Source organism: Microbacterium sp. CIAB417, assembly GCF_022788845.1.
This window is the reverse complement of record NZ_JAHZUT010000004.1, coordinates 170,909-225,517: the sequence shown is the minus strand read 5'-3', so window position 1 is coordinate 225,517 and position 54,609 is coordinate 170,909. Positions and strand designations below refer to the sequence as shown.

Sequence of the window (54,609 nt, the reverse complement as noted above, 5' to 3'; positions counted from 1 at the left end):
TGCCGAGTATCCGTTCGCGGATGAGCTCGTCCCGCTGCGGATGCTGGCCGCGGCGACCGACCCGCATCCCGTGTTCACGCTGTACGCGATCCGGGATGAGGACGGCGTCGCCGTCGGCGGCCTGGGCTTCTTCGGCCCACCGGAGGACGGCACCGTCGAGATCGGGTACGGACTGGTCCCCTCGGCGCGCGGTCGCGGCCTGGCGTCGGATGCTGTGACGCATGCCGTCCGGATCGCCGCCGCCCATGGCGCCGATCGCGTGATCGCGGACACCGACCTCGCCAATCTCCCGTCGCAGCGCGTCCTCCTCAGAGCCGGTTTCACCGAGTCCCGCCGAAACGGTGAGAAGGCGTTCTTCGAACGCACCCTCCCCCACCCCTCGGCCTGAGCGGCGCGAACCTCCACACAGGCGGCTGCGCGGAGAGCGCGTTTCGACGCGGTCGGCTCCGCCTCCCTCGCTCAACGAGCGAGAGGAATGGAGGGCGGACATGGCGCAGCCGTCGGCGAAGCCGACGCTGCCTCCCCATCCCATCCCCTCCCTTTCCCAGAACGGGAGTCGGCCTCCCTCCAAGAGAGGGCGCAGGGATTCTCCGTGAGCGAGCATCGGGAGGGGCCCAGCGAAGCTGGGAGGGACCCTCCGCGAGCGAACGGAGAATCCCGGAGCCCGGCACTTCTCTCCGCGATGCCGCAGGCGAGCCCCACCCATGCTCCTCCGCGCAGACCGCGTTTCGACTCGGTCGGCTGCGCCTCCCTCGCTCAACGAGCGGAGAGCGTGTCAGCCACCGCCGGTAGGCTGACTCCCGTGATTGTGGAGCACCTGAACCTGGTCGACTTCCGCAATTACGCGACCGCCGACCTCACTCTCCACCGCGGCCCGAACGTGCTCGTCGGCCGTAACGGCCAGGGCAAGACCAACCTCGCCGAGGCCATCGTGTTCCTCGCGACGCTCGGTTCGCATCGGGTGTCCTCCGACGCGCCGATGGTCCGCGACGGGGAGGAGTTCGCGATCATCCGCGCGCGCCTCTCGGTCGGTGAGCGCCGAGTCCTGGTCGAGGTGCAGCTCAACCGTCAGGGATCCAACAAGGCGCGGATCAACGGTTCGCCCGTGAAGACGAGCGAGCTCCCGCGCTACGCCCACGTCGTGCTGTTCGCGCCGGAGGACCTCCAGATCGTCCGGGGCGATCCGTCCTCGCGGAGACGGTTCGCCGATCAGCTGCTCATCCAGCGGACACCGCGCATGGCGGGGGTGCTCGGCGACTACGATCGCGTGCTCAAGCAGCGGACGGCGCTGCTCAAGTCCGCGCGGGCTCGTGGCATCCGGGGCGAGGCGCTCGCCACGCTCGAGGTCTGGGACGACAAGCTGATCGCGCTGGGCAGCGAGATCATCGTCGCGCGTCAGCGCCTGGCGGCCGACCTGCAGTCACCGCTGGCCGACTCGTATGCGGCGATCGCCGGCGCGGATCACCGGCCGGAGCTGGAATGGGCGCTGTCCGTGCGCGGCGGAGATCCCGAAGAGGGCGAGGCGGCGGAGTCCGCTGCGGTGGAGCGAGCCGACATCGCCGAGACGTTCCGTGCCGCGCTGCTGGCCAAGCGCACCCAGGAGCTCGACCGCGGTCTGACGCTCGTCGGCCCGCATCGCGATGACCTCATTCTGCGGGTGCGGTCCTTGCCGGTGAAGGGGTACGCGTCGCACGGCGAGTCCTGGTCGGTCGCCCTGGCGCTGCGACTGGCGTCGGCGGAGCTGCTGCGGGCCGAATCTCCGGCGGGGGATCCGGTGCTCATCCTCGACGACGTGTTCGCGGAGCTCGATGCGGATCGCCGGCGCCGATTGGCCGCGTTGACCAGCGGGTACGAGCAGGTGGTGGTGACCGCTGCCGTCGAGGAGGATATTCCTGAAGTGCTGCATCGTCACGTCGTGCGAATCGCGGCCGGGACGATCAGCGACGACCGGGACGACGCCGGAGACGAGGAGGACGACGCATGACCGAGCACATCACGCACACGGCATCCGAGATCCCCGAGACCGTCGCGACCTATCTGCGCCTGCGCGGCCTCAAGCCCAGCTCGAAGAACTGGAAGCGCAAGCGCCGCATCGCGGACGACGACGAGAACGCCCCGTTCACCCCCGGCCGCGACCCTGGGTCCCTCGGTGCCGTCCTGGACGTCCTCACCAAGGAGGCCGGCTGGGAGTCGACGATGGCCCGAGAGGACCTGGTCCGCCAGTGGGCGGACCTCGCCGGCGCCGACACCGCGAAGCACTCCGATCCGGTCTCGCTCGAGAACGGGATGCTCACGATCAAGTGCGATTCCACCGCGTGGGCGAAGAACCTCCAGTACATGCGGGGAACGATCCTCACCGAGATCGGCAAGCGTTATCCTGCGGCGGGTGTGGAGAACCTCCGTTTCATCGGCCCGGACGTCCCCTCCTGGAAATGGGGACCGAGAGCCGTCCCAGGGCGGGGCCCGCGCGATACCTACGGGTAGGACACCATGGGAGGCATCCCGATCGATTTGAGGGGCACACACGGCCTTTCAGCGCCATGAAGCGGTCTCGGTACAGGTAGACTGGAGACCACAAGATCGATGTGGAGAATGCCCTCTGATGACGCCTGAATCCCCCGCTGACGAGACGGAATCGACCACCGGGGGCACCCCCGACGCGCAGGCGAGCTCCTCCGCCAAGGTCGAAGCCGAGTACGGCGCCGACTCCATCCAGATCCTCGAAGGACTCGAGGCGGTGCGCAAGCGACCCGGTATGTATATCGGATCCACCGGTCCTCGAGGCCTGCACCACCTGGTCCAGGAGATCGTCGACAACTCGGTCGACGAGGCCATGGCGGGTCATGCGGACACCATCGTGGTCACGCTGCTCGCCGACGGCGGCGTCCGTGTCGTCGACAACGGCCGCGGCATCCCGGTCGATCCGCACTCCTCCGACCCGACCAAGTCCACGGTCGAGGTCGTGCTGACGATCCTGCACGCCGGAGGGAAGTTCGGCGGCGGCGCCTATGCCGTCTCCGGTGGTCTGCACGGCGTCGGCTCCTCCGTCGTCAACGCGCTCTCCACGCGCTTCGAGGTCGAGGTCAAGCAGAAGGGCTTCGTCTGGCGGCACAGCTTCGCCGACGGCGGTGTGCCCCAGCAGCAGCTCGAGAAAGGCGAGGCGACCACCGAGACCGGAACGAGCATCACGTTCTGGCCGGACGCCGAGATCTTCACCGAGGGCATCGAGTTCGAGTACGAGACGCTGCGCACCCGTTTCCAGCAGATGGCGTTCCTGAACAAGGGACTGCGCATCGAGCTGAGCGACGAGCGCGAGGGCGCGACCTACGAGACCGAGGTGGACGGTCAGACCGTCACCAAGCAGCGCGCGGACGTGTTCCACTACGAGCGCGGGCTCGTCGACTACGTCGAGTACCTGAACAAGGTGCGTCATGCTGAGGTCGTCAACGACGAGATCATCGATTTCGCCGCGGAGGACACCGTGCGCAAGATCTCGGTCGAGATCGCGATGCAGTGGACGACGTCCTACACCGAGAGCGTGTTCACGTACGCGAACGTCATCAACACGCACGAGGGCGGCACGCACGAAGAGGGCTTCCGCGCGGCGCTGACTACGCTGGTGAACAAGTACGCGCGTGCGAACAACATCCTCAAGGAGAAGGACGACAACCTCTCCGGCGACGACGTCCGCGAAGGGCTGACGGCCGTGATCTCGGTGAAGCTCTCCGAGCCGCAGTTCGAGGGTCAGACCAAGACGAAGCTCGGCAACACCGAGGCCAAGGCCTTCGTGCAGAAGGTCGTCGGCGATCAGCTCGGCGATTGGTTCGACCGCAATCCTGCGCAGGCGAAGAACATCGTCCGCAAGGCGATCGATGCCGCGACCGCTCGTCTCGCCGCCCGCAAGGCCCGCGAGACCGCCCGCCGCAAGAGCGTCTTCGAGTCGGCCGCGATGCCCGACAAGCTCAAGGACTGCACGAGCAAGGACCCTTCGATCAGCGAGATCTTCCTCGTGGAGGGGGACTCCGCAGGCGGTTCGGCGGTGCAGGGTCGCGACCCGCATACCCAGGCGATCCTGGCGCTGCGCGGCAAGATCCTCAACGTCGAGCGCGCGCGACTCGACAAGGCACTGGGCAACAAGGAAGTCCAGGCGATGATCCAGGCCTTCGGCACGGGCATCGGCGAGGAGTTCGACATCGAGAAGGCCCGCTATCACAAGATCGTGCTGATGGCGGATGCCGACGTCGACGGCCAGCACATCACAACCCTCCTGCTGACGCTGCTGTTCCGCTACATGCGCGGACTCATCGAGGCCGGTTTCGTCTACCTCGCGATGCCGCCGCTGTACCGCCTGAAGTGGTCGAACTCGGCGCACGAGTACGTGTACTCGGATGCCGAGCGCGACGCCCTGCTGAAGGACGGCCTGGCGAACGGCAAGCGGATGCCGAAGGACGCCGGGGTGCAGCGTTACAAGGGTCTCGGCGAGATGAACGCCAAGGAACTGTGGGAGACCACCATGGATCACACCACCCGGACGCTCCGCCAGGTGACGATCGACGACGCCGCCGCGGCGGACGAGATCTTCAGCGTGCTGATGGGCGAGGACGTCGAGTCCCGCCGCAGCTTCATCCAGCGCAACGCCAAGGACGTCCGCTTCCTCGACATCTGACCTTTCACCAGGACATCCCGAAGCCCGACGCCGGCTTCCGCATTCACCTCCGGATCAGCATCCGAACAGAGAAGAACCCATGACTGACGAAGAACGCCCCGACATCAACGCCGGACACGACCACGGCAAGATCGACCAGGTCGACCTGCAGTCGGAGATGCAGCGCAGCTATCTCGACTACGCCATGGCCGTCATCGTCGGCCGCGCGCTGCCGGATGTGCGCGACGGCCTCAAGCCCGTGCACCGCCGCGTGATCTACGGCATGTACGACGGCGGCTTCCGGCCGGACAAGTCGTTCTCGAAGTGCGCCCGTGTCGTCGGCGAGGTCATGGGTCAGTACCACCCGCACGGCGACTCGGCGATCTACGACGCGCTCGTCCGGCTCGTGCAGCCATGGTCGCTGCGCTACCCACTCGCTCTCGGACAGGGCAACTTCGGGTCCCCCGGCAACATGGGGGCCGCGGCCCCGCGGTACACCGAAACGAAGATGGCTCCGCTCGCGCTCGAGATGGTGCGCGACATCGAAGAGGAGACCGTCGACTTCTCGGACAACTACGACGGGCAGACGCAGGAGCCCGACGTGCTGCCGGCGCGGTTCCCGAACCTGCTCGTCAACGGCTCGGTCGGCATCGCGGTCGGCATGGCCACGAACATCCCACCGCACAACCTCCGCGAGGTGGCCGACGCCGCGCTGTGGGCGCTGGAGAATCCCGGCCTCCCCCGCGAGGAGCTGCTGGAGGGCCTGATCAAGCGCGTCCCCGGTCCGGACTTCCCCACCGGTGCGCAGATCCTCGGCACCAAGGGCATCCACGAGGCCTACCGCACCGGCCGCGGCTCGATCACGATGCGCGCCGTGGTGAACGTCGAGGAGATCCAGGGCCGCACGTGCCTGGTGATCACCGAGCTGCCCTACCAGGTCAACCCCGACAACCTGGCGGTGAAGATCGGCGACCTCGCCCGCGACGGCAAGATCACCGGCATCGCCGACATCCGCGACGAGTCCTCGGACCGCACGGGTCAGCGTCTGGTCGTCGTCCTCAAGCGCGATGCCGTGGCGAAGGTCGTGCTGAACAACCTGTACAAGCACACCCAGCTGCAGGAGAACTTCGGCGCGAACATGCTCGCGATCGTCGACGGCGTGCCGCGGACGCTGGCGCTCGACGGCTTCGTGATGCACTGGATCGACCACCAGATCGACGTCATCGTCCGTCGTACCGCGTTCCGCCTGCGCAAGGCCGAGGAACGGATGCACATCCTGCGCGGCTACCTCAAGGCGCTGGACGCCCTCGACGAGGTCATCGCCCTGATCCGGCGCTCGCCCACGGCGCAGGATGCCAATGAGGGACTGCAGAAGCTCCTCGAGATCGACGAGGTGCAGGCGGACGCGATCCTGCAGATGCAGCTGCGCCGGCTCGCCGCGATGGAGCGCCAGAAGATCATCGACGAGGCCACCGAGCTCGAGGCGAAGATCGCGGACTACAACGAGATCCTCGTCGACCCGGCACGCCAGCGCGCCATCATCCGCGAGGAGCTCACCGGCATCGTCGAGCGCTTCGGCGACGAGCGCCGCACGCACATCCTGCATGGATTCGACGGCGACGTGTCCATGGAGGACCTCATCGCCGAAGAGGAGATGGTCGTCACCGTCACGCGTGACGGCTACATCAAGCGCACCCGCAGCGACAACTACCGCTCGCAGCACCGCGGCGGCAAGGGAGTCAAGGGGGCGCAGCTGCGCGCCGACGACATCGTCGAGCACTTCTTCGTCACGACGACGCACCACTGGCTGCTGTTCTTCACCGACAAGGGCCGCGTCTACCGCACGAAGACGTACGAGGTGCCCGAGGCCGGACGCGACGCCAAGGGCACGCACGTTGCGAACCTGCTGGCGCTGCAGCCGGACGAGGGGATCGCGCAGATCCTCGACATCCGCGACTACGGCGTCGCCGACTACCTCGTGCTCGCGACGCACGACGGCCTCGTCAAGAAGACGCGGCTGGGCGACTACGACACCAACCGCCAGGGCGGCGTCATCGCGATCCGCCTGAACGACGACGACGAGCTCGTCGGCGCGCTGCTGGTGAACGCCGAGGACGACATCCTCCTCATCAGCCGCCGGGGCATGTCGGTCCGCTTCCAGGCGACCGACGAGGCGCTGCGTCCGATGGGACGCGCGACGGCGGGTGTGAAGGGCATGAAATTCCGTGAAGGCGACAGTCTGCTCTCGGCATCCGTCGCAGCACCGGGACAGTTCGTGTTCGTGGTGACCGACGGCGGGTACGCCAAGCGCACCGCGGTCGAGGAGTACCGCGTGCAGGGACGCGGCGGATACGGCATCAAGGTCGCCAAGCTCAACGACGATCGGGGCACGCTCGCGGGCGGTCTCATGGTCGCCGCGGACGACGAGGTCTTGGTGGTTCTGTCCAGCGGCAAGGTGGTACGCTCTGCCGTGGCCGAGGTCCCGGCGAAGGGCCGCGACACCATGGGTGTGGTGTTCGCGAGGACGTCCGAGGACGATCGCATTCTGGCCATCGCCCGCAACGGAGAGCGCGGCCTCGCCGAGGAAGACGCCGAGTCGGAACCCGAGACGCCCGTTTCCGAGAACACACAGACTCCTGAGGAAAACTGAGACGCATGAGCACAGTAGCCGACAAACTGGCGAAGAAGTCCACGCGCAAGACCGGTGGCAAGCAGGTCCGGCTGCGGCTGGTCTACGTCGACTTCTGGTCCGCCGTGAAGCTGTCGTTCCTCGGAGCGATCGCCCTCGCGGTGGTGACCATGGTGTCGTTCTTCCTCGTCTACATGGTGCTGCAGGCCACCGGCCTGATCGCCCAGGCCGATGGCATCCTCGACAGCTTCACCGACGGCGCGTTCTCGCTGACGGAGACGGTGGGTCTTCCGCAGGTCATGGCGTTCGGGGCCGTGGTCTCGATCCTGAATCTCATCGTCTTCACGGTGCTGGGTGCCGTGGTCGCGGGGATCTACAACCTCGCGGTCAAGGTCACCGGCGGTCTGCTGGTCGGCTTCACCTCGAACTGACCGCCTTCCGTCGTTGTCGGGAACCTCCGCAAGCGGGTAGGGAAAACCCGAAGCGAGTCGTCCGGCTGACTCGGTGTCCCGCGACCGGTCGGAACCGTAGCGTTATGGGCATGACGAATCAGACTGCCCATCCCGCAGCGCCGGTCGCTGAGCGGCCGCCGGTGCGGCTGCTGCTCACCATCCTCCAGCTCGCTGCCCTCGGCGTGCTGGGATCGGCCGCCATCGGCATCCTCGGGGGACTGCTCGGCGCCGGCGTCGCACTGGTGTTCGCCTTCGGCATCGGCCTGATCTTCCTGGTCGGACTCGTTTATGCGATGTTCGGCGTGGCCTGGTTCGAGGTGGCCCGCGTCAGCGGCCTCTACTCCCTGGGTCTTCCTCCGCTGCGCTGGCGTCCGCGCACGCAGCCCGGGTTCGGCGGCTGGCTGCGCTCGCTCGGCCGCCAGGCCGTGGACGGCCCGATGTGGCGCGCGCTGGTGAACTTCATCCTCGCCTGCATCGCCGGTGCGCTCATCGCCCGCCTGTTCTGGGGAATGATCTGGTCGGCGATCATCGCGTTCGCCCCGCTCTCGGTCGAAGGGACCGTGGACGGCCCGTACGGCAGCGAGATCCTCGTGGCCTGGGCGCCGCTGTTCGGCATCCTCGGCGTCGTGCTGTCGGCCGCCGCGATCGTGGGACTCGCCCTGCTGCACCGCGTGATCGCGCGGGCGCTGATCGTGCCGAGCCGCGAGGCGGAGCTCACCGAGCAGGTCCGCACGACCAGCGCGCAGCGTGAAGGCGCCGTCCGCGCGGCGGATGTCGAACGCACGCGCATCGAACGCGACCTGCACGACGGCGTCCAGCCGCGGCTCGTGTCAGTCGGCATGACCCTGGGGCTCGCCCAGCAGAAGATCGATGACGACCCCGCGACGGCCAAGGAGCTGATCTCCGAGGCGCACACCTCGACGAAGGCGGCGATCACCGAGCTGCGCCAGCTCGCCCGCGGCATCCACGCCTCGGTCCTCGACGACCGCGGCCTCGACGCCGCGCTCTCCGCCCTCGCCGGTCGATCGCACATCCCCGTGCACCTGGACGTCCGCATGGACGGGCGATGCAGCCGGGATGCCGAGGCCGCCGTCTACTTCGCGATCGCCGAGTCGCTGACCAATGCCGCCAAGCACTCCCGTGCCAGCGAATGCCGCGTCGTCGTGCGGCGCCGCGAGAACGGCGTGCTGTGGGCGCGGGTCGAGGACAACGGCATGGGCGGCGCTCAGGTGCAACCCGGCGGTGGCCTCGACGGCATCTCGAACCGCGTGCTCGCCGCCGGCGGGACGTTCCGACTCGACAGCCCTCAGGGCGGTCCGACCAGCCTGGAGGTGAGCGTGCCATGCGCATCCTGATCTGCGAGGACTCCGTCCTGCTGCGCGAGGGCCTCGTGCGCCTGCTCGAAGACGCCGGCCACGTCGTGGTCGCGGCTTTGCCCGACACCGACGGACTGACCGAGGCGATCGCCGCCCAGAAGCCGGACCTGTGCATTCTGGATGTGCGGCTCCCGCCGACCTTCACGGATGAGGGGATCCGCGCGGCGCTCGGCATCCGTGCCCAGCTGCCGGACCTGCCGATCCTCGTGCTGTCGCAGTACGTGGAGGAGCGGTACGCGAGCGACCTCATCGCCGCACAGGGCGGTCCCCTCGGCTACCTGCTGAAGGACCGGGTCGCGGATGTGTCCGAGTTCGTCGCATCGGTGGAGCGCATCGCAGAGGGCGCCACGGTGCTCGACCCGGAGGTGGTCGCGCAGCTGCTGTCCCGGCGCAACCAGGACGACCGGATGCTGCGGCTCACCGAGCGCGAACGCACGGTGCTGGCGCTCATCGCCGAAGGCAAGTCGAACCAGGCGATCGCAGGCCTGCTGTTCCTCTCGGAGGCCAGCGTCGAGAAGCACATCACCTCGATCTTCCAGAAGCTCGGACTCGAACCGGATGAGTCGGGCAACCGGCGCGTGCTCGCCGCACTCGCCCACATCGCGAACAACGGCGGTCCTGCCGCCGGACAGACAGGAGCTGCACGATGACCACGAACGACAACGGCGGGCACGAGATCCCGCTCACTCCTCCGCCCGCCGGCCCGCCCGCGAACGCGGCGGCCCCGGATGGCGCCGCGGCCGGCGCCCCCAGACCGGCACCCGAGTCGGAGCCGCGGCCCGATCCCGCTCCGGTGCCCGGTCCGACGTCGCGACCTGCTTCGGGAGCCGGGCGCCCGATCGGGATCGTGCTGGCCGTCGTCGGCGGCATCGCCCTGGTCGGCTCCGGCACGACCGCCGCGTTCGCGGCCGGCAGCCAGCTGTCCCAGCACGACTCGGTCATCACGGCCGATGCCGACGGCATCACGGGCCTCGACCTGGAGATCGGCGCGAGCTCGGTGACCGTCGAGTTCGGCGACGTCGACCGGGCCGAGCTCCGGGTGGACAGCGCTCGCGGTGGATCGTGGACGCTCGAGAGGGACGAGGACGAGCTTCTCGTCCGCAGCCCCAACCGGACCTTCGGCTGGTGGTTCGGCGGCTGGTTCGACGACGATGACGAGACCGTGGTGCTGACGCTTCCGGAAGAGCTGCAGGGCACGGGCCTGGATGCCGACCTGAACCTCGGCGCCGGCAGCCTGGACGTGTCCGGCGAGTTCGGCGAGGTGGACGTGGTGGTCGGCGCCGGAGCGCTGTCGCTGGACGGATCGGCGACCGCGGTGGACGCCGAGATCAACGCCGGGCGCGCGGACATCGAACTCGCCGACGTCCGCGAGGCGGACCTCACGGTGGCGGCAGGACGACTCGTGGCGGAGCTCACCGGGTCCGTTCCGGACGTCATCAGCTTCGACGTCATGGCCGGCTCGCTGGAGCTGACGGTGCCGGATGCCGTGTACGACGTCACCCAGGAGGTCAGCGCGGGAGAGTTCGACAACCGTGTCGAGACGTCGACCACCGCGTCGAGCACCGTGGACGCCACCGTGTCCGCCGGTACCGCGATCCTGCGGCCGGGTGACTGATCGGCTCGATTCGGATTTTTCGTCAATCTCGGGTAATCTCTTGGAGGTTGACGGGGCTATAGCTCAGGCGGTTAGAGCGCTTCACTGATAATGAAGAGGTCCCAGGTTCAAGTCCTGGTAGCCCCACTCCACAACTCCAACTGAACACCTTTCGAGGGGCCTTAGCTCAGTTGGTAGAGCGCCTGCTTTGCAAGCAGGATGTCAGGAGTTCGAATCTCCTAGGCTCCACAGACGGCTGAAGGGCTGCCCCGAAGGGGTGGCCCTTCAGCCGTCTATACAGCTGAGTGATTCGGGGAGCCGCCGCAGCGAAGCGAGGACGGCGGAGTCTCCTAGGCTCCACCCAGTTGCTCTTATCAAAAGTGCATCCGACGCGTGTTGAGGCTGCCTGAGAGGGCGGCCTCAATCGTCATCAGGCGCGCGGGAATCCCCTTGCTGACCTAGCGGGCGCATCTACTACCGGGGCGACGGTGAGACCCGCGAGGCAAACGCCGATGAATTCGATCTGCTGATGGCACGCGGAGTCTCACGCCCGCCGGCCCCCCGGTCGAACTCGACGTCGCGGTCGTTGGCGCCGTCGTTCCCCTTATCATCGACGAGCAGACCGTCGACGACCTCGTCACCAACGCGCGCCAACGCCTCCTCGCTGCGCTCCCGAAACCGGAACCCAAGCGGTCCCCAGCCACAGGATTCGCGATGGGGTCATCCGACGGCTTTCGCGCCGCCATGGCAGCCTCGTCGGCTCTCTCGCGCCTCCTGGCCGACCAGACGTCGGCCGCGAGCCACCTTGCTGCCTTCACCGCCACGGAAGAGCCGGAGAAGCGCTCCGAGGATGAGTACCGCGCCGAGATCGACGCCTGGGAGGAACGGTTCCGCGCCGCATGGGCAGAAGCTGTCGAGCTGTTCGCCGTCCACGCCCTGCCCGCGAACGAGGTAACCGTCGTCAACAAGACCCAGACGTTCCTGCACGACGTAGAAGTGAAGCTGCACCTCGACGGCGCCGTTGAAGCCGAAGAGCGCCAAGGCTACGGAGACGGACCCGACTGGCGAGACCTGAAGCTGCCCTCTCCACCTCGCAAATGGGGCCCCAGAAAACGAGACCTCGGCCTCCACGCCGGGTACTCCGCCAGCCTCGCGGCGTCGATCGCCTCCCAGCCATACATGCCCCGCCCATACCTGCCGCCGGACGCTTCCTGGAAGACGACCGGGTCGGTCGATGTCGAAGTTGTCGTCGGAGACCTCCGCCCGGACGCAACATTCCAGACAGACGATGGTGACGCGGTCCTCGTGATCCGCGGTGAGACGCCCGAGCAGATACAAGGCACCTGGACAGCGACTGCCCGGGGTTACAACCAAGTGTTCACCGGCGCAGTCCAGGTGACGATCGCCGAGCCGACTCATCTCACGAAGCTGGTCCGAGACTTCTTCGACCTCGACTGAAGGCTTGGCTAGTCAGCGGAGATCAGATACGAGGGGCGTCCGCTCGCTGCGCCGATATGGCCTTGGTGTATTCCCACACCGTCATCCGATGGATATTGAACCGCTTGGCGATCGAGAGCACGCTCTCACCGTTCGCCCGAGCGGTTTGAATAGCCTCTACTTCCTTCGCCGTCAGCGGTGTTCGATTACGTCTACTAGGGTTCGAGACCACCCCAGGATCCGGTTCCTCTACGATCCGCGGCTCATCTGAGCCACCTCGATCGCCCTGCTCCCACGCGGAAACCGGGCGATCCAGCTGCCGCTGGGAGTTCCGATTAGGTCCACCACCGGCCACAACGACGGAAGCGCCGCCCCGCAGGGGGTGGTGCTTCCGTCGTTTATCGGGCTGAGTGATTCGGGGAGCCGCCGCAGCGAAGCGAGGACGGCGGAGTCTCCTAGGCTCCACCGATGGCTGAAGGGCTGCCCCCGAAGGAATCGCACCGGTCCTGGAGTCAGCCTCCCACCCGATGCCCCGTTATCACCGACGAGTAGTCTGTCTGCTGTGACCGATGACGTCATTCTCATGCGCCAAGGCCATGATCCCAGCCCGTTCGGGCCTGAGCGCGACGTGCTGTTCTTCGACCAGCCATTGCTCCCTGAACGACTGGCGCAGGTCACCACCGCTCAGCTCTGGGCTCCACACGACGAGAAGATCGCGCGCCTGCCGAAGGTCATCGGTGAGATGACGAACCTCATCTCTCTGACGATCAGCGGCGGCAGCTCCGAGCCGTCGCTGGTGAGTGATCTGCAAACCGGCGATCTGCCCGAGTCGTTGGAGGAACTGCGCATCCTGGATGAGTACGGACGCGTGGTCACTTGGCCGGACGTGCAGCTGCCTCGTCTGAAGACGCTCTTCGTCAGCGATGTCTTCCGGTTCAATGCCTCGGCGTTTCCCCAGCTGCACTCTCTCTCGCTGAAGCCGGACAGGGCGCAAACGAATCTCCGCCAGGCGCTGCGGCTCCCGATCGATGAGCTGAACGTCCTCAACGTCTCGCTGGACGAGTCGATCTTCGAGATCATCTCTGATCGCCCGTTGCGACTCCTCGGCCTACTATCAGGGACGAAGCTGACTTCGCTCGAGGGCATCCAGGCGCTGCCGGCGCTCGAGTCTCTGCGGCTGAAGAACCTCCGTGCTCTTTCGGACATCTCCGCGCTGCGGGATCTGCCGAACCTGACTCAGCTCGACATCCAGTACTGCCGTCGCATCCGCGGTATCGGCGTGTTGGCCGATCTGACATCGCTGGAGCGTCTCACCCTGGTCGGATGCGGCGATCTCGGTCTCTCAGAGCTGAAAGACGTCATCGACCGGATCCCCCGGTCGACGATCGGCGCGACGACCTGACCTCGGGCGACGAGACGCTTGGCAGGTGATCACATGGTGATTCGGGGAGACCGCCGCGCGATCACGGGCGTCTCCCCTAGGCTGACGGCGCAGCGAAGGAGGCGACGATGAGCGAGGCAACCGAGTTCCCGTCATCGGTGGGCCGGGTCGCACCGCGATCGCTGGCCGAAGAGGGGATCACGACTTACGCGCAGCTGGCCGAGTACACCGAGCGCGAGCTGCTCACCATCCACGGCGTCGGCCCGAAGGCGATCCGCATCCTCGCCGAGGAGCTCCAGAAGCGCGGGATGGGTTACCGAGAGGACTGACCAGTCAGCCCTGGCGCGGGATTACAGCCGTCGAGGCGGAGTGAGTCCGGCCGTATTAGGCAAGACGACCGCCCCATCCGAGGTCTCGGCTCACTCGCTCCGGAACGCGGCCGCGTTCTCGTCCGCGAAGGCCGCGAAGGGTCATGCGATCCGGTGCTCGAACGAGAACCTCGTCGAGGTCAGATCCTCCGAGACATCCCACAGGCGTCGTGCCGTCTCGTCATCCTGGGCGGACGGCGCGCTGGCGACCAGCGCGGCGGGGCCGCGGATGCCGAGACGGCCGGGCCCGGACAGAGAACCGCCGGGGACGTCGCCGGTCGCCGCGAGCAGAGTGGGGAGCGCCCCGCCCTCGGGCCCGTGTGCCATCAAAGGGGTCGCGAGGCGGCTGAGCCGGTCGACGACCCGGTTGCCGCTCGTGATCGCGAATCCTGTGGCCGCCCATCCCGGGTGCGACGCCGTGGACGACACGGATGAGCCTGCGGTGGAGAGGCGCCGCTGCAGTTCGGCGGTGAAGAGCAGGTTCGCCAGCTTCGACTGCCCGTAGGCGCCGAACGGACGGTACGGACGACGCTCCCATTGCAGGTCGTCGAAGTCGATCCGCGCGGACCTGTGCGTGGCCGACGTCACCGTCGTGATGCGTCGCGTGACGCGGTTCAGCAGGAGGTTGGTGAGCGCGAAGTGGCCCAGGTGATTGACGCCGAACTGCTGCTCGAAGCCGTCCTCGGTGACACGGCGCTCGGCGGACATGGCCCCGGCGTTGTTGATCAGGTAGTCGACCGGCCCATCGATCTCGTCGGCGAAGCCGCGCACGGACCTGAGCGATGCCAGGTCCAGATGACGGGCCACGGCGCCGTTCCCGATCGTCCGGGCGGCGTCGCGTCCTCTGTCGAGATCGCGCACCCCGATCGTCACGCGGGCGCCCTTCCGAGCGAGAGCCCTGGCGGCGGCGAAACCGATTCCGCTGCTGCCGCCGGTGATGACGGCCGTGCGTCCGGTCTGGTCGGGAATGTCTGTTGCGGAGGCGAGACGGTTCATGTCTCCCAATGTAGTCACTGTCTACTAGGTAGTCAATGACTACAGCGTCGACTAGGCTGAGCCCATGAAACCCACTCCGTACCGGCGCGGCAATCTGCGCGAGGCGCTCCTGTCTCGAGCCGTCGCGGTCCTGGAAGAGCGCGGGTCGGCCGCACTGTCCCTCCGGGAGCTCGCCCGCGACGTGGGCGTGTCCCACGCCGCACCGGCGCGCCACTTCGCCGACCGCACGCACCTGTTGGAGGCGTTGGCGGTCGAGGGCTTCCGGATTCTCGAGGTGCAGCTGCGCGCATCCGCCGACGCAGGTGAATCGGTCATCGATCAGGCCGGACGCATGGCCCGGACGTATCTCACGTTCACGATCGAGAAGGCCAGCCTCGTCGAAGTGATGTTCCGTCACGAATCAGGCATGAATCGTGAGGCCATCGGCGTGAGCGCGGCCGCGGCGTTCGAGCCGCTGCTGACGATGTTCCGCCGTGCGCAGGAGAGCGGTTCGCTCCGTGACGGAGACGACGCCACGGCGACCGCGACCTCGTTCCTCGCCACGCTGCAGGGGACCGCTGCGCTCGTCAACTGCGGAGTCGTCGAGGAGGAAGCGGCATACGATCTCGTCGAGGACGCCGTGACGCGGTACCTGCACGAGCCGGTGCCGTCGTAGGCTCTCACCCCGTCGGTCGCCACTCGTCCCACTCGGCGAAGTACCAGAGGACCGGCTCGTCGCTTCCGGGCAGACTGTTGCGGAACCCGTGCCGTTCGTAGAACCGGCGCGCATCCGTGTCGCCGGAGTCGACGTTGATGTGCATCTCGCCGGCGCCCCGGAGACTCGATTCCTCGACGGCCCGCGCGAGCAGGACGGCCCCGATGCCCTGGGAGCGCCGCGCGGGCCGCACGTAGAGCTCGTCGAGCGTGGCGACGTGACCGCCGGCGTTGTAGATCGCCGGTCGCAGCGCCACGACCGCGTATCCGACGACGTCTCCGTCGGAGACGGCGAGCAGAGCGAACGCCGCGGGGTCCGCGAGGAACCGGCGGAACCGCGGGAGCAGCACCTCGAGCGGCGGTTCCGGCTCGTCGAACTCGTCCCCGAAGTCGATCTGCAGCCGCGCGAGCGTCTCGGCATCCTCGGCCGTTGCGAGGGCAAGAATCAGGTCCGACTCCGCCATGGCCACTACTCCCCTGCCTCGACGATCCGACCCGCACGCGGCAGGGGGCGGCCGGCCAGGGTGAACGGCACCGCCCGCGCACGCAGGGGATCCGGTCCGTCCATCGCCTGCAGGTGAAGATGCGGTTCGGTGCTGTTGCCGGAATTGCCGCAGCATCCGATCCGGTCACCCACGGCGACGCGATCGCCGACCCGCACGGCCACGCTGCCCCGTTGCAGATGACAGAGCGCGATAACACCGCCTGCGGCCGCGATCATCACGTGGTTCCCCGCCAGCGCGGACCAACCGTCGGCAGCTCGTCGTCGCTGCGTGAGGGCGTAGCCGATCGACGGAAATCCTCGGCGGGCGGCGTGATCGACGTCGGCGTCGTGCGCCGCGACGACCGTGCCGTCCACCGGGGCGAGCACCGGGCGGCCGAAGCCCGCGAACCGCTCGGGAGGCTCCGCTCGGATCAGCGAACGCACCGTGAACGCAGCGCTGCGTCCGTCGTCAGCGACCGGGACGAAATCGATCGCCTGCGCACTCGCGAACAGCGGCGTCCCATGGCTGGGAACGCGATCGGACGGGCTGTTGCGCGCCAGCCAACGGCCCGTGAACGGGTGGGCGAGATCCAACACGGCGCTCCTCCTCCCCTCGCGCCCAGTCTGCCAGCGTCGAGGGGGATCCCGGGCGCAGCTCTAGGATCGAAGAGTGCTGATCGGTCTCATGCGTCCCGTGGAAACCACTTCCGTGCCGGTCGAGGCCGCGGATCTCGCCGGCGTGCAGGAGCAGCTCGCCGCGCACCGTCCCGACGGGTTCGACCTGATCTCGGCACCGGTCGAGATGATCAAGGGCGCCGCCGTGCTGAAGGCCGTCGGCACGTTCGCACGCCGCGACCAGGTCACCGAGATCGAGGCGGACGACATGGCCGCCCTGCGCGCCAAGGTCCCCGAGGGCTGGCAGCTGCTGAACGTCCGCAGCGTCTGACGCTTCGGGTCGCGGCTCGTGCTGCTTCGGCGCCGGATGGCGCATTCCGGTCGCGATCGATGCCGCTCTGACGCGGGGAGAGCGACATCAACGGCGACCGGAACCAGGCGCTCGCGACCAGAGCGACACGGATTGCGACCGGAACCCGGCGCGCGCGACCGATCCGCGGCGCCGAAACGCAACTCACCCCCGTCGTGCGCGCGATGCGGCGGCGAGGCCCGCCAGCGTGTCGGCCGTGGCCTCCCAGCCCATGCACGCGTCGGTCACGCTCTGACCGCGGACCAGCCCCGCCGCGCCCCGGGCGATGTCGAGCTTCTGAGCCCCGGCGACGAGGTTGCTCTCCAGCATGACCCCCGCGATCGCCCGCCCGTCGTCGGCGATCTGCCGGCCGAGCTCGCGCGCGACCTCGGCCTGACGCATGTGGTCCTTTCCGCTGTTGCCGTGGCTCGCATCGACGATCAGGCGCGGCGTCAGGCCAGCGGCTTCGAGTCGCTCGGCCGCGCGGCGCACGTGCTCCGCGGCGTAGTTCGGGCCATCCGCTCCCCCGCGCAGGATCACCGAGGTGTCCGGGTTTCCGGTCGTCGTGACGAGGCTCGCCCGTCCGTCGCCGCCGATCCCGAGGAACGCCTGCGGAGAGGATGCCGCGGCCGCCGCATCCAGCGCAACCTGGAGTCCCCCGTCGGTGCCGTTCTTGAACCCGATGGGCATCGACAGGCCGGAGGCGAGCTGGCGGTGGATCTGGCTCTCCGTCGTGCGGGCGCCGATGGCCCCCCAGCTGATGAGGTCCGCCGTGTACTGCGGACTGATCGGCTCGAGGAACTCGGTCGCGCACGGCATCCCGAGCGCCGTCACGTCGCGGAGGAACGCGCGCGCCATCCGGAGCCCCGTGGAGATGTCGTGACTGCCGTCCAGGTGCGGGTCGTTGATGAGGCCCTTCCAGCCGACCGTCGTCCGCGGCTTCTCGAAGTACGTCCGCATGACGACGAGCAGATCGGCGCGATGCCGTTCCGCCTCGAGAGTGAGGCGCCCGGCGTACTCCAGGCCGGCCTCGGGGTCATGGATCGAGCACGGGCCGGCGATCACGAGCAGACGGTCGTCCTCGCCGGACATGATGGCGCGGATCTCGTCGCGGGTGCGCGCGACGAGGGCGGCGCGCTCCTCGCCGATCGGCAGCTCGGCCGCGATCTCGGCGGGCGCGGGGATCGTGGTGAAGCCCGCGACGTGGAGATCCGCGGTGGCGTCGATGGTGTTCATGGGTCCTGTCCTGTCGAGGGCGGACCCGGTGCAGAGCCCGCCGAAACGGCGAAAGCCAGAGCGAATGCTCTGGCTTGTCGGCTCTGAAGGTGTCGGTATGCGCTAGCTCAGCGCCGGCCCCTCCAGAGCCGACTCGAAATACGCATACCAACGGGTTGTCATGGTGACGACCCTACACGATCAGGACGGGAGCAACGCCCGCCTCAGCTCGCCGCCTGACGGATCCGCTCGGCCAGGAAGGCCAGGTCGTCCTCGGTGAGATCCGTCACGGCATAGGAGGTCGGCCAGACGGTCCCCTCGTCGAGGTTCGCGATCGTCTCGAACCCGAAGGTGCCGTAGCGGACCTTGAACTTCGACGCGGGCTGGAAGAAGCACAGCACCTTGCCGTCCTTGCCCCACGCCGGCATGCCGTAGTAGGTGCGCGGCACGAGGTGAGGCGCATTCTCGGACACGAGGGCGTGCAGCTTCTCGGCGAGAGCCTTGTCGGGCTCGGGGAGCTCGGCGATCTTCGCGAGCACCTCCGCCTCGCCCTCGGCCCGGGCCTGCTCCGGGGTCTTCTTCGCGCGGGAACGGGCCGTCTTCTTCTCGGCGGCCGCGGCCTTCATGGCCTCGCGCTCTTCGTCGGTGAAGTTCTTCGTCTCGGACATCTCTGCCTCCTGGGGGCTGGTCGTGGGTTCAGCCTAGGGATGCCGGGGCGTCTGCCGCTTCTCTATTCCTGATCGATGCGTGACAGAGCGAAGAAGTCCTCCGTGCCCTGCCGGAAGAGCTCGTCGGACAGTTCCTCGATCGGGCCCTCGAGGTGTCCGGAGCCCCGCACGGTCAGCCGCTTCGGCCCGGCGAGCGCGTGATACACCGCGAACTGCCCGCGGGGATCGACCGACGGATCGACGACGGCGGCCCCCACATGCACCGGGATGCGGATGCGCGACGCGGCGATCGCCGCATCGAAGTAGTCCAGCACCGGACGGACCTCCGGGTGCCGGCGGAGATGCTGCCGTACCGCCTCGCCGCTTCCCGTGCAGCGCCGGCTCAAGCGGATCGGGAAATGACCGAAGCTGGGCACGTCGAGGGAGGCACGGCGGAACCGGTGGTCCCAGGGAAGGGCCAGCGCTCCCATGCCGCCGCCGAAGCTTCCGCCGAGATAGTCGAGGGCACCCGCGGCGTCCGGCGCTGCGTCCAGCAGGACGGTGGCCGCGCGCCAAAGGTCCGCCGCCGAGAAGCGGTGCGAGTAGGTGTCGCGACGGCCGATCCCGGCCAACACGTGCCGCGCGGAGAGGGCGGGGAAACGGCCGGGCGGATTGACCTCCTGCCCGGGAGCGACCGGGAAGATCGCCGCCGTGTCGGCGGGGAGGCCGTCGAGCGCGGGCTCGGTGCGCCCTCCGTATCCGTGGCCGACGACACGGCCCCGGGAGACGGGTCCGTGCGGGAGGGCGAGCCACGCCACGGCGCGCTCGCCGGTGGAGGAGGCGAACAGGATGCGCTCGACGCGATGGCTCGACGTCGAGTCGAGGGTCTCCGTGACCTCCCAGGCGACATCGCCGGTGCCGAACTCCGCGAAGGTCTCGCGCCAGAACGCGTCGAAGTCGGCGGGAGCGTCGAGGGCGGCAGGCGGGGTCAGCAGAACGGAGAGCGGGTACTCGGTCAGTTCCTCGGGAACGGCGGCGGTCACAACGAGCGACTCTACCGGGCGGAGACCACGGTCTCGGCTGACTCCGTCCTGGCCTCGGACCCGAGCACGGCGTCGAGGAACTCGAGGTGACGACGCAGCTGGGTCCACTGACCACCCTCGTGCCCGTTGTACGGATAGACCTCGATCCGCTTGTCTTCGCCGGCGTAGTGGTTGAACTGCGCGAAGACGGTCGACGGCGGGCAGACGGCATCGCACAGACCGACGGAGTACAGCGCGGGGACGTGCGATCGCGCGGCGAAGTTCACGCCGTCGAAGTAGCTGAGGACACGGAAGACTTCCTCCTCGGCGCCGCGTCGGCTCTGCAGATAGCGGGTCAGTTCGTTGTACGGGTTGGCGTCGGTGATGCGCAGCGCACGTCGGTAGTGACTGAGGAACGGGACGTCGACGATCGCTCCGGCCAGTCCTTCGCTGAGGCCGGCGGCGGCGATCGCGATGCCGCCGCCCTGGCTGCCGCCCGAGACGACGATACTCGACGGATCGACGGCCGGGTGCGTGCGCACAGCGTCCACGGCCAGCGCCGCGTCCGTGAACAGCCGCCGGTAGTAGTACTCGTCCGGATCCTCGATGCCGCTGGACATCTGACCGGGGATGCGCGGCCCGCTACCGACCGGGTCGGCCGTCGCGGAAGCGCTGCCGCCGTTGCCCTGGCCACGGCTGTCCATCACGAACAGGGCGTACCCCGCGCTGGGCAGCATGGTCCACTGCTCGGGGACCCCGCGGCCGCCGCCGTATCCGATGAACTGCACGACCGTGCCGCGGATCTCGCCCACAGGGCGGACGAACCAGCCCTTGATCGGATGCCCGGCGAAGCCCGGGAACGTGACGTCCTCGACGATCAGATTGCGGAGTCCGGTCGCGACGCGCGTGAACAGCGCTTCGCCGTGCCCTCGGGAGAACGCCAGCGTCTGCTGCCAGAACGCGTCGAAGTCGCTCGGCTCCTCGCGGTCCGGCCGGTACTCGCGGAGTTGCTCGATGGGCATGTCGAACTGGGCCATGGCTCGATTCCTTCGGTAGCGGGGTAGGTGCCGACAGACCTGATCAGGCGCTCGCCGTGGTCACGCGCGCGACCTGCGCGGCGCGCGAGTCGTCCTCGCTGGCCAGGACGCCTCCGTTGGCGACGAAGTCGGCGGCCACTTCCTCGAACATGATCCGCACGTCCTGGCGGCGGGCGCCGAGCGCGTCGACCGCGGCATCCGTGACAGCCTCGGCGAAGGCGCGGCGCTGGTCGACGGAGCGACCGGGGAGCAGTTCGACTCTGATGTTCGGCATGGCCAGAAGCCTAGGGCACCGGCCGCGGCCGGCGGACCCGCCGGGTAATGTGAGGCCATGGATCTGAGAGTCGCCGCCTACGCTGTCGTGACGGACGACGAGGAGCGGATCCTTCTCGCACGGTGGACCGAAGGACGACGCATCGCCTGGACGATGCCGGGCGGCGGACTGGAGCCCGGCGAGGATCCCGAGGATGCCGTGCGGCGCGAGCTGCGCGAGGAGACCGGGTATTCGGTGCACGTGCAGGAGCTGCTCGGCATCCATTCGCGAGTGATCCCGGCCGGCCGGCGCGTCCACAAGGCGCAGGAGCCGCTGCACACGCTGCGCATCGTCTACCGGGCGAAGGTCTCCGGCGGGAGGCTGCGCTTCGAGCAGGACGGCTCCACCGACATGGCGGGCTGGTTCGAGCTGCCGGCCGTGGCGGAGCTGCAGCGCGTCAAGCTCGTGGACATCGCGCTGCGCATGGCCGGCATCCTCTAGTCGCGACATCCTCCGATCCCGGCATCCGCGCCCCCGCATCGCCCGCTGGGTTCTGCGCCATTTCTCGGCAAATGCGACAGTAATTTCGTGGCGCATATGCCGAAAGGTGGCGCAGAAGCCGCCGGGGGTCAGGCACGAGCGCCGGCGAAGGTCGGGCGCAGAACCAGCGGGGGCAGGCGCGGGAGCGGGGATCAGGCAGAGTCGCGGGGCTTCTCCGGCTCGGAGATGTCGGCGACGGTCGCGCCGTAGGCGGCGATGAGATCGTCGGCATCGACGAAGAGACTGTATCCGTGGGCACCGGCGCCCATCGCGACCCGCTGGCCGACGATGGACGCATCGGCGAAGACGGGCCAGTCGGTGGTGCTTCCGATCGGGACGATCGTGCCGCGCTCATACCCCGTCGCGGCCAGTGCGAGCTCGGGCTCGGGCAGGCGCAGCTTGTTCACCCCGACGACGGCGCGAAGCTTCGGCCAGGAGATCGACCGGCCGCCGGGGACGAGCGCGAACAGATAGGTGTCGCCGGACCGCTTGACGACGAGCGTCTTCACGATGCCCGAGGGCAGGATGCCGAGGATCTCGGCGGCCTCGTGGAGGCTGCGGGCCTGCGGCCGCTCACGGATCTCGATGTCGAGACCGCGTGCGGCCGCGGCCTCCTTGACCCTGGCGTGCGGGTCGGTCACGCGTTCGGCGGAGAGAGCGGGTCGTCGGCGACCCAGAGCTCGTCGTCGGCGCGCAGTGCCTGCCACGCGGCGTACAGGACGCCGATCGCCGCGGCCGCACCGAGCACGATCGCCACGACGGATCCCAGGCCGGGGCCCCTCTTCTTCGGGGCAGTCACGACGACGCCGTGGCGCTTCGCGTTCGCGATGTCCCAGGCCGAGAGCGCCGAGCCCACGACTCCGCCGACGATCGGGACGACCTTGTCGTCCACGACGTGCTTGCCGAAGCGCACGCCCTGGTCGACGACGGGGGCGACCTTGCGGTTGTAGGCATCCTGGACGACGGGGACCACCTGCTCGCGGTTCAGCTTGCCCAGCTGTCGACCGGCCTCGCGCGCGACATCCGCCGCCTGGCCGACGAGCACCTGCTGCGACTCCCAGAGCTTGTTCGCGTCGTTCTGCAGACGACGCAGTTCCTTCTTCCGCTTGCGGCTGAGGCTCACGATGCTCTCCTGTCCATTGGAGTACGGGTTCCCCATCATGCCAGACGACGCTGGGTGCGAGCAGAGATTGTGCACACCCTTGTCAGCGCCGCCCGATCGCGCTACAGAGCATCGAGGGACATCCGGAGCATCCCCGGCCGTGCTCTGCGAGAATAGGACCATGCCTCACGCCTCGCACGTCGCAACTCTGCACACCAACCACGGCGACATCGTCGTCAACCTCTACGGCGACCACGCCCCGAAGACTGTGGCGAACTTCGTCGGCCTCGCCGACGGATCGCGGGACTGGACGGACCCCGCCACCGGCAAGCCGGGCGAGGGCCCGCTGTACAAGGACGTCATCTTCCACCGCATCATCCCGAACTTCATGATCCAGGGCGGCGACCCGCTGGGCAAGGGCGTCGGCGGTCCCGGATACAACTTCGACGACGAGATCCACCCCGAGCTGAACTTCAACGAGCCCTACATCCTCGCCATGGCCAACGCCGGCCTGCGCCGCAACGCCATCACCGGCCAGCTCGAGGGCACGAACGGCTCGCAGTTCTTCATCACCACCGACCCGACGCCGTGGCTGATGGGCAAGCACACGATCTTCGGCGAGGTCGCCGACGACGCGTCCAAGGCCGTCGTCGACGCGATCTCCGCCGTCCCGACCGCTGCGGGTGACCGCCCGGTCGAGCCGGTCGTGCTGCAGTCGATCGACATCGTCGCCGCCTGAGCACCCGCCGATCCGGATGACGAGCCCCGAATTCACGAGCAATCGTGACAACTTCTGCTATCGGCATCCGGATCGGCAGAGCTTCGTGCTCTGCCAGCGGTGTCTGCGGACGATCTGCCCGGAGTGCCAGACTCCCGCTGCGGTCGGGGTCATCTGCCCCGAATGCCTGAAGGAGCAGAAGAAGAACCGCACACCCGCGCAGAAGAAGGCCGATCGCCGCTGGAACCGCGGCTCGATCCTGGCGCCCGCGACCGGGCGGCCCGTCGTCACCTACGCGATCATGGCCGTCACGGCGTTCATCTGGCTGCTGACGCTGATCCCCGGCATCGGTGAGAGCATCCAGCAGGCGCTGCTCTTCAATGCGATCTATCTGTACCCGGATCTCAACGGTGGCATCTTCCAGCCGTGGCGCGTGCTCACTGCAGCCCTCGTGCACAGCAGCAGCATCTTCCACATCGGCTTCAACATGCTCTCGCTCTGGATCATCGGGCGAACGCTGGAGCCGATGCTCGGTCGCTGGCGCTTCCTCACCCTCTATGTCTTGGGCGCCGTCGGGGGCTCGGTCGCCGTCGCCTGCATCGACCCCCTGCAGTCCGTGGTCGGCGCCTCGGGGGCCGTCTTCGGCCTGTTCGGCGCGCTGATCATCATCGGCCGGCACCTGGGCGCGAACATCACGGGCATCCTCGTGATCATCGGACTGAACCTCGTGATGGGCTTCGTGCTGCCGGGCATCGCGTGGCAGGCGCACATCGGCGGCGCGATCGTCGGTCTGCTCGTCGCACTGATCTTCACGCGCACGAAGAGGCGCGATCAGCGTCTCTGGCAGATCCTCTGGCTCGTCGCTCTGGCTCTGGCAATGGTCGCGCTGCTCGCCTTCGTCCCTCCCGCGGTGATGCTCGGCTGAGTCCGAGCGGTGGAGAAGGGTGTGAATAACACCGGTGTAATTCTCCCCACCCTGTGGATGAGGCTGTGGATAACTCCGGACGCGGGCAACAGAAAACCCCTCACGGCACGCGTGAGGGGTTCGCGGTGGTGTCCGGCGTCAGCGCCAGCGCGTGGTCATGAGGAAGCCGATCAGCGCGATGCCGAGACCGATCGCCAGGTTCCAGGACTGGATGCCGGGGATCGGCCACTGCATGCCGGAGATGTAGAAGACGAGGATCCAGGCGAGTCCGAGCAGCATGAAGCCGATCATGACGGGCTTGAACCAGACGGCGTTGGGCGCCTGCTCGCCCTCGGCGCGCTCGACGACGGGTTCTTCGCTGTTGCGGTCTCGTGCCATGGGGGACATTCTACCCATGCACGCCGTGTTCTCCCGAGCCGTCCGGCGGACGTTCATGCGCAGCGGATAGGATCGCGCCTGTGACTGCATCCGTCGTGTCCGCGAAGCGTCGCCCGCGATCGCGTGCGACGTTCACGAGCGTTCTCGGAGAGCTGCTGCTCACCGCCGGCGTCCTCGTCATGCTCTTCGTCGCCTGGCAGATGTGGATCGGCGACATCATCATCAGCGCGCAGCACAACGCCGAGGGCGCCGAGGTCTCCGCGGAATGGGCCGCGGAACCCGCTCCGGAGCTTCCTCCGCTGATCACGGACGAGGAGACCGGCGAGGAGTTCTACGAGCCGCCGATCCTCGAGCATCCGGCCGACGGCCAGGAGTTCGCCCGCATGCTGATCCCCCGCTTCGGCGATGACTACAACGTCGCGATCGCGGGCGGGACGACCCGCTCCGTGACGCTCGACAAGATCGGGATCGGCCTGTACACCCAGTCCAAGATGCCCGGCGAGGTCGGCAACTTCTCCCTCGCCGGCCACCGCACGACCTGGGGCAAGCCGTTCAACAAGATCGACAAGCTCCGCGTCGGCGACGCGATCGTCGTCGAGACGCCCGAGGGCTGGTACACCTACCGGTTCCGCACGCTGGAGTACGTCACGCCGACGCAGGTCGACGTGCTCCTGGACGTCCCGCAGATGCCGCAGCTCGACACCGACGAGCGCTACATCACCCTGACCGCCTGCTCCCCGCTGTACTCGCTGGCCGAGCGGATCGTCGCCTACGGGGTCTTCGAGGGATTCCAGCCGCGCGCGGAGGGGCCGCCCGACTCCCTCGCCCCCGTCGACGTCGCTCCGCCGTCCGTCTGAGGAGAATCACGATGTACGCAGCTCTCTGGCGCATCCTCCCCGGCCCGTGGTGGCTGCGGGTGCTCATCCTGCTCGTCGCGGTCGCGGCGATCCTGTACGGCCTGTTCTTCTACGTGTTCCCGTGGGTGGCGCCGTTCATCACTCCCGGCGAGGTCGACCTGGAATGACCGTGCGCGTGCTCGTCGTCGACAACCACGACAGCTTCGTGCACACCCTGATCGGCTATCTGCACGAGCTCGGCGCGACGACGACGATCGTCGAGGCGGATGCCGTGGACACCGGGCGCATCGACGAACTCCTGAGCGGGTGCGACGCGGTGCTGCTGTCCCCCGGCCCCGGCCGCCCGCGGGATGCCGGAGCATCGGTCGCCGTGGCGCGCCGCGCGGCCGAGCACCGGACGCCCCTGCTGGGCGTGTGTCTCGGGCATCAGGCGATCGGGGCGGCGTTCGGCGTGGAGGTGTCGGAGGCGCCGGAGCTCATGCACGGCATGGTCTCGCAGGTCGTCCACGACTCCTCGGCGCTGTTCGAGGGCATCCCATCGCCGTTCGCCGCCGGCCGGTACCACTCGCTCGCGCTCGCCGAAGAGGAGCTCCCGGAGGAGCTCCTCGTCACGGCGCGCGCCGAGCACGGCACCGTCATGGCGATCGCGCACCGGGATCTGCCCCTGCTGGGAGTGCAGTTCCATCCCGAGAGTGTGCTCACCGAAGGCGGCCACAGGCTGCTCGCGAACTGGCTCGCCCTCGTCGGGGATCCGGATGCGGTGTCCCGCTCAGCGACGCTCAGCCCGATGGGCGGCGGGCGCTACTCCCCGGCGCAGTAGCGCAGCTCGACCGTGGAGTGCACGGGCACATCGCCCGGGGCGAGGGACATCGAGGTCACCGTCGGGGGATCGACCGCGGGGCATCCGGCGTCCTCGATCGGCTGCGCGGTGAGGCCCAGGCTCTCCAGCTCCTCCGTCGCGGCATCCAGCGTGAAGCCCGTGAGATCGCGCAACGTGACCAGCCCGCTCGCCACGACCAGGTCGACGGTCGTACCGGGAAGAACCTCGGCACCCTCCTCCTCGCTGGCCTCGAGGACCTTGCCGGAGGTCTGGTCCTTGTCGTTGCGCTGCCGGACCGTGCCGAGCTTGAGCCCGGCATCGGACAACGCCTTCTCGGCATCCGCCCTCGAGAGGGTGACGAGCATCGGCACGGTGACCATCTCGGCGCCGCTGGAGACATACACGGTGACCTCGGAGTCACGCGCCACCGTCGTCCCCGCCTCGGGGTCGGTGCGGGTCACGTTCCCCTCGGCGACGTCGGGCGACGATTCCTCGACGAGGCGGACCGTGAGGTCGAGAGCCTCGAGCTCCTCGGTCGCCGCGGCGACAGTGAAGCCGCCGAGGTCGGGCACGGTGCGCGAAGAGGTCTGGACCGAGGGGCCCTGCACCGTCACGACCCAGAACAGCACCGACGCCAGCAGCACGGCCAGCAGAGCCACGCCCGCCCAGATCCACGCGACCGGCGGACCGGACTGCGTGCGGGTCATGGTCGTGTCGGTCGAGAGCTGGCGCAGCGTCCGGGCGGTCTCCTGCGCAGCGCGCGGGTTGGGGCCGTACAGCTCGCTCGTCAGCGCGCCGAGCTGCTTCTTGCTGGGTGCGCTGCCGCCGAACGCGGTGTCCAGCGCGGTGCGGAAGGTCGCGGCATCCGGATACCGCTGGAACGGGTCCTTGGCGAGCGCCCGCAGGACGACGGGGTCCAGCGCCCCGGGCGACAGCTCGTTGACCTCGGTGGGCGGCACGGGGGTCTCGCTGACGTGCTGGTACGCGACCGCGACCGGGGAGTCGCCGCGGAACGGCTGACGTCCGGTCAGCAGCTCGTAGAGGACGACACCGGTCGAATAGAGGTCGGTGCGCGCGTCGACCGGTTCGCCCTTGGCCTGCTCGGGGGAGAAGTATGCCGCGGTGCCGATGATCTGCGTCGTCTCGGCGACCGTGGACGACGAGTCCGACACGGCGCGGGCGATGCCGAAGTCCATCACCTTGACGGTGCCCTTGGGTGTCACCATGACGTTGCCGGGCTTGATGTCGCGGTGGATCACCCCGGCCTTGTGCGAGTACTCCAGGGCCTCGAGGATGCCGTCGACGTACCGCACCGCATCCGCGGCGGGGACGGGCCCGTCGGCGATGATCGCCTTGAGCAGAGTGCCCTCGACGAGCTCCATCACGATGTAGGGGACGGGCTGGTCGGAACCGCTGGCACCCGGGTCCTCGCCGGCGTCGAACACGCGGACGATGGACGGGTGCGACATCCGCGACGCCGCCTGCGCCTCAAGGCGGAAACGGGTTCGGAAGGCCGTGTCGCGGGCGAGCTCCGGGTCGAGGATCTTCACGGCCACGTCGCGGCCGAGGGTCAGGTCGTAGCCGCGGTACACCTTGGCCATGCCACCGTGACCGATGAGCTGGTCGACGCGGTATCTGCCCGCGAGGACGCGCTGCTCTGTGGACACGTGGAACCCCCCTGCGATGACGAAGCTGTACTGCTGACTAAGGCTACCCTTCGGCGCCGCCGCCTGCGTCTGCCTCGCCGTCCGTCTCATCGGTGCCGGGGTCGGGCGTCGGGGCCGCCTGGATCGCCACGGTCATCTGCGGGGAGTTGCCCGAGGGGCGGTCGCCGCCGCAGAACGCCTGGTACGTCGCCGTCACGTTCTGACCGGCCTTGTCAGCACCCACCGTGATGGTCGCGCTGCGCTCGGACGGCGAGAAGCTGCGCTTGGTGGAGCCGTCGTCGAACGTGGCGTTCGTGATCGTGACCTCGTAGGCGCTGAGGGCCGGGACGCCGGACGGGCAGGTGTAGTTCGTCCAGTTCAGCGTGACGGGCTGGCCGGCGATGGCGTCCCCGCCGAGCGTCGGCGCGGAGGTGGGCGGCGACACGGTGACGGCGTCGGCGAACAGCGTGAGCGTCAGCGCGGTGCCGGGTTCGACCATGCCGGTCGGGTTCACACTCTGCACGGTTCCCGCCTGCTCGGCAGAGGAGGCCGGCGTGTTGCCGACGGTGCACGAGGCGGTCAGGCCCGCGGCCTCGGCCGCCGCGACGGCGTCGTTGCAGCTCATACCCTCGAGCCCGAGCTCGCCGACGTTGACCGGCGGATCCTCGGTCTCGGTCTCGACCGGCGTCGGCGTCTGGGACTGCGTCGTGGGCGGCGGCGAGGTGGGCTCTTCCTCCGGCTGGCCGGAGAGCAGTGCCCAGATCGTGCCGCCGATGGCCAGCAGCAGGATGACGATGAGCGCGATCAGCGGCCATGTCCAGGGGCTGCGCTTCTTCTTCTCCGCCTCCTCCTCGGCGGCCTCTTCGGTCTCGAGGGCCGCCGTGGTGGGCAGGATGCGCGTGGCGTCGTCGCCGGCGGTGTCCATCATGCGAGTCGCGTCGTCCGCGATCCCGCCGGTGGCGATGGCCGGCACCGCGATCGCGGCGGAGTTCAGGTCGCCGCGGCGCAGCGCCTGCGCGGCGCGCGCGACGGTCGCTGCGGAGCTCGGGCGATCGGCCGGCTTCTTGGCGATCATCGCCATGACGAGGTTCTGCACCGGGATCGGCACGGTCGGCGGCAGCGGCGGGGGCTGCTCGTTGATCTGCGCCATCGCGATCGCCACCTGCGACTCGCCCGTGAACGGGCGCTTGCCCGCCAGGGACTCGTACGCGACGATGCCGAGCGAATAGATGTCGGTGGCCGGGGACGCCGGGTGGCCGGATGCCTGCTCGGGCGAGAGGTACTGCACGGTGCCCATCACCTGACCGGTCGCGGTCAGCGGCACCTGGTCCGCGATGCGGGCGATGCCGAAGTCCGTGATCTTGACACGGCCGTCCGGCGTGATCAGGAGGTTCCCGGGCTTGATGTCGCGGTGGACGAGCCCCGCGGCGTGCGCGGCCTGCAGTGCGGCAGCGGTCTGCGCGACGATGTCGAGGGTCTTGTCGGCGCTGAGCGCGCCGTCCCGCTCGAGGACCGTGGACAGCGCTTCGCCGGGGACGAGCTCCATGACGAGATAGGCGCTGCCGTTCTCCTCGCCGTAGTCGAAGACGCTCGCGATGCCCTCGTGGTTGACGAGGGCGGCGTGGCGGGCCTCGGCACGGAAGCGCTCCAGGAAGCCCGGATCCCCCATGTACTCGTCCTTGAGGATCTTGATGGCGACCGTGCGCCCGATCACGTGATCGGTGGCCTCCCAGACCTCGCCCATGCCGCCGATCGCGATCCGCGACTGGAGCTCGTAGCGCCCACCGAACGACACACCCTGCGTCGGCCTCATTTGTTCAGCACCGCCTCAATGACCTTCTTCGCAATCGGAGCGGCAAGCGAGTTGCCGGATCCGGACTGACCTTCTCCACCACCGTCTTCGACGACGACTGCTACAGCCACCTGCGGATCGTCCGCGGGGGCGAAACCTGTGAACCACAGCGTGTAGGGCTCCGTGTCGCCGTTCTGCGCCGTACCTGTCTTACCGGCGACATCGACCCCGTCTATTCTTGCATTCGACGCCGCTCCGGAAGCGACACTGGCGACCATGGCGTCGGTCACCGACTGGGCGACCGACTCGTCGACGGCGCGGCCGAACTCGGTGTCCTCGTAGGCCGTCTGCACCGACAGGTCGCCGGCGATGACGGCATCCACCATCCGGGGGTTCATGACGACCCCGTCGTTGGCGAGTCCCGCCGAGACCATGGCCATCTGCAGCGGGGTCGCGCGGACGTCGCCCTGGCCGAATCCGGTGAGCGCCGTCTGGTCGTCGCTGAGGCCCCGCGGGTACGTCGACGCGGTCGAGGTGAGCGGGATGTCGAAGGACAGGTCGAACCCGAACGCCTCCGCGGTCTCGCGGATGGTGTCATCGCCCAGCGCGACGGCCAGCTGCGCCATCGGGATGTTGCAGCTCAGCCGGATCGCGTCGGCGATCGTGACGGTCGCACCGGGGCCGCACGTGCCGCCGCCGGAGTTCGCGATCTGCGTGCTCGTGCCGGGGAGCGTGTACCGCGCCGGGTTCGGTAGCGTCGACTGCGGCGTCCACTGCCCCGTCTCGAACGCCGCGGCGGCGACGACGACCTTGAAGGTCGAGCCCGGCGGGTTCAGGCGGCCGGCGATGGCCCGGTTGTAGAGCGGGTTGTCCGCGGCCGCCTCGAGCTGGTCGTAGGTGCTGTTGACCGCGGCGACGTCGTGGGAGGCCAGCAGGTTCGTGTCATAGCCCGGCGTCGAAGCCAGCGCGAGCACACGCCCGGTGGACGGCTCGATCGCGACGACGGCGCCCTGCAGGCCGTCCAGGGCTTCGTAGGCAACGCGCTGCACTTCGGCGTCCAGGGTCAGCTCCACGCTGAAGCCGGTCTGCGGCTGCCCCGAGACGATGCGCTCGACCTGGGCGAAGAAGGCACCGGCACCCGTGCCGGACAGCTCGGCGTTCATCGTCTTCTCGATGCCGGTGGCGGACTGCAGGGCCGGGTTGAAGTAACCCGTGACCGGCGCCCACATCTCGGCATCCGCATAGACGCGCTGGTACGCGTAGGTGTCGTCGGTGGGCGTCGAGTACGCGATCGGGGTCCCCGAGGCGATGATCGACCCGCGCTGAATCTCGTAGCTGTCCAGCAGCGTGCGCCGGTTGTTCGCATTCTGGGCCAGCGCGTCGGCCTCGACGACCTGGATCCAGCTCGTCGCGATGAACAGCGACAGGAACATCGCGAGCATCACGATGCTGAGTCGGCGCAGTTCCTTAGTCATGCGCGACACCCCCTGGGGTGACGCGGCCGCCCGGTTCCTGAGCGAGCGCAGCGAGTCGAAGGGCCTTAGTCATCCGATCACCACCCTGGGCTGGCGGCGCACGCCGTCCGAGATCCGCAGCAGCAGCGCCACGATGAGCCAGTTCGCGACCAGGGAGGAGCCGCCGGCCGCGAGGAACGGGGTCGTGAGACCCGTCAGCGGGATGAGCCGGGTGACGCCGCCGACCATGATGAACACCTGCAGGGCGATCGTGAACGACAGTCCGATGGCCAGCAGCTTGCCGAAGTCGTCCTGTCCCGCCATCCCGATCCGGATGCCGCGGCTGATGAACACCATGTACAGGCACAGGATCGCGAAGATGCCGATGAGGCCGAGCTCCTCGCCGAGGCTGGGGATGATGTAGTCGCTGTGCGCGAGGGGTGTCACCTGGGGGCGGCCCATGCCGAGCCCGGTGCCGATGAGTCCGCCGTGCGCGAGGCCGAAGATGCCCTGCTGCAACTGGAAGCCGGCGCCCTGCGGGTCGACGACGCTGGGATCGAACGCATACAGCCAGTTCGTGAAGCGTCCGCGCACGTAGCTGAGGATCTGGGTCGCGAGGAAGACGCCGACCGCGACGAGGGCGAGACCGATCAGGACCCAGCTCGTCTTGCCGGTGGCGACGTACAGCATCGCGATGAACATGCCGAAGATGAGCACACCGGTGCCGAGGTCGCGCTGGCTGACGATGATGCCGAGCGAGATGAGCCAGACCACCATGACCGGTCCGAGCTCGCGGGCCCGAGGCCAGGTGATGCCGAGGAACCGCGTGCCGACGGAGGTCAGGCTCTCGCGCGTGCGGACGAGGTAGCCGGCGAAGAAGATCGCGAGGCACAGCTTCGCGAGCTCGCCGGGCTGGAACGAGATGAAGCCGCCCAGCGACACCCAGACGTCGGCGTTGGCGTCCGCGACGCGCAGCCCGGGCACGAACGGCAGCAGCAGCAGGATGATACCCGCCAGCCCGAAGAGATAGGTGTAGCGGAACAGAACCCGGTAGTTGCGCAGGGCGATGACGAGCGCGATCGCGCCGGCCAGCGAGATGGCGGTCCAGGCCAGCTGCTTGGAGGAGTAGGCGTCCCAGCCGGTGAGGTTCTTCGCGATGTCGATGCGGTAGATCATCGCGATGCCGAGGCCGGTGAGCAGCGTCGCGATCGGGACGACGAACGGGTCGGCATCCGAGGCGACGATGCGCAGCACGATGTGCAGGGCGAACACGAGCACCGCGAGACCGCCGCCGATGAACAGGATCATCGGGTCGATCGCGCCGAGGGCGCCGAGCTGCACGAGGGTCAGCGCCGCGCCGCTCAGGGCGCACGCGAACAGCAGCAGCCAGAACTCGCGGTTGCGCTGCGTCTGCGGCAGCCGCATCTTCTTGAGGGCCTTGATGACGGCGGTGTCCGCCGCGACTCCGGTGCTCATTCGCCCCCCTCTGCGGGGGTCTGGGTGGGGGCGGGCGTCGGCGTCGGGGTCTCGTCGCCGGTCACGGCGGTGGATCCGGCGCGCAGCCGCTCGACGATGGCCATGGCGTCCGACAGGGAGCGGGCGTTGATCGTGCGCTCCACGGACGCCCGCTGGTACGGCGGCAGGTCGGCGAGCAGGATCTCGGTGTCCTCGATCGGTGTCGACAGTGTGATCGGGCCGATGTTCTGCTGCACGCCCTGGAAGATCACGACGCTGTCCTCGTCGGCACCGACGAAGTAGCGGGTCTGCGTCCAGTTGTAGGCGAGGACCCCCGCGCCGACGAGGGCGAGGAGGGCGACGAGGAGAGCGCTGATCCAGCCGATCCGGCGGCGCTTGGCGCGCCGGCGGTCCTCTTCGATGAGCTCCTCGAGGTAGTCGGCGGCCGGCTCGAAGTGCGTGGGCTCGTTGGCCGCCTGGCGCACCGGATGCAGCCAGCTGCTACGGCTCGCCCGCGCGGCGGGCACGAGCACGCCGGAGGGGTTGGATGCCGAGCCGACGATCGTCGCGGTGCCGGAGGAGAGCGGATGCTGTCCGCCCACGTCGACGAGCACGATCGTGACGTTGTCCGGCGCGCCGCCGTCCAGCGCCTGCTTGAGCAGCGTGTCGGCGGTGCGGCCGGGCGCGAGGCCCTGGCGCATGACCTTGGCGATGTGCAGCTCATCGACGACGCCGGAGAGGCCGTCGGAGCACAGCAGCCAGCGATCCCCCGGCTGCGTGGGCATGACGAACATGTCCAGCTCCGGGTCGTTGTCCATGTCGCTGAGCACCCGCATGAGCACGGAACGGCGCGGGTGGTAGCGCGCCTCCTCGGGCGTGATGCGCCCGGAGTCGACGAGACGCTGGACGAACGTGTGGTCGGCGGTGATCTGGGTCAGCTCGTCGTCGCGGAACAGGTAGATGCGACTGTCGCCGATGTGACCGATGACGGCGTACTCGTCGACCATGATGATGGCGCTGACGGTGGTGCCGAGGCCCGCCAGCTCCGGACGGTCCTTGGCGGCGCGGATGAGGTCGCCCGCCGCGGTCGTGGCCGCGGCCTGCAGCGAGGCCTGCGCGTCGTCGGTCGAGGGGTAGGTCGTGTCGAGCGGGGCGAGGCGCTGGATCGCGATGCTGGAGGCGACGTCGCCGCCGGCGTGGCCGCCCATGCCGTCGGCGACCGCGAAGAGGTTCGCGCCGGCGTACCCGGAGTCCTGATTGTTGGAGCGGACCTTCCCGGTGTGGGAGATCGCGGCGCTCGAGCCCTCGAAGACCATGCCGCGCTCAGGCCCGCAGCTCGAAGGTCGTGGCGCCCACCTTGATCGGGGTGCCGATGGAGACCGCGGCAGGCGAGCCGGAGAGGCGCTTGCCGTCGAGGTAGGTGCCGTTCGTCGAGTCGAGGTCCTGGATGGTCCACGTGCCGCCGCGGAGCATGAGGCGGGCGTGGTGGCTGGAGGTGTAGTCGTCGCGGATCACGAGCCCCGACTCGCTCGAGCGTCCGATCGTCATCGGCTCGCTGCCGAGCGGGATCTCCAGGCCCGTCTTCGGCCCGGAGGTGATCACGAGGCGTCCGGCGCTCGTCGCGGTCGCCGGGGACCCGGGCTTGGCCTTGGACGCGGAGGGCTTCGGGGCGACGCCGGATGCCGCGGCGCTCCCCGCAGCGGATGGCGCCACCGGGGCTGCGGCCGCCTCGGCCGGGAGCTTGCGGGCGCGGACGCCGAACAGGTCCGCGCGCAGTGAGTACACGACGCCGAACACGAAGAACCACAGCAGGACGAGGAAGCCGATGCGCAGCAGCAGGAGGACGAGTTCGCTCACGGGGTCACTCCGAAGGCGCGCGTGGCGTCGTCGTCGCGGCGCCGGGGAGCGGCGACCGGGACGATCCGGAAGACCAGATCGGTGCGGCCGATCGTGATCGTCGTGTCCGAGGCCAGGCGCGCTTCGCGCACCTTCTCGCCGTTCACCTTGGTGCCGTTGGTCGAGCCGAGGTCGCGCATCATGGCGCGCTCGCCGTCCCACAGGATCTCGGCGTGACGACGGCTGGATCCGGCATCCGCGATCGTGATGTCCGCGTCGCTGCCGCGGCCGATGACCGTCCGCGAGCGCGTGATGGACTGTCGCCGGCCGTCGACGTCGACGACGGCCTGCCACGTGACCCGGCCCTCGACGGTCGAGGAGTTGACGCGGACGGTGCCGGTGGCGACCTTCTCGTCGGCCTCGAGCGAGATCGTGAGCGGACCGGCGAAGCTGTAGCCCTGGGTCTTGGCGTGCTTGGTCAGCAGCGCCAGCAGCTCGTCGATCAGGGCGCGGCCGACCGATTGCATCCGTTCGGTGTCGTCGGGGCTCAGTCGGACGAGGTAGCTGTTGGGAGCGATGATGCGATCGCGGCTGACGACCGCGGCCTTCGTGTCCGCCTCGCGGCGCAGCGCCGAGGCGATCTCCACCGGCTGGATGCCGCTGCGGAAGGTCTTCGCGAACGCGCTGTTCACTGCGCGCTCGAGACCCTTCTCAAAGCTGTCAAGTAGTCCCACTGGGCTCCTCTGGCATGCCGACCGGTACGCACATCGTAGCCAGGTGTCCTGGGTGAACGCCTTCGTGCCTCGGTTTTCCGGGCCGTTCCGCCGCGAGACGTGGTTTGTGGAGCGACACATGGCTGGGCTGCCGAAGTCTCACTCCGCAATCCACGTCTCGGGTCGGGCGAGCGGGGTCGCGCCGGTTTCGACGCGGGTCGGAACGCGTGATATCCTCGGGAAGTTGAGTTCCTCGGAACGAGACGCTCGCGCGAGTGGCGGAATAGGTAGACGCGCTGGCTTCAGGTGCCAGTGTTCGCAAGGACGTGGGGGTTCAAGTCCCCCCTCGCGCACCGCAGGGCAAAGGCCTCCGACCGGATGATCCGGACCGGAGGCCTTTCGCGTGTCACCGGAAGACGCGGCTGATCGCGCTTCCCGTCTGCAGCAGGCGCATCCAGTTCAGCAGGCGCTGCAGCGGGCGCAGCATCCGCCCGATCATGCCGCGCCAGCCGGCGCGGGTGGTCCACGAGCTCGTCAGGGTCAACTGCGTTCCGCCTGCCGCGGGCGCGAGGTCGAGGGTGAGGCTCTGCGCGTTCGAGCCCGGCGCGTCGGGGAAGGTGAACCGCCAGGTGACACGGGTCGGTTCGAGTGCCTCGAGTCGCTCGATCCGGCGGGCGAGGAACGGGGGCTTCACCGAGATCGGTCGGCCGTCGTCGCGGACGGTCCGCGCTCGCGCATCCCATCCGTCGTCGTCGCGGGGTGACACGGAATCGATCATCGGCTCCCAGTCCGGCATCCGTTCGGCGTCCGAGACGAGGGCCCACACGTCGGCGATGGATGCCGGGATGAACGTCTCGAAGCTCGTGCGCGGCGTCCGGCCGGCCCGTGCGTGCCGGGGCAGGTGCTCGAGGGCATCGAGCTCGGCGGTCACGGCGTCCGCCGACGTGCCCAGCTGTTCCAGGATCTCGGCGATCATGCCGCTCGGCTCGATCACGAGGCCGCGCAGCACGTCCGAGGCGCCTCCGTCGCCGGCGAGGTTCAGCACGCGCAGCGCGCGGTCGTTCCACGCGTATCCGGACGTCTCATGGAAGACGATGCGGCCGGGCTGCTCGGCATCCGTCGTCACGCCCAGCGAGCTCAGCTGCTGGGCATGCTGTGCGGCGACGGCCGTCCGCACCGCTTCGAGTGTGACGCCCTTGCGGCGCAGGACCTGACCGGCGATCTGCTCGTTCAGGGTCAGAGCCATCAGCAGATGCTCGATGTCGGCCTCACGCCGGCCTTCCCGGGACGCCTCCTCCATGGCGGCGAGGCTCAGTGTCTGCATCGTCGCGGCCATGGACAGGAAGCGGCTCATGCGTTCCTCCGCGGGAACGGGATCGACGGGTCGACGCGCTTGGCGTACTTCTTGTGGACCGCCTGGCGGCTGACACCGAGCGCATCCGCGATGTCCTGCCAGCTCAAGCCGGCGCGCAGCGCCGCCTCGACCTGACGGAGCTCGAGGGTGTCGGCGAGCTTGCGCAGCGACGACACGGCGCGCAGCCCGGCGCGCGGGTCGCTGATGTCGGCGGCCGCCGAGGCGAGGGTCGTGGATTCCATGCTGTCAACCTACGTTGCTTCGCCGGTCTTGTCAACGTCGGTTGCTTGGAGTGGGTGACCAGTCTCCGAATCCCGCTATCGCTCTTGCCGCCCACCCGAAGCGGATTGACGGGAATACCCCGCCCAGGTATAGGGTTGAGTCAGATATACCCCCTAGGGGTATTCGAATCGTACGAAAGGAAGCACCATGAGCACCACCGAGTACCAGGTCACCGGAATGACATGCGGTCACTGCGAGATGTCCGTCCGCGAAGAGGTCTCCCAGGTCACCGGTGTCTCCGGCATCGATGTCAGCGCGCAGACCGGCAAGCTCGTCGTGACCGGCGACCAGCCTCTGGACGACGCCGCGATCATCGCCGCCGTCGACGAGGCCGGCTACACAGCCGTCCGGGTCTGATGAACACCGTCGGCCGGCTCGGCCTCTACGGCGCAGGACTCGTCATCGCCTTCGGCGCCGCCTACGCGGCGGCCGGGGCACTCGTGCCGGCGAGCATCGTCGCCGAATGGACCCAGGCGGGCCACGCCGAACCGGCCGGCCACGCCGAACAGGAACAGCAGGGCGCCGATCCGGCGCCGAAGGAGGAGCAGAACGTGAGTGGCGTGACCATCTCGGCATCCGGCTTCGTCCTCAACCGCGTCGAGGCCCCGGCGGAGACCGCCACCCAAGGGACACTGTCCTTCCGCATCCTGACGACCGCGGGTGAACCCGTGACCGACTTCGAGACCGCCCACGGAAAGCAGCTGCACCTCATCGTGGTGCGCAGCGACGGCAGCGGCTATCGACACGTCCATCCCGAACTGGACGCCGCGACCGGCACCTGGTCGCTGCCGTGGACGTGGGATGCCGCGGGAACGTACCGCGTCTACGCGGACTTCACGGCGGACGGCAGAAGTGCCACGCTCTCCCGCCAGGTGGACGTCGCCGGCGCCGTCGCGCCGCGACCTGCGACGGCGATCGTCACGAAGGACGAGGTCGACGGCTTCGACGTCGCCGTGAGCGGTGATCTCGTCGCCGGAACGGGCAGCGAGCTCACGATCGAGGTCACCCGCGACGGCGAGCCCGTCACGACGCTCGAGCCGTATCTCGGCGCCTTTGGACATCTCGTGGCCCTGCGCGAAGGAGACCTCGCATACCTGCATGTCCACGCCCACGGAGAGGAACCGCAGCCCGACGACCTGGCCGGACCCACGGTGGCGTTCACCGCAGAGGTGCCGTCCGCCGGCCGCTACCTGCTCTACCTGGACTTCCAGGTGGACGGCGAGGTCCGCACGGCGCAGTTCGTCCTGGATGCCGCGGCATCCGCTTCCGTGCCCGGCGAGGAGCCGGCCGACGGCGACCACGGCGGGCACTGACACATCGAGAAACCACCTGCCTCGCGGCGGGACTGGTTTCTCGCCCTTCGAACTCCTGAGGAGACACACATGAGCGACACGACGAACGACGTAGCCAGCGTGGAGCTGGAGATCGGCGGCATGACCTGCGCGTCTTGCGCCATGCGGATCGAGAAGAAGCTCAATCGTCTCGAGGGCGTCACCGCGACGGTCAACTACGCCACCGAGAAGGCGAAGGTCACAGCTCCCGCGGGCTTCGACACGGCACTGCTCATCGCCGAGGTCGAGAAGACCGGCTACACGGCCGAACTGCCGGCTCCGTCCGCGGACGCTGGTCAGGCCGACCCCGAGGACGCTCCGGATGTCGAGCTCACCGCTCTGCGCACACGCCTCATCGTCTCGGCGCTGCTGACCGTTCCCGTCATCGCGATAGCGATGATCCCGGCCCTCCAGTTCCCGTACTGGCAGTGGCTGTCGCTCGCGCTCGCCGCCCCTGTGATCGTGTGGGGCGCCTGGCCGTTCCACCGGGCGGCCTGGACGAACCTCCGTCACGGCGCGGCGACCATGGACACGCTCATCTCGATGGGCACGATCGCCGCGTTCCTGTGGTCCCTGTACGCGCTGTTCTTCGGCACGGCCGGTGTCCCGGGGATGACCCATCCGTTCGAGCTGACCGTCGCGCCGAGCGACGGTGCCGCGAACATCTACCTCGAGGTCGGCGCGGGCGTCACGACGTTCATCCTCGCCGGGCGCTACTTCGAGAAGCGCTCCAAGCGTCAGGCCGGCGCCGCCCTGCGCGCGCTGCTCGAGCTCGGCGCGAAGGACGTCGCCGTGCTGCGTGGCGGCATCGAGACCCGTATCCCGATCTCCGACCTCGCCGTCGGCGACGAGTTCCTCGTCCGCCCGGGCGAGAAGATCGCCACCGACGGAGTGGTCGTCTCGGGGACCTCGGCCGTGGACGCGTCGATGCTCACCGGGGAATCCGTCCCTGTCGAGGTGGGTCCCGGCGACGCCGTCACCGGAGCGACCGTGAACGCCGGCGGACGCCTCGTGGTGCGCACGACCCGTGTGGGCGCCGACACCCAGCTCGCGCAGATGGCGCGGCTCGTCGAGGACGCGCAGTCCGGCAAGGCCGAGGTCCAGCGTCTGGCGGACCGGGTGTCCGGCATCTTCGTGCCGATCGTCATCGCGATCGCGATCGTGACTCTGGGCGCCTGGCTGGGCGCCGGCTTCCCGGCATCCGCCGCCTTCACGGCCGCTGTCGCCGTGCTCATCATCGCGTGCCCGTGCGCCCTCGGACTCGCCACCCCGACCGCCCTGCTGGTCGGCACCGGCCGCGGCGCGCAGATGGGCATCCTCATCAAGGGCCCCGAGGTCCTCGAGTCCACGCGCACGGTCGACACGGTCGTGCTCGACAAGACCGGCACCGTCACATCCGGCCGCATGACGCTCGTCGGCGTGCACCCCGCCGACGGCGTGGACCGGGCCGACCTGCTCCGGCTCGCCGGAGCCCTGGAGGATGCCTCGGAGCACCCGATCGCCCAGGCCATCGCGAAGGCCGCGACCCAGGAGCTCGGCGCGCTCCCGGCGCCCGAGGACTTCACGAACATCGAGGGCAAGGGCGTCCAGGGCGTCGTCGACGGACACGGCGTGCTCGTCGGCCGCGAGTCGCTGCTGGCTGACTGGGCGCAGCCGCTGCCCGCCGACCTCGCAGCCGTCAAGGCCGAGGCGGAGCGACAGGGCCGGACGGCCATCGCCGTCGGCTGGGACGGACGGGCCCGCGGCATCCTGGTCGTGTCGGATGCCGTGAAGCCCACGAGCGCCGAGGCCATCGGACAGCTGAAGGCCCTCGGCCTCACGCCGATCCTGCTGACCGGTGACAACCGGGCAGCCGCCGAGCAGATCGCGGCCGAGATCGGCATCGACGAGGTCATCGCCGAGGTCCTTCCCGTGGACAAGGTCGAGGTCGTCACGCGCCTGCAGGCCGACGGCAAGGTCGTCGCGATGGTCGGCGACGGCGTCAACGACGCCGCGGCCCTCGCCCAGGCGGATCTCGGTCTCGCGATGGGCACCGGCACCGACGTCGCGATCGAGGCCAGCGACATCACGCTGGTCCGCGGCGACCTGCGCAGCGCGGCCGACGCGATCCGGCTCTCGCGCCGCACGCTCGGCACCATCAAGGGCAACCTGTTCTGGGCCTTCGCGTACAACGTCGCCGCGATCCCCCTGGCGGCGCTCGGACTGCTCAATCCCATGCTCGCCGGAGCCGCCATGGCGTTCTCCAGCGTCTTCGTCGTCGGCAACAGCCTGCGACTGCGGTCGTTCCGCAGTCGTGCGACGGAGTTATCCCCGTCGGCGGTCGCCGGCTCCCACCACTGAGAGGAACACCCCATGTCCGAATCGACAGGATCCTGCTGCAGCATCGACGGTGGCGGCGGCGTCGACGCCGCAGGCCGTAAGGACCTCCTCGCCCGGTCCGCATCCGACCTGGCCGAATGCCCCGTCATGGCCGGCAGCGTCGTCGTCAAGGCGGATGCCGAAGCCGTCGGACTCTACAGAGACTATGAGGGCGAGCGCTACTGGTTCTGCTGCGCGGGCTGCGGGCCGAAGTTCGACGCCGACCCCGCGAGGTACGTCGCGGCGGCGTGAGCCGGGACGCTGTGCGGGGCGCCCGACGGCCCCCGCACAGCACGGGTGAACGAGGAGGAGAAGAGGATGTCGGACCAGCACGAGAACGGTCACGCGGGGCACGGGGGGCATGAGGAGCACGCGGGGCATGATGGGCACCGCGTTTCGACTCGCTCCGCTCGCTCAACGAGCGACGGAGGGGCTCGCTCAACGAACGAAGGAGGGGCTCGCTCCGCGAACGAGGGAGGCGGACACGAGGCCCACGGCGGGCACGGCGGGCATGCGGGGCACGGCGACCACGTCGGGCCGTTCCGGCGGCTGTTCTGGATCATGCTGGTCCTCGCCGTCCCGACGGTCGTGCTGTCGGGCATGTTCGCGATGATCCTCGGGTACCGGCTTCCCGCGATTCCCGGCCTCGGCTGGGTCTCCCCCGTGCTCGGCACGGTCATGTACATCTGGGGAGGTCGGCCCTTCCTCACCGGCGCCGTCGGTGAGATCCGGGCACGCAGGCCCGGGATGATGCTCCTGATCGGACTCGCCATCACGGTCGCCTTCCTCGCATCGTGGGGCGCGAGTCTCGGCATCCTCCATCACGAGCTCGATTTCTGGTGGGAACTCGCCCTGCTCATCGTCATCATGCTGCTCGGCCACTGGATCGAGATGCGCTCTCTCGCGCAGACGACGTCCGCCCTGGACTCCCTCGCGGCCCTGCTGCCGGACGAGGCCGAGCGCCTCGAGCACGGTCAGGTGGTCGTCGTCGCCCCCGACGATCTCGTCGTCGGCGATCTCGTCGTCGTGCGCCCCGGCGGAAGCGTCCCCGCCGACGGCCGCATCGTGGACGGACGCGCCGCCATGGACGAGTCGATGATCACCGGGGAGTCCCGCACGGTGACGCGAGGCCCCGGCGAGTCCGTGACCGCGGGCACCGTGGCCACCGACTCGGGCCTGCGGGTCGCGATCACCGCCACCGGTGACGACACTGCTCTCGCCGGCATCCGGCGTCTGGTGACCGAGGCGCAGAACTCGTCCTCCCGCGCCCAGCGACTGGCGGACACGGCTGCCGGCTGGCTGTTCTGGTTCGCCCTGGGAGCCGCGGTCGTCACGGCGCTGGTCTGGACGCTCGTCGGGATGCCGGACGAGGCCGTCATCCGCACGATCACCGTGCTCGTGATCGCCTGCCCGCACGCGCTGGGTCTTGCGATCCCGCTGGTCGTCTCTATCGCGACCGAACGCGCGGCGCGCGGCGGCGTCCTCGTGAAGGACCGGCTGGCGCTCGAGAGCATGCGGACCGTCGACACCGTCCTCTTCGACAAGACCGGGACGCTCACCAAGGGCGAGCCGGTGGTCTCCGACATCTCGGTGATCGACGGAGAGGGCGCCGACGCCGTACTGGCTCTCGCCGCGGCCGCCGAGGCCGACAGCGAGCATCCGCTCGCCCGTGCGATCGTGCGGGCGGCGTCCGACCGCGGGCTGCCGGTCGCGTCCAGCGCGGACTTCTCCTCGTCCCCCGCCGTCGGGGTGACGGCGACCGTCTCCGGATCGACGGTCCGGGTCGGCGGGCCGCACCTGCTCACCGAGGAGCGAGCCGAGGAACTCCCGATCGCCGACACGTGGCGCGCCGACGGTGCCATCATCTTGCACGTCCTGCGCGACGGGGCGGTCGTGGGTGCCCTGAAGCTGGCAGACGAGATCCGCCCGGAGTCGCGGGACGCGGTGGACGCCCTGCACGCGCTCGGCGTCCAGGTCGTCATGATCACGGGGGATGCCGAGGCCGTCGCCCGTTCGGTCGCGAACGATCTCGGAATCGAACGGTTCTTCGCGGGCGTCCGGCCCGAGGACAAGGCTGCCACGGTGCAGGAGCTGCAGCGCGAGGGGCGGAGGATCGCCATGGTGGGCGACGGCGTCAACGACGCTCCCGCCCTGGCGCAGGCCGACGTGGGTCTCGCGATCGGCGCCGGAACCGACGTCGCCATCGCGTCGGCCGGCGTGATCCTCGCGAGCGACGATCCCCGATCGGTGCTGTCGGTGATCGAGCTCTCGCGCGCCGCCTATCGCAAGATGAAGCAGAACCTGTGGTGGGCCGCGGGGTACAACCTCCTCTCCGTGCCGCTCGCGGCCGGGGTCCTCGCACCCGTCGGCTTCGTGCTCCCGATGTCGGTGGGGGCGATCCTCATGTCGCTGTCGACGGTCGTCGTGGCGGCGAACGCGCAGCTGCTGCGCCGGCTGGATCTGCGCCCCGAGGTGACGACACGCGCGATCCTCGGACGCTGAGCCGGGTTTCGCCGTCCGCCGGACTCGGACAGAATTAGGCGTGACGGACGGAGGACCATGGAAGCCGACGGTGTGCCCGGAGCCCACCCGGATGAGCCGCACACGCAGGGCCTCGCACAGCGGCTGAACTGGCTGCGCGCGGGTGTCCTCGGGGCGAACGACGGGATCGTGTCGACCGCGGCCGTCGTGGTCGGTGTCGCCGGCGCCACGGCGGACACCGGGCCGGTGTTCATCGCCGGGGCCGCAGCGCTCGTCGGAGGCGCCATCTCGATGGCGCTCGGTGAGTACGTCTCCGTCTCGAGTCAACGGGATTCGGAGCGTGCGCTCATCGCGAAGGAGAAGCGCGAACTCGCCGACGACCCCGAGGCCGAGTTCGCCGAGCTGATCGGGCTCTACGAAGCGAAGGGCCTGTCCCGCGAGACCGCGACGCAGGTGGCGCACGAGCTGACCGCCGAAGACGCCCTGGCCGCGCATCTGTCTGTCGAGCTGAACATCGACGAGGACGACGTGGTGAGCCCCTGGCATGCCGCGTTCGCCTCGGCCGTCGCGTTCGTCCTGGGCGCGCTGCTGCCGATGGCGACGATCCTGCTCGCGCCGCATCCCGCGCGCATCGCGCTGACATTCGTGACGGTGCTCGTCGCTCTCGCGATCACGGGATACGTCGCGGCGTGGATCGGCGGCGCGAACCGGGCGCGCGCGATCGTGCGGACGGTCATCGGCGGCGCGCTGGCGCTCGCCGCCACCTACCTCGTCGGCAGTCTGTTCGGCACGACCGTCGTGTGACGCGGGATGCGCCGGTCGCGGTACGGGTCGAGGATGCTGGGGCGGCCGAGGCTCAGATCCAGCCGCGCTCCTCGGCGAGGAGCACCGCTTGCTGCCGGGTCGCGACCTGGAGCTTGCCCAGCACGGCCGACACGTGGTTGCGCACGGTGCCGGGTGCGAGGGAGAGAGCGCGTGCGATCTGTCCGGTCGTCTCACCGCGGCGGCCGGCGCGGAGCACGTCCAGCTCGCGGTCGGTGAGCGGGCAGCGCTCGTCGCTCAGCGCGTCTGCGGCGATCTCGGGGTCCACGTAGCGCCCACCGGCGGCGACGCGACGGATGACCTGGGCGACCTCGTCGGCGCCGCGCGACTTCGGCAGGAAGCCCGAGACGCCAGAGGCCAGCGCGCGCCGCAGCACGCCGGGGCGGGCATGGCGGGTCACGACGATGCAGCGGGTCGGGACGCGGCGGTTCAGCTGTTCGGCCACCTGCACGCCGTCGAAGCGCGGCATCTCCAGGTCGAGCAGGCAGATGTCCGGCTCCAGGCGCGTGGCCTCGGCGATCGCCTCAGCACCGTCGGCGCACTCGGCCACGACCTCGATGTCGTCCTCCAGGCGCAGCAGCGAGGCGAGTGCCGACCGGATCATCGCCTCGTCGTCGGCCACGAGTACGCGGATCATCGTGCTCCCTCCGGGACCGTCACGACGACGGTGAACTCGGTGCGCCCGCGGTCGATCCGCACATCTCCGCCGGCCTCGGCCGCGCGGCGCTCGATGCCTTCCAGGCCGGAGCCGTCGGGGCTCGCGGCGGAGGAGCCGGCGTCGTTCGCGATCTCGTAGCGCCAGGCGCCGTCGGTGCGGGTCAGCGAGAGCCGCGCCCACTTCCCGCCGCCGTGACGCAGGACGTTCGTCGTGGTCTCCCGGATCACCGGTCCGAGCACGGATGCCGGGGCGGCGTCGGCCGCGGCATCCACCGTGGACTCCGCGGTCGTCCCGGCCGCCCGCAGCAGATCGACCGCGTTCGCGATCTCGTCGGCCAGCGGCACCGAGCGGAACCGCAGGGCGAGATCCCGCGTGCCCTGACGCGCTTCGTCGACGCTGGTGCGCGCGAGCCGGATCTGATCGAGCGCGGCGTCCGGGTCCTTGGCCATGAGGCGCTCGGCGAGTTCGAGCTGCAGCGCGATCACCTGCAGGTGGTGCCCCTGCAGGTCGTGCACGTCCGTCGCCACCCGGAGCCGCTCCTGCGTCGCGCCCAGGCGCGACTCGGCGACCCGCGCTCGGTCGAGGGTCCTCAACACGTCCCACCACCACAACGAGGTGACCGACATCACGGGCAGCAGGATGGCGAAGGCGGCGAACATCCACCACGTGGACTGCGCGGCCATGTCCACCGCGCCGGTGCGCTGATCGACGACCCACAGGGCGATCAGCACGGCGGTGACGGCGAGGACCAGCCGCAGCCGCACCCCGCGCGGCCAGTTCAGCAGCACCAGCGGCGCCAGCAACGCGGTCCCCGCCACGGTCCACATCCCGGTCACCGTGCCCGCGACGACCGCGTAGAGGGCGGCGACGACGAGAGGGAGGAGGAACCGCTGCCAGGGTCCGGTGCCGGCCGTCTCGTCGCGATGCCGGTACGCGAGCAGCAGCACCATGGTGGCGCCCCACCACACCAGTCCGCCGAGACCCACCACGAGCACGGCGCCGACCGTTCGGCCGCTCTCGGCGAGAGCGGCCATGGCGAACAGCACGACGAGCAGTTCGAACAGGATGACGGCGGACGCCGTGTACCACCACGTCGCCGTGATGCCGCGCGCGAGGCGGCGCCCTCCGACGGCGCCGTCTCCCAGGGCGTCGGCCGCGTCGTCTCCCCCGGTCGGACTCGTCATGTCCTCCACATTACGGCCATGACACATGTCACCCACGGAACGTGCGGACCGCCCGGAATCCGGTGACAGCGGCTCACTTCCCGGCCACCGCGGCGGCCGGTGCAATGGAGTCATCGCCAGGCGGAAGGGCCGCCGCGGACAACCACAGGAGCAGGACATGAACCTCATCGAGACCTTCCAGAACCTCGTCGCCCAGGTGCCCGAGTTCATCCAGCCGCTGATCGTGGCCGCGGCCGGTGCGGTGCCGTTCATCGAGGGTGAGGGCGCCGCTGCCATCGGGATCATCGGCGGCATCCCCCCGGTGATCGCCGCCATCGCGGCCATCGTCGGCAACTTCGTCTGCGTCGCGGTGCTCGTCTTCATCAGCGCCGGAGCGCGCAATGCGGTCGTCACCCGGCACCGCGCGAAGGTGCAGGCCCGCGAGGCCGTCGCGGTGGGCGGCTCGGGGGCGACCGTCACCGTGCCGGTCGACGAGCCGGAGGAGAGCGAGCGCAAGGCCGCGCGGCGCGCGAAGTTTCAGCGGGCGCTGGAGCGCTACGGCGTTCCCGGAGTCAGCCTGCTCGGCCCCCTGCTGCTCCCCACGCAGTTCACCGCCACGATGCTCGCGGCCGGCGGCATCGGCAAGGCCCGCATCCTCATCTGGCAGGGCGTGGCGATCGTCGGCTGGACGACCCTCATCACGCTGATCCTGACCGGCGTGATCCACGCCGTGGCCTGATCGACCGGCGGAAGCGCAGGGCGGGTGGCGTCACGCCACCCGCACTGCGCGTGCTCCGAGGAGCCGCGCGAGGCCGGACACTCCCCCGGCCCGCAGCGCCGCGAGCTGCCGCTCCGCGCCCGTGCCGGCCGATCGGATGTGCGCGATCCGCTCGCGGACGAACGCGGTGTCGCCGGTCCGCTCCAGCTGAGGCTCGATGAGCCGCATCAGTTCCTGGAGGAGCATCCGGGCGTTGGAGACCTCCCCGGTGGACGGATCGATCAGGGCGGCGTTCAGTCCCTCGCGCGCCGCCATCCAGAGCGTGGCGTCGATGAGATCGGTGTCGAGGGTGGTCCCGGCATCCTGCTCCGTCGTCAGGATCGCGCGGGTCAGGGCGGCCAGCAGGAGCGCGTCGTCCGGATCGAGCTGGGAGTCGAACACGCGGACCTCGACGGTCGGGAACCGCTCCGACAGGCGCGCCGCCCATGCGAGGGACGCCGCGTCCGGCGCGGCGCGCACACGGATCAGCTCCTCGAGATGATGGCGGTAGTGCGCGTGATCGCGGAACAGGGGAGGGCAGCCCATGGTCGGCAGCCGCCGCATGAGGACCGTGCGCCAGCTGCGGTAGCCGGTGATGCGCGAGTGCCAGAACGGCGAGTTGCCGGCCAGGGCGAGCAGCACGGGAAGCCAGGGGCGCAGGCGGTTCAGCGCACGGACACGGTCTTCGGGGTCGTCGATCTCGACGTGCACGTGCAGCCCGCAGACGTGATGTCCGCCGGCGATGTCGGCGAGCCAGCGGGCGATGTCCCGGTAGCGCGTCGTCGGAGAGATGTGCGCATCACCCGTCCCGAAGGGCGTTCCGACCGGCCCGAGGGCGCAACCGTCCTCGCGGGCGAACTCCGCGATCGCTGCGCGGGCCGCGGTGATCTGCTCGCGCGCCTGCATCAGCGTCTGCGCAGGAGAGGTGGCGTACTCGAGCTGGCAGGTGAGGAACTCGCTCGTGAAGGCGCCGGCGATCTCGGCATCCCCGAGGGCGCGTTTCGCTCGCGCGGCCGCGGGGACCGGGGCGAGAGAGTCGGGGTCGAGGAAGAAGTACTCCTCCTCGACCCCGAAACGTGTCATGGCTCACCGCCGGTGCAGCGGGACTAGTCCTTGACCGCGTCCTTGACGTTCTCGGCAGCCTGCTTCACATCGGCCTTCGCCTGCTGTGCGCGACCCTCCGCCTCGAGCGTCTCGTCGTCGGTCACCTTGCCGGCCGTCTCCTTGACGTGCCCGGCCACCTTCTCGGCGGCGTTCTTGGCCTTGTCGTCGATTCCCATGTCATCCTCCTTCGTTCGGATGACCCACTCTGCGCCGAGCGGTGCTCCAGGTCGACGGGGTTGACGCACACGGCCTCAGCGGTTATCGGCGCCGGGCGGGCGGAAAGCTCGCGGTTTCGGGGGAGATGGGCGGCGGATGCGGCATCCGCGCTGTGCGCCTATCTCCTCCCGGAACCTGCGACCCGGACGGGTCCTCCCCCACCTTCACGGGCCGCGATCCGTGGTCCGAGACCATGGACGCGGCCACTCACCCTCCCCTATGGTGAAGGTGCATGTGAACGGGGATCGATCGTCACCGTCTCACCCCAGAAGACGGTTGGTTCTCCCCAGAGCCGGACGATCCTCACATGCGATTGGGCCCCCTCGAGTAGTTCAGTCCCCAATGGGCTATTCGAGGGGGCCGCTATCGAGACATCATCCCACGATTTTCCAGATTTGTCCCCCAAATGGGGGACAAGTTTCCGGATTTCGGGTTAGGCTGTATCCGACGCACCCTCCGGTCGTCTTCTGGCCCTCATCGCTCCCCCCGCGATGGGGGCCACTTCCGTTCCTGCCGCCGCTTCGGATGCCGGCGCATGACGCGCATGCAACATTTGGGTTACCTTCTTCGCGCTGGCCGTTTCCGCGAACGCCGTGCTCCACTAGCGTTAGCCGTGTCGGTGCATCCTGCGTCGGCTTTCTACCCAGCAGAACGGCAGTACATGAGCACCCAGGGCACGGTCAAGTGGTTCAACTCGGAGAAGGGCTTCGGCTTCATCTCCCCTGACGACGGAGGCGCCGACGTGTTCGCGCACTACTCCGCCATCCAGTCCTCCGGCTACCGCTCGCTCGACGAGAACCAGCGCGTCGAGTTCGATGTGGCGCAAGGCCCCAAGGGCCTGCAGGCCGAGAACATCCGCCCCCTCTGAGGGCGAATCTTCACAGAGCTCCCCGACCGGTGCGCAGATCCGCGCATCCGGCGGGGAGTTCTGTGCTTCTGAGGGCTGGCCGAGCCGGTGTCTTTCCGGGGCCGCGCGTCACGGCGTGAGCAGCAGGCTCCGCAGTTCGCCGACGTTCGCGGCGCGGAACGCCGCGTCATCCCCCTCGACCGGGTCGCTGAAGCCCCACTCGACGAAGATGACCGGCACGCCGTTCGCGGCGCCGCCCTCGACGTCGTGATGACGGTCGCCGATCAGCACAGGTCGTGACACGTCCGCCCCGCGCTCGTCGAGGCGCCGCAGCGCCTCCGCCACGATGTCGGTCTTGGACGCGAGCGTGGCCTCATCGGGTGTCGCGCCGACCGTGGTGAGGAAGGACGCCCGCAGACCGAAGTGGTCGACGAGCGCGTCGACCTGCATCTCGGGCTTGGAGCTGGCCGTCGCCTGCGGGATGCCGTCGGCATGCAGTTCGCGGATCAGCTCCGCGACCCCCGGGTAGGTGACCACATCGGTGGTGTAGCCATCTGCCTTGCCGAGCGTGCGGTAGAACGCCACGGCTTCCCGGGACTGCTCCGGGGTCATCCCCGCCTGGTCCTGGAACGACTGGAACATCGGCGGTCCGATCCAGTGCGTGAGCTGCTCGTAGGTGGGGGCGGGGTGACCGAAGTGCGTGAGCGCGACGGTCAGGCGGCGCAGGATGCCGACGGAGGCATCCACGATCGTGCCGTCGACGTCCCACAGCACGCAGGAGTACGGGGAGTGGGGCATGCTTCCAAGCCTAGGTGCGCCGGAGGGCGCGCCCCGACCGTCAGAACAGGCGGGGGACGCCGGACTCGATGCCCTTCATCTCGTCGTAGTCCAGGACGAGGCAGCGGATGCCGCGGTCCTCGGCGAGCACTCGGGCCTGCGGCTTGATCTCCTGCGCGGCGAAAACTCCGGCGACGGGGGCGAGGTGCGGGTCGCGCCCCAGGAGTTCGAGATAGCGCGTGAGCTGCTCGACGCCGTCGATGTCGCCGCGGCGCTTCACCTCGACCGCGACCGCGGCGCCCGCGGCATCCCGGACCATCAGGTCCACAGGGCCGATCGCGGTCGGATACTCGCGGCGCACGAGCGTCGTGCCCTCGCCGAGGAGCTCGACCTGCTCGGCGAGCAGGCGCTGCAGGTCGGCCTCGACGCCGTCCTTCTGCAGGCCGGGGTCGATCCCGAGGTCGTGGTTCGTGTCGTGCAGGATCTCGTAGATCTGCACCCGCAGCGCATCCCCGGTCTTCTTGTGCGTGACGCGCCAGACCTCGACGACGCCGGCGGTGGACTCCTCCTCGCCCGGGGCCTCGGTCGCGAGCGAGCACGGCGGGCTCATCCAGTTCAGCGGCTTGTAGCTGCCGCCGTCGGAGTGCACGAGCAGGCTGCCGTCGCCCTTGTGCACCAGCAGGCGCGTGGCGAGGGGCAGATGGGCGTTGAGACGGCCGGAGTAGTCGACCGAGCAGCGGGCGATGACGAGACGCACCCGACGAGCCTAACCGTCCCGGCGGCGCGCTCGGCGCCTCACCCTCCGAGGAACTCGAACAGTCCCAGCTCCGTGGCGGCGGCCCTGGCGATGAGGAAGCCGAGGATGCCGATGATCCATGCGGTCGTCTCCCCCGCGGTGCGCTGCATCCAGGCGGCGAGGCGCTCGAGCGGACCGGCGATCGCGCGGGCGGCGACGACGCGGACCAGCAGCAGCATCAGCGCGGGCACGATCATCACCAGGCAGTAGCCCACGAGAGCGAGCACGCGGACCGAGGTGTCCACTCCGGAGTCGGCGAGCATCGTCATCCCGACGATGTACGGCACCATGGTGGCCACCTCGACGACCCCGGCGGCGATCGCCACCGAGACGATCGCCCACCGCGTGACGTCGGGGGCGAGCAGGCGTGCGCGCCAGCGTGCGATGCGTCCTTGCCCGGCCGGGTCCGCGGTCGCGGACTCGGATCCGACCTCGCCTGCTGTCGTCGGCCCCGCCGGGACCTTCTGCTTCGAGGACGTCGGGATGAGGAACGACCCGACGAGCAGCCCTGCACCGACCACGAGCCGGACTGCGGCCCCCGCCGGAGAGGACAGCATCTCCGCGGCGACGTCGACGACGTTCACGAGACCCCACAGGAACAGAAGTCCGACGACGAGATAGAAGCCCGCGATCGTGACGAGGTACAGCAGCACGCGCCCGACCCGCACCCGCCCCGGCGCGAGCAGCAGGAAGAGCGGGATGAGCAGCGTGCCGATGCTGAGGCTGTCCACGAGTGCGAGCACGGCGAGCGACAGCAGCAGCGGGGCTCCGGCGAAGATCTCCATGCGTCCAGCGTCCTGTCACGCCGTCGCGGGCGGATCGGGCGAAGGTCGCGATGGGCACTCATCCCTTGGTCGGATGTGACGGGCGGGCGGGCGTGATTGCATGGGGTGATGGAGGGGATGAGCCGATCGCGCGCCGGGGCGGCGTATCTCCGGCACCGATGGTTGCTGGATCCCCTCGCGATGGCGCTGCTCGGCGTCATCTTCGCGGCGTTCGGGTTCCGCGGGATCTGGGGGCCGTTCACCCTCCCCGGCATCGAACTGTCCCCGTGGTGGGCGCTGGCCTTCGCCCTCCCGGCGTGCGCCCTCGCGCTCGCCAAGCGCCGGCATCCGATGCTCGTCCTCGTTCTCGTGGCGCTCCTGTTCATCGGGGACGTGCTCACGGTGGGCGGCATCGGGACCCTGCTGGTCCTGCTCGACGTGCTGTGGACCGCGGTCTTCCTCGCGAGCCCGCGCATGCGCGGCATCCTCGCGGGCTGTCTCATCGGCGCCGTGGTCGTGCTGTTCGTCGCGGCCCTGTTCGCCACCCGTGCGGACCTGCCGACGGCCTTCGTGATCGCCGTGCAGTTCGGCGCCATCTTCGGCACCGACTACTGGTGGGCGGTGGCCGTGTCGCAGGCGCACGAGCTCGCCGAGCTCCACCGGCTGCGCGCTCAGGAGGTGGAGAGGCAGGCGGCGCGGGACCAGGAGGTCGCCGTGCGCCGCGAACGGGAGTCCATGGCGCGCGAACTGCACGACACGGTCGCCGGTCACGTGCTGGCCATGGCCATCAGGTCGGAGGCCGCGCTGTCGATCCCCGCGGATGCGCACGCCGATCGCGCGGCTCTGCAGGCGGTGCGGGATGCCGGGCTCGACGCCCACTCCGCCCTGCGCACGATGATCACCGTCCTGCGCGACGGCGACGCCGAGCTCGTCGCGCCCCTCGGGGCCGCCGACTGGGATCGGGCCGTCGAGTCGGCGCGCCGTTGCGGGCTGTCCGTCACGGCCGGCGAGGCGCCGCGCGGTCTCTCGGCCCCCGTCGAGCAGGCCGTACTGCGGGTCGTGCGCGAAGGTCTCGCGAACTGCGAACGTCACGCCGCGGGTTCCGCTGTCGACGTCGCGGTCGCGCGAGAGCCCGGAGAGGTGCGGGTGTCGGTCGAGTCCCGCGGCGGCCGGCCTCGCCCCGGTGCGCAGGGATCCGGCTGGGGGCTGAGCATGCTGGGCGAGCGGGTCCGTGCCCTCGAGGGCACCTTCTCCGCCGGGCCCGTCCCCGGGGGATGGTCCGTGCAGGCTTCGATCCCCGAGGAGGCGCGGTCGTGACGGCGTCGGTGCGCGTGCTGCTGGCCGATGATCACGGTGCGATCCGCGAGGGCCTGCGCATCATGCTCGAGACGCACGGAATCGAGGTCGTCGGCGAGGCCGCCGACGGCGACGTCGCGGTGCGCAACGCGGCGGCTCTGCGCCCGGACGTGGTGCTCATGGACCTGCGGATGCCGGGTCGCGACGGCGTCTCCGCGACGCGGGAGATCGTCGAGCGCGGCCTGGCCGACGTCCTCGTGCTGACGAGCTTCGACGAGGACGACCTCGTGATGGGAGCGCTCGCCGCGGGAGCGGCCGGATTCCTGCTCAAGACGGCCGATGCGCCCACGCTCGTGCAGGCCGTGCGTGCCGTCGCCGCGGGGCACGGCATGCTGGACCCGCGCGTGACCCGGCGCGCGCTCGCCGCGATCGTCTCCGCGGCCCCCACCGACACGGCCGAACCGGGCGTCGAGGTCGAGCTCACCGCCCGCGAGCGCGAGGTGCTCGACGGCATCCAGAGCGGACTGTCGAACGCGCAACTCGCTCAGCGGCTCGGGATCTCGGTCCCGACCGTGAAGACCCACGTCTCCAACGTGCTGGCGAAGCTCGGCGCGCGCAGCCGTTCGCACGCCGCGGCCCTCGTGCGCTCGGGCGCCGTGAGCATCCCCGGCGACCGGTGAGCCGCGTCAGCGCACGGCGGTCTTCTGGGAAGCGGTGAGCGGACGCGCCGCTCCCGAGGCGAGACCGGATGCCGCGACGAGCGCCACCAGGATGAACAGCGTGTTCAGCAGGCCGATGTGCTCGCTGATGAGGCCGAGCACCGGCGGACCGCACAGGAACGCTGCGTAGCCGATCGTCGCTGCGGCGCTCACGCGCGCCGCGGCCTTGGCCGGATCGTCGGCGGCGGCGGACATGCCCAGCGGGAAGCCGAGCGAGGCCCCGACACCCCACAGCGCCGCACCGACGAACACGAGCGGCAGGTTCGGGGCGAGGATGAACAGCAGGATGCCGCCGGCGGCCGAGACCGCGAGGATGCGCAGCACGAGCACGCGACCGAAGCGGTCGACCAGCGGACCGCCGAACACGCGGACCGTCGTCATCGCGACGGAGAAGACGGTGAGCGCTGCCGCACCGTTCTGGGCGCCGAACCCGTGATCCTCGGAGACGCCGAGCGCCAGCCAGTCGTTCGCGCCGCCCTCCGCGAAGGCCATGCCGAGGATGACGATGCCGAGCACGTAGGTGCGCGGCTCGCGCCAGGCCTCCAGTGCCGTGTGCATGCGTTCGCGCCAATGGGGCTTCTCCCCCGGTTGCGCGGGGTCCAGGGCCTCGTCGCGATTGGGGACGTTCGCGATGGAGACGAACGCCGTGACCAGGATCAGCACGGCGATGACGCCCGCATGCGGCGCCACCTCGACGTGAAGCCGCGTGGCCGCCCACGCGGCACCGGCGCCGATGACCGTGCCGAAGCTGAAGAAGGCGTGGAACAGCGGGAGGATCGTCTTCCCGGCGTGCTGCTCCACGGCGGTCGCCTCGACGTTCATCATGACGTCGAGACACCCGTTCCCGAACCCGAACAGCACGAGACCGACGATGACCACGGGGAACGATCCGAGGACGGTGGCGCCCAGGCCCACCACGGCGATCCCGACCGCGAGCATGACGAGGAGCATGAGCATCCCCCGGCGCGCACCGGTCCTGGCCATGACGGCGGGACTCGTCGAGACGCCCACGATCGACGCGATTCCCATGCCGAGCAGGAGGAGCCCGATCTGGGCGTTGTCGATGTCGAGCGCGGTCTTGATGTCGGGGACGCGCGCGGCCCAGGTCGCAATCGAGACGCCGCTGGCGAGGAAGATCGCGAAGATCGCATTGCGCCACCGCACGTACTGGGATCGGGTCAGCCGGGCATCCATGCTTCACAGCGTATCGAATCGATTCGATCTGCGGAAACGGACCGCGTATCCTCGGAGGCATGGACCCAGCTCCCCGTCGCGCGACCATCGCCGACGTCGCCCGCGCGGCCGGTGTGGCCCCGTCCACGGCATCCGTGGTGTTCAGCGGCAAGGCCCACGTGGCGGAGGCCACGCGCGAACGCGTGCTGGCGGCCGCGGCATCCCTCGGCTACGCAGGACCGGACCCCCGCGCTGCATCGCTGCGGACGGGTCGCAGCGGGA

59 protein-coding genes and 3 tRNA genes (2 of these 62 only partly in view) are annotated in these 54,609 nt (G+C 69.5%); 34 read left to right on the top strand and 28 right to left on the bottom strand.

Annotation, left to right across the window (positions count from 1 at the left end; translation table 11 throughout):
• From KYX17_RS18510 to KYX17_RS18445, 14 genes are all read left to right on the top strand, one after another.
• Positions 1-388: the 3' portion of a GNAT family N-acetyltransferase gene (locus KYX17_RS18510; RefSeq protein ID WP_243228429.1), read on the top strand. The gene continues 77 nt to the left of window position 1, outside the view; only the last 388 of its 465 coding nucleotides appear in the window; its start codon lies off the left edge, out of view; its stop codon occupies positions 386-388.
• Positions 389-802: 414 nt separating this feature from the next.
• Positions 803-1,984, top strand: a complete 1,182-nt coding sequence (recF, locus tag KYX17_RS18505) for a DNA replication/repair protein RecF (RefSeq protein ID WP_243228428.1) — start codon at positions 803-805, stop codon at positions 1,982-1,984.
• Positions 1,981-2,484 (top strand): DUF721 domain-containing protein, encoded by a 504-nt coding sequence (locus tag KYX17_RS18500; protein WP_243228427.1) that lies wholly within the window; start codon positions 1,981-1,983, stop codon positions 2,482-2,484. The genes recF and KYX17_RS18500 overlap by 4 nt, the downstream gene beginning before the upstream one ends.
• Positions 2,485-2,602: 118 nt before the next feature.
• Entirely contained in the window at positions 2,603-4,666 is a 2,064-nt protein-coding gene (gene gyrB / locus KYX17_RS18495) for a DNA topoisomerase (ATP-hydrolyzing) subunit B (RefSeq protein WP_243228426.1), read from the top strand.
• Between the two features lie 79 nt (positions 4,667-4,745).
• Positions 4,746-7,295 carry a DNA gyrase subunit A gene (gene gyrA, locus KYX17_RS18490; protein ID WP_243228425.1) on the top strand — a complete coding sequence of 850 codons (2,550 nt, stop codon included), beginning with the start codon at positions 4,746-4,748 and terminating at the stop codon, positions 7,293-7,295.
• A gap of 5 nt (positions 7,296-7,300) precedes the next feature.
• Positions 7,301-7,705: a DUF3566 domain-containing protein gene (locus KYX17_RS18485; RefSeq protein WP_243228424.1), complete on the top strand. Its 405-nt coding sequence runs from the start codon at positions 7,301-7,303 to the stop codon at positions 7,703-7,705.
• A 110-nt stretch (positions 7,706-7,815) separates the two neighbouring features.
• Positions 7,816-9,081, top strand: coding sequence for a sensor histidine kinase (locus tag KYX17_RS18480; protein ID WP_243228423.1), 1,266 nt, complete (start codon positions 7,816-7,818; stop codon positions 9,079-9,081).
• The gene (locus KYX17_RS18475; RefSeq protein WP_243228422.1) at positions 9,069-9,752 is read left to right on the top strand and encodes a response regulator transcription factor; all 684 of its coding nucleotides are present in this window, start codon (positions 9,069-9,071) and stop codon (positions 9,750-9,752) included. The genes KYX17_RS18480 and KYX17_RS18475 overlap by 13 nt, the downstream gene beginning before the upstream one ends.
• Complete coding sequence (locus KYX17_RS18470; RefSeq protein ID WP_243228421.1) at positions 9,749-10,717, top strand: DUF4097 domain-containing protein; 969 nt, start codon at positions 9,749-9,751, stop codon at positions 10,715-10,717. Before KYX17_RS18475 ends, KYX17_RS18470 begins: the two co-directional genes overlap by 4 nt.
• A 52-nt stretch (positions 10,718-10,769) precedes the next feature.
• Positions 10,770-10,843: transfer RNA gene (locus tag KYX17_RS18465), tRNA-Ile, on the top strand.
• 29 nt (positions 10,844-10,872) lie between these two features.
• Positions 10,873-10,945: transfer RNA gene (locus KYX17_RS18460), tRNA-Ala, on the top strand.
• A 465-nt stretch (positions 10,946-11,410) separates the two neighbouring features.
• Positions 11,411-12,154 carry a hypothetical protein gene (locus tag KYX17_RS18455; RefSeq protein WP_243228420.1) on the top strand — a complete coding sequence of 248 codons (744 nt, stop codon included), beginning with the start codon at positions 11,411-11,413 and terminating at the stop codon, positions 12,152-12,154.
• A gap of 541 nt (positions 12,155-12,695) precedes the next feature.
• Positions 12,696-13,535: a leucine-rich repeat domain-containing protein gene (locus tag KYX17_RS18450; protein ID WP_243228419.1), complete on the top strand. Its 840-nt coding sequence runs from the start codon at positions 12,696-12,698 to the stop codon at positions 13,533-13,535.
• Positions 13,536-13,642: 107 nt separating this feature from the next.
• A complete protein-coding gene (locus KYX17_RS18445; protein WP_243228418.1) occupies positions 13,643-13,843 on the top strand; it encodes a helix-hairpin-helix domain-containing protein in 201 nt (66 codons plus the stop codon).
• Positions 13,844-13,984: 141 nt separating this feature from the next.
• On the opposite strand, the gene KYX17_RS18440 is transcribed toward KYX17_RS18445, so the two are convergent.
• Entirely contained in the window at positions 13,985-14,878 is an 894-nt protein-coding gene (locus KYX17_RS18440) for an oxidoreductase (protein WP_243228417.1), read from the bottom strand.
• A 64-nt stretch (positions 14,879-14,942) separates the two neighbouring features.
• On the opposite strand from KYX17_RS18440, the gene KYX17_RS18435 reads away from it, so the two are divergent.
• Positions 14,943-15,533, top strand: coding sequence for a TetR/AcrR family transcriptional regulator (locus KYX17_RS18435; RefSeq protein ID WP_243228416.1), 591 nt, complete (start codon positions 14,943-14,945; stop codon positions 15,531-15,533).
• Positions 15,534-15,537: 4 nt separating this feature from the next.
• Here KYX17_RS18435 and KYX17_RS18430 read toward each other — a convergent pair whose 3' ends face one another.
• Complete coding sequence (locus tag KYX17_RS18430) at positions 15,538-16,035, bottom strand: GNAT family N-acetyltransferase (RefSeq protein WP_243228415.1); 498 nt, start codon at positions 16,033-16,035, stop codon at positions 15,538-15,540.
• Between the two features lie 5 nt (positions 16,036-16,040).
• Positions 16,041-16,652, bottom strand: a complete 612-nt coding sequence (locus KYX17_RS18425) for a M23 family metallopeptidase (protein WP_243228414.1) — start codon at positions 16,650-16,652, stop codon at positions 16,041-16,043.
• A gap of 88 nt (positions 16,653-16,740) precedes the next feature.
• On the opposite strand from KYX17_RS18425, the gene KYX17_RS18420 reads away from it, so the two are divergent.
• Positions 16,741-17,001 carry a hypothetical protein gene (locus KYX17_RS18420; protein WP_243229192.1) on the top strand — a complete coding sequence of 87 codons (261 nt, stop codon included), beginning with the start codon at positions 16,741-16,743 and terminating at the stop codon, positions 16,999-17,001.
• 183 nt (positions 17,002-17,184) lie between these two features.
• Here KYX17_RS18420 and KYX17_RS18415 read toward each other — a convergent pair whose 3' ends face one another.
• The 5 genes from KYX17_RS18415 to KYX17_RS18395 all read right to left on the bottom strand — a co-directional run bounded on the left by KYX17_RS18415 (position 17,185) and on the right by KYX17_RS18395 (position 21,214).
• A complete protein-coding gene (locus tag KYX17_RS18415; protein WP_243228413.1) occupies positions 17,185-18,255 on the bottom strand; it encodes a 3-deoxy-7-phosphoheptulonate synthase in 1,071 nt (356 codons plus the stop codon).
• Between the two features lie 203 nt (positions 18,256-18,458).
• Positions 18,459-18,902, bottom strand: coding sequence for an iron chaperone (locus tag KYX17_RS18410; RefSeq protein WP_243228412.1), 444 nt, complete (start codon positions 18,900-18,902; stop codon positions 18,459-18,461).
• 62 nt (positions 18,903-18,964) lie between these two features.
• Positions 18,965-19,924 carry an acetylxylan esterase gene (locus KYX17_RS18405; protein WP_243228411.1) on the bottom strand — a complete coding sequence of 320 codons (960 nt, stop codon included), beginning with the start codon at positions 19,922-19,924 and terminating at the stop codon, positions 18,965-18,967.
• Positions 19,925-19,935: 11 nt separating this feature from the next.
• Positions 19,936-20,940, bottom strand: coding sequence for an acetylxylan esterase (locus KYX17_RS18400; RefSeq protein ID WP_243228410.1), 1,005 nt, complete (start codon positions 20,938-20,940; stop codon positions 19,936-19,938).
• Between the two features lie 43 nt (positions 20,941-20,983).
• Positions 20,984-21,214, bottom strand: a complete 231-nt coding sequence (locus tag KYX17_RS18395) for a tautomerase family protein (RefSeq protein ID WP_243228409.1) — start codon at positions 21,212-21,214, stop codon at positions 20,984-20,986.
• A 57-nt stretch (positions 21,215-21,271) separates the two neighbouring features.
• Here KYX17_RS18395 and KYX17_RS18390 point away from each other — a divergent pair, with 57 nt between their 5' ends.
• Positions 21,272-21,694 (top strand): NUDIX hydrolase, encoded by a 423-nt coding sequence (locus tag KYX17_RS18390; protein ID WP_243228408.1) that lies wholly within the window; start codon positions 21,272-21,274, stop codon positions 21,692-21,694.
• Between the two features lie 191 nt (positions 21,695-21,885).
• Here KYX17_RS18390 and KYX17_RS18385 read toward each other — a convergent pair whose 3' ends face one another.
• Together KYX17_RS18385 and KYX17_RS18380 are read right to left on the bottom strand one after the other, a co-directional pair.
• Complete coding sequence (locus KYX17_RS18385) at positions 21,886-22,374, bottom strand: aminoacyl-tRNA deacylase (protein ID WP_243228407.1); 489 nt, start codon at positions 22,372-22,374, stop codon at positions 21,886-21,888.
• Positions 22,371-22,856: a DNA helicase gene (locus KYX17_RS18380; RefSeq protein ID WP_243228406.1), complete on the bottom strand. Its 486-nt coding sequence runs from the start codon at positions 22,854-22,856 to the stop codon at positions 22,371-22,373. Before KYX17_RS18380 ends, KYX17_RS18385 begins: the two co-directional genes overlap by 4 nt.
• Positions 22,857-23,016: 160 nt before the next feature.
• Here KYX17_RS18380 and KYX17_RS18375 point away from each other — a divergent pair, with 160 nt between their 5' ends.
• Positions 23,017-23,574 carry a peptidylprolyl isomerase gene (locus tag KYX17_RS18375; protein WP_243228405.1) on the top strand — a complete coding sequence of 186 codons (558 nt, stop codon included), beginning with the start codon at positions 23,017-23,019 and terminating at the stop codon, positions 23,572-23,574.
• A gap of 16 nt (positions 23,575-23,590) precedes the next feature.
• Complete coding sequence (locus tag KYX17_RS18370) at positions 23,591-24,478, top strand: rhomboid family intramembrane serine protease (protein ID WP_243228404.1); 888 nt, start codon at positions 23,591-23,593, stop codon at positions 24,476-24,478.
• 138 nt (positions 24,479-24,616) lie between these two features.
• On the opposite strand, the gene KYX17_RS18365 is transcribed toward KYX17_RS18370, so the two are convergent.
• On the bottom strand, positions 24,617-24,856 hold the full coding sequence (locus tag KYX17_RS18365) for a cell division protein CrgA (protein ID WP_243228403.1): 240 nt from the start codon (positions 24,854-24,856) through the stop codon (positions 24,617-24,619).
• 80 nt (positions 24,857-24,936) lie between these two features.
• Here KYX17_RS18365 and KYX17_RS18360 point away from each other — a divergent pair, with 80 nt between their 5' ends.
• The 3 genes from KYX17_RS18360 to KYX17_RS18350 are packed head-to-tail and all read left to right on the top strand — an operon-like array spanning position 24,937 to position 26,533.
• Positions 24,937-25,713 carry a class E sortase gene (locus KYX17_RS18360; RefSeq protein WP_243228402.1) on the top strand — a complete coding sequence of 259 codons (777 nt, stop codon included), beginning with the start codon at positions 24,937-24,939 and terminating at the stop codon, positions 25,711-25,713.
• A gap of 11 nt (positions 25,714-25,724) precedes the next feature.
• A complete protein-coding gene (locus tag KYX17_RS18355) occupies positions 25,725-25,880 on the top strand; it encodes a hypothetical protein (protein WP_243228401.1) in 156 nt (51 codons plus the stop codon).
• On the top strand, positions 25,877-26,533 hold the full coding sequence (locus KYX17_RS18350) for an aminodeoxychorismate/anthranilate synthase component II (protein WP_243228400.1): 657 nt from the start codon (positions 25,877-25,879) through the stop codon (positions 26,531-26,533). The genes KYX17_RS18355 and KYX17_RS18350 overlap by 4 nt, the downstream gene beginning before the upstream one ends.
• On the opposite strand, the gene pknB is transcribed toward KYX17_RS18350, so the two are convergent.
• The 7 genes from pknB to KYX17_RS18315 form a co-directional block, all read right to left on the bottom strand.
• Positions 26,515-28,134 (bottom strand): Stk1 family PASTA domain-containing Ser/Thr kinase, encoded by a 1,620-nt coding sequence (gene pknB / locus KYX17_RS18345; RefSeq protein ID WP_243229191.1) that lies wholly within the window; start codon positions 28,132-28,134, stop codon positions 26,515-26,517. The two genes, KYX17_RS18350 and pknB, sit on opposite strands and share 19 nt — an antisense overlap.
• A 109-nt stretch (positions 28,135-28,243) precedes the next feature.
• Positions 28,244-29,992 (bottom strand): serine/threonine-protein kinase, encoded by a 1,749-nt coding sequence (locus KYX17_RS18340; protein WP_243228399.1) that lies wholly within the window; start codon positions 29,990-29,992, stop codon positions 28,244-28,246.
• Positions 29,989-31,446, bottom strand: coding sequence for a penicillin-binding protein 2 (locus tag KYX17_RS18335; protein ID WP_243228398.1), 1,458 nt, complete (start codon positions 31,444-31,446; stop codon positions 29,989-29,991). Before KYX17_RS18335 ends, KYX17_RS18340 begins: the two co-directional genes overlap by 4 nt.
• 69 nt (positions 31,447-31,515) lie before the next feature.
• Complete coding sequence (locus KYX17_RS18330) at positions 31,516-32,901, bottom strand: FtsW/RodA/SpoVE family cell cycle protein (RefSeq protein WP_243228397.1); 1,386 nt, start codon at positions 32,899-32,901, stop codon at positions 31,516-31,518.
• Entirely contained in the window at positions 32,898-34,196 is a 1,299-nt protein-coding gene (locus KYX17_RS18325) for a PP2C family serine/threonine-protein phosphatase (RefSeq protein ID WP_243228396.1), read from the bottom strand. The genes KYX17_RS18330 and KYX17_RS18325 overlap by 4 nt, the downstream gene beginning before the upstream one ends.
• 7 nt (positions 34,197-34,203) lie before the next feature.
• Positions 34,204-34,737, bottom strand: a complete 534-nt coding sequence (locus KYX17_RS18320) for an FHA domain-containing protein (RefSeq protein ID WP_243228395.1) — start codon at positions 34,735-34,737, stop codon at positions 34,204-34,206.
• Positions 34,734-35,450 (bottom strand): DUF3662 and FHA domain-containing protein, encoded by a 717-nt coding sequence (locus KYX17_RS18315; protein WP_243228394.1) that lies wholly within the window; start codon positions 35,448-35,450, stop codon positions 34,734-34,736. Before KYX17_RS18315 ends, KYX17_RS18320 begins: the two co-directional genes overlap by 4 nt.
• Positions 35,451-35,698: 248 nt before the next feature.
• On the opposite strand from KYX17_RS18315, the gene KYX17_RS18310 reads away from it, so the two are divergent.
• Positions 35,699-35,782, top strand: a tRNA-Leu gene (locus tag KYX17_RS18310).
• A 53-nt stretch (positions 35,783-35,835) separates the two neighbouring features.
• On the opposite strand, the gene KYX17_RS18305 is transcribed toward KYX17_RS18310, so the two are convergent.
• Positions 35,836-36,783 (bottom strand): SRPBCC family protein, encoded by a 948-nt coding sequence (locus tag KYX17_RS18305; protein ID WP_243228393.1) that lies wholly within the window; start codon positions 36,781-36,783, stop codon positions 35,836-35,838.
• Positions 36,780-37,025 (bottom strand): helix-turn-helix domain-containing protein, encoded by a 246-nt coding sequence (locus KYX17_RS18300; RefSeq protein WP_243228392.1) that lies wholly within the window; start codon positions 37,023-37,025, stop codon positions 36,780-36,782. Before KYX17_RS18300 ends, KYX17_RS18305 begins: the two co-directional genes overlap by 4 nt.
• 187 nt (positions 37,026-37,212) lie before the next feature.
• On the opposite strand from KYX17_RS18300, the gene KYX17_RS18295 reads away from it, so the two are divergent.
• The 6 genes from KYX17_RS18295 (at position 37,213) to KYX17_RS18270 (ending at position 44,039) form a co-directional block, all read left to right on the top strand.
• Positions 37,213-37,422, top strand: coding sequence for a heavy-metal-associated domain-containing protein (locus KYX17_RS18295; protein WP_243228391.1), 210 nt, complete (start codon positions 37,213-37,215; stop codon positions 37,420-37,422).
• Positions 37,422-38,378 (top strand): heavy-metal-associated domain-containing protein, encoded by a 957-nt coding sequence (locus KYX17_RS18290; protein WP_243228390.1) that lies wholly within the window; start codon positions 37,422-37,424, stop codon positions 38,376-38,378. Before KYX17_RS18295 ends, KYX17_RS18290 begins: the two co-directional genes overlap by 1 nt.
• Positions 38,379-38,447: 69 nt before the next feature.
• Complete coding sequence (locus KYX17_RS18285; protein ID WP_243228389.1) at positions 38,448-40,736, top strand: cation-translocating P-type ATPase; 2,289 nt, start codon at positions 38,448-38,450, stop codon at positions 40,734-40,736.
• 12 nt (positions 40,737-40,748) lie between these two features.
• Positions 40,749-41,006 (top strand): YHS domain-containing protein, encoded by a 258-nt coding sequence (locus tag KYX17_RS18280; RefSeq protein ID WP_243228388.1) that lies wholly within the window; start codon positions 40,749-40,751, stop codon positions 41,004-41,006.
• Positions 41,007-41,315: 309 nt separating this feature from the next.
• Entirely contained in the window at positions 41,316-43,256 is a 1,941-nt protein-coding gene (locus tag KYX17_RS18275) for a heavy metal translocating P-type ATPase (RefSeq protein WP_243228387.1), read from the top strand.
• 57 nt (positions 43,257-43,313) lie between these two features.
• Positions 43,314-44,039, top strand: a complete 726-nt coding sequence (locus KYX17_RS18270; RefSeq protein ID WP_243228386.1) for a VIT family protein — start codon at positions 43,314-43,316, stop codon at positions 44,037-44,039.
• 52 nt (positions 44,040-44,091) lie between these two features.
• Here KYX17_RS18270 and KYX17_RS18265 read toward each other — a convergent pair whose 3' ends face one another.
• The gene (locus KYX17_RS18265) at positions 44,092-44,694 is read right to left on the bottom strand and encodes a response regulator transcription factor (protein WP_243228385.1); all 603 of its coding nucleotides are present in this window, start codon (positions 44,692-44,694) and stop codon (positions 44,092-44,094) included.
• Positions 44,691-45,899 carry a sensor histidine kinase gene (locus KYX17_RS18260; protein ID WP_243228384.1) on the bottom strand — a complete coding sequence of 403 codons (1,209 nt, stop codon included), beginning with the start codon at positions 45,897-45,899 and terminating at the stop codon, positions 44,691-44,693. Before KYX17_RS18260 ends, KYX17_RS18265 begins: the two co-directional genes overlap by 4 nt.
• 157 nt (positions 45,900-46,056) lie before the next feature.
• On the opposite strand from KYX17_RS18260, the gene KYX17_RS18255 reads away from it, so the two are divergent.
• Positions 46,057-46,617: a small multidrug efflux protein gene (locus tag KYX17_RS18255; protein ID WP_243228383.1), complete on the top strand. Its 561-nt coding sequence runs from the start codon at positions 46,057-46,059 to the stop codon at positions 46,615-46,617.
• A gap of 30 nt (positions 46,618-46,647) precedes the next feature.
• Here the strand turns inward: KYX17_RS18255 and KYX17_RS18250 are convergent, their stop codons facing one another.
• Entirely contained in the window at positions 46,648-47,718 is a 1,071-nt protein-coding gene (locus KYX17_RS18250) for a YbdK family carboxylate-amine ligase (RefSeq protein WP_243228382.1), read from the bottom strand.
• Positions 47,719-47,741: 23 nt separating this feature from the next.
• Complete coding sequence (locus tag KYX17_RS18245; RefSeq protein ID WP_243228381.1) at positions 47,742-47,915, bottom strand: CsbD family protein; 174 nt, start codon at positions 47,913-47,915, stop codon at positions 47,742-47,744.
• Positions 47,916-48,616: 701 nt separating this feature from the next.
• On the opposite strand from KYX17_RS18245, the gene KYX17_RS18240 reads away from it, so the two are divergent.
• Positions 48,617-48,823 (top strand): cold-shock protein, encoded by a 207-nt coding sequence (locus tag KYX17_RS18240; protein ID WP_136034351.1) that lies wholly within the window; start codon positions 48,617-48,619, stop codon positions 48,821-48,823.
• A 108-nt stretch (positions 48,824-48,931) separates the two neighbouring features.
• Here KYX17_RS18240 and KYX17_RS18235 read toward each other — a convergent pair whose 3' ends face one another.
• From KYX17_RS18235 to KYX17_RS18225, 3 genes are read right to left on the bottom strand one after another with little or no spacing between them, the layout of a single operon-like run.
• Positions 48,932-49,600, bottom strand: coding sequence for an HAD hydrolase-like protein (locus KYX17_RS18235; protein ID WP_243228380.1), 669 nt, complete (start codon positions 49,598-49,600; stop codon positions 48,932-48,934).
• A gap of 40 nt (positions 49,601-49,640) precedes the next feature.
• Positions 49,641-50,336, bottom strand: a complete 696-nt coding sequence (gene nucS / locus KYX17_RS18230) for an endonuclease NucS (protein WP_243228379.1) — start codon at positions 50,334-50,336, stop codon at positions 49,641-49,643.
• A 38-nt stretch (positions 50,337-50,374) separates the two neighbouring features.
• Positions 50,375-51,160: a GAP family protein gene (locus KYX17_RS18225; RefSeq protein ID WP_243228378.1), complete on the bottom strand. Its 786-nt coding sequence runs from the start codon at positions 51,158-51,160 to the stop codon at positions 50,375-50,377.
• Between the two features lie 117 nt (positions 51,161-51,277).
• Between KYX17_RS18225 and KYX17_RS18220 the strand changes: the two genes are divergently transcribed.
• Positions 51,278-52,456: a sensor histidine kinase gene (locus tag KYX17_RS18220; RefSeq protein WP_243228377.1), complete on the top strand. Its 1,179-nt coding sequence runs from the start codon at positions 51,278-51,280 to the stop codon at positions 52,454-52,456.
• Complete coding sequence (locus KYX17_RS18215; protein ID WP_374208969.1) at positions 52,414-53,115, top strand: response regulator; 702 nt, start codon at positions 52,414-52,416, stop codon at positions 53,113-53,115. Before KYX17_RS18220 ends, KYX17_RS18215 begins: the two co-directional genes overlap by 43 nt.
• Before the next feature lie 6 nt (positions 53,116-53,121).
• Here KYX17_RS18215 and KYX17_RS18210 read toward each other — a convergent pair whose 3' ends face one another.
• Positions 53,122-54,348: an MFS transporter gene (locus KYX17_RS18210; RefSeq protein WP_243228375.1), complete on the bottom strand. Its 1,227-nt coding sequence runs from the start codon at positions 54,346-54,348 to the stop codon at positions 53,122-53,124.
• Positions 54,349-54,407: 59 nt separating this feature from the next.
• Between KYX17_RS18210 and KYX17_RS18205 the strand changes: the two genes are divergently transcribed.
• Positions 54,408-54,609: the 5' end (the start) of a LacI family DNA-binding transcriptional regulator gene (locus KYX17_RS18205; RefSeq protein WP_243228374.1), read on the top strand. The gene runs 854 nt beyond the window's last position; the window shows 202 of its 1,056 coding nt (coding positions 1-202); it begins with the start codon at positions 54,408-54,410; its stop codon lies beyond the right edge, outside the window.

What these genes read in the sequence shown, in the direction of transcription:
- KYX17_RS18255 (WP_243228383.1), top strand. Translation starts at nt 46,057, where the DNA reads ATGAACCTCATCGAGACCTTCCAGAACCTCGTCGCCCAGGTGCCCGAG.
- KYX17_RS18275 (WP_243228387.1), top strand. Translation starts at nt 41,316, where the DNA reads ATGCTGGTCCTCGCCGTCCCGACGGTCGTGCTGTCGGGCATGTTCGCG.
- KYX17_RS18375 (WP_243228405.1), top strand. Translation starts at nt 23,017, where the DNA reads ATGCCTCACGCCTCGCACGTCGCAACTCTGCACACCAACCACGGCGAC.
- gyrA (WP_243228425.1), top strand. Translation starts at nt 4,746, where the DNA reads ATGACTGACGAAGAACGCCCCGACATCAACGCCGGACACGACCACGGC.
- KYX17_RS18390 (WP_243228408.1), top strand. Translation starts at nt 21,272, where the DNA reads ATGGATCTGAGAGTCGCCGCCTACGCTGTCGTGACGGACGACGAGGAG.
- KYX17_RS18480 (WP_243228423.1), top strand. Translation starts at nt 7,816, where the DNA reads ATGACGAATCAGACTGCCCATCCCGCAGCGCCGGTCGCTGAGCGGCCG.
- KYX17_RS18245 (WP_243228381.1), bottom strand. Translation starts at nt 47,915, where the DNA reads ATGGGAATCGACGACAAGGCCAAGAACGCCGCCGAGAAGGTGGCCGGG.
- KYX17_RS18235 (WP_243228380.1), bottom strand. Translation starts at nt 49,600, where the DNA reads ATGCCCCACTCCCCGTACTCCTGCGTGCTGTGGGACGTCGACGGCACG.
- KYX17_RS18475 (WP_243228422.1), top strand. Translation starts at nt 9,069, where the DNA reads ATGCGCATCCTGATCTGCGAGGACTCCGTCCTGCTGCGCGAGGGCCTC.
- KYX17_RS18435 (WP_243228416.1), top strand. Translation starts at nt 14,943, where the DNA reads ATGAAACCCACTCCGTACCGGCGCGGCAATCTGCGCGAGGCGCTCCTG.
- KYX17_RS18430 (WP_243228415.1), bottom strand. Translation starts at nt 16,035, where the DNA reads ATGGCGGAGTCGGACCTGATTCTTGCCCTCGCAACGGCCGAGGATGCC.
- KYX17_RS18260 (WP_243228384.1), bottom strand. Translation starts at nt 45,899, where the DNA reads ATGACGAGTCCGACCGGGGGAGACGACGCGGCCGACGCCCTGGGAGAC.
- gyrB (WP_243228426.1), top strand. Translation starts at nt 2,603, where the DNA reads ATGACGCCTGAATCCCCCGCTGACGAGACGGAATCGACCACCGGGGGC.
- KYX17_RS18500 (WP_243228427.1), top strand. Translation starts at nt 1,981, where the DNA reads ATGACCGAGCACATCACGCACACGGCATCCGAGATCCCCGAGACCGTC.
- KYX17_RS18365 (WP_243228403.1), bottom strand. Translation starts at nt 24,856, where the DNA reads ATGGCACGAGACCGCAACAGCGAAGAACCCGTCGTCGAGCGCGCCGAG.
- KYX17_RS18415 (WP_243228413.1), bottom strand. Translation starts at nt 18,255, where the DNA reads ATGAACACCATCGACGCCACCGCGGATCTCCACGTCGCGGGCTTCACC.
- KYX17_RS18410 (WP_243228412.1), bottom strand. Translation starts at nt 18,902, where the DNA reads ATGTCCGAGACGAAGAACTTCACCGACGAAGAGCGCGAGGCCATGAAG.
- KYX17_RS18350 (WP_243228400.1), top strand. Translation starts at nt 25,877, where the DNA reads ATGACCGTGCGCGTGCTCGTCGTCGACAACCACGACAGCTTCGTGCAC.
- KYX17_RS18305 (WP_243228393.1), bottom strand. Translation starts at nt 36,783, where the DNA reads ATGAGCCGCTTCCTGTCCATGGCCGCGACGATGCAGACACTGAGCCTC.
- KYX17_RS18445 (WP_243228418.1), top strand. Translation starts at nt 13,643, where the DNA reads ATGAGCGAGGCAACCGAGTTCCCGTCATCGGTGGGCCGGGTCGCACCG.
- KYX17_RS18455 (WP_243228420.1), top strand. Translation starts at nt 11,411, where the DNA reads ATGGGGTCATCCGACGGCTTTCGCGCCGCCATGGCAGCCTCGTCGGCT.
- KYX17_RS18225 (WP_243228378.1), bottom strand. Translation starts at nt 51,160, where the DNA reads ATGGAGATCTTCGCCGGAGCCCCGCTGCTGCTGTCGCTCGCCGTGCTC.
- KYX17_RS18240 (WP_136034351.1), top strand. Translation starts at nt 48,617, where the DNA reads ATGAGCACCCAGGGCACGGTCAAGTGGTTCAACTCGGAGAAGGGCTTC.
- KYX17_RS18220 (WP_243228377.1), top strand. Translation starts at nt 51,278, where the DNA reads ATGAGCCGATCGCGCGCCGGGGCGGCGTATCTCCGGCACCGATGGTTG.
- KYX17_RS18340 (WP_243228399.1), bottom strand. Translation starts at nt 29,992, where the DNA reads ATGAGGCCGACGCAGGGTGTGTCGTTCGGTGGGCGCTACGAGCTCCAG.
- KYX17_RS18400 (WP_243228410.1), bottom strand. Translation starts at nt 20,940, where the DNA reads ATGGCCCAGTTCGACATGCCCATCGAGCAACTCCGCGAGTACCGGCCG.
- KYX17_RS18280 (WP_243228388.1), top strand. Translation starts at nt 40,749, where the DNA reads ATGTCCGAATCGACAGGATCCTGCTGCAGCATCGACGGTGGCGGCGGC.
- KYX17_RS18295 (WP_243228391.1), top strand. Translation starts at nt 37,213, where the DNA reads ATGAGCACCACCGAGTACCAGGTCACCGGAATGACATGCGGTCACTGC.
- KYX17_RS18215 (WP_374208969.1), top strand. Translation starts at nt 52,414, where the DNA reads ATGGTCCGTGCAGGCTTCGATCCCCGAGGAGGCGCGGTCGTGACGGCG.
- KYX17_RS18300 (WP_243228392.1), bottom strand. Translation starts at nt 37,025, where the DNA reads ATGGAATCCACGACCCTCGCCTCGGCGGCCGCCGACATCAGCGACCCG.
- KYX17_RS18325 (WP_243228396.1), bottom strand. Translation starts at nt 34,196, where the DNA reads ATGGTCTTCGAGGGCTCGAGCGCCGCGATCTCCCACACCGGGAAGGTC.
- KYX17_RS18270 (WP_243228386.1), top strand. Translation starts at nt 43,314, where the DNA reads ATGGAAGCCGACGGTGTGCCCGGAGCCCACCCGGATGAGCCGCACACG.
- KYX17_RS18355 (WP_243228401.1), top strand. Translation starts at nt 25,725, where the DNA reads ATGTACGCAGCTCTCTGGCGCATCCTCCCCGGCCCGTGGTGGCTGCGG.
- KYX17_RS18250 (WP_243228382.1), bottom strand. Translation starts at nt 47,718, where the DNA reads ATGACACGTTTCGGGGTCGAGGAGGAGTACTTCTTCCTCGACCCCGAC.
- KYX17_RS18330 (WP_243228397.1), bottom strand. Translation starts at nt 32,901, where the DNA reads ATGAGCACCGGAGTCGCGGCGGACACCGCCGTCATCAAGGCCCTCAAG.
- KYX17_RS18290 (WP_243228390.1), top strand. Translation starts at nt 37,422, where the DNA reads ATGAACACCGTCGGCCGGCTCGGCCTCTACGGCGCAGGACTCGTCATC.
- KYX17_RS18370 (WP_243228404.1), top strand. Translation starts at nt 23,591, where the DNA reads ATGACGAGCCCCGAATTCACGAGCAATCGTGACAACTTCTGCTATCGG.
- KYX17_RS18395 (WP_243228409.1), bottom strand. Translation starts at nt 21,214, where the DNA reads ATGCCGAACATCAGAGTCGAACTGCTCCCCGGTCGCTCCGTCGACCAG.
- KYX17_RS18440 (WP_243228417.1), bottom strand. Translation starts at nt 14,878, where the DNA reads ATGAACCGTCTCGCCTCCGCAACAGACATTCCCGACCAGACCGGACGC.
- KYX17_RS18335 (WP_243228398.1), bottom strand. Translation starts at nt 31,446, where the DNA reads ATGACTAAGGAACTGCGCCGACTCAGCATCGTGATGCTCGCGATGTTC.
- KYX17_RS18265 (WP_243228385.1), bottom strand. Translation starts at nt 44,694, where the DNA reads ATGATCCGCGTACTCGTGGCCGACGACGAGGCGATGATCCGGTCGGCA.
- KYX17_RS18485 (WP_243228424.1), top strand. Translation starts at nt 7,301, where the DNA reads ATGAGCACAGTAGCCGACAAACTGGCGAAGAAGTCCACGCGCAAGACC.
- KYX17_RS18420 (WP_243229192.1), top strand. Translation starts at nt 16,741, where the DNA reads ATGCGTCCCGTGGAAACCACTTCCGTGCCGGTCGAGGCCGCGGATCTC.
- KYX17_RS18470 (WP_243228421.1), top strand. Translation starts at nt 9,749, where the DNA reads ATGACCACGAACGACAACGGCGGGCACGAGATCCCGCTCACTCCTCCG.
- KYX17_RS18285 (WP_243228389.1), top strand. Translation starts at nt 38,448, where the DNA reads ATGAGCGACACGACGAACGACGTAGCCAGCGTGGAGCTGGAGATCGGC.
- KYX17_RS18210 (WP_243228375.1), bottom strand. Translation starts at nt 54,348, where the DNA reads ATGGATGCCCGGCTGACCCGATCCCAGTACGTGCGGTGGCGCAATGCG.
- pknB (WP_243229191.1), bottom strand. Translation starts at nt 28,134, where the DNA reads ATGGCCAAGGTGTACCGCGGCTACGACCTGACCCTCGGCCGCGACGTG.